At 34.2% G+C, this 57,671-nt stretch carries 50 protein-coding genes (2 of these 50 cut by a window edge); 18 read left to right on the forward strand and 32 right to left on the reverse strand.

Annotated elements, in window-relative coordinates; translation table 11 throughout:
* On the reverse strand, positions 1-713 hold the 5' portion of the coding sequence (locus J7574_RS22240; protein ID WP_290974152.1) for an alpha/beta fold hydrolase. It extends 52 nt beyond the left edge of the window; 713 of the gene's 765 nt are visible here — the first part of the coding sequence; the start codon lies at positions 711-713; the stop codon falls past the left edge of the window.
* 24 nt (positions 714-737) lie between these two features.
* Positions 738-1,451 carry a pyridoxine 5'-phosphate synthase gene (locus J7574_RS22245; RefSeq protein WP_290974155.1) on the reverse strand — a complete coding sequence of 238 codons (714 nt, stop codon included), beginning with the start codon at positions 1,449-1,451 and terminating at the stop codon, positions 738-740.
* 115 nt (positions 1,452-1,566) lie between these two features.
* On the opposite strand from J7574_RS22245, the gene J7574_RS22250 reads away from it, so the two are divergent.
* The 8 genes from J7574_RS22250 to murI all read left to right on the forward strand — a co-directional run bounded on the left by J7574_RS22250 (position 1,567) and on the right by murI (position 10,030).
* Positions 1,567-2,226 (forward strand): CBS domain-containing protein, encoded by a 660-nt coding sequence (locus tag J7574_RS22250; protein ID WP_290974158.1) that lies wholly within the window; start codon positions 1,567-1,569, stop codon positions 2,224-2,226.
* 96 nt (positions 2,227-2,322) lie between these two features.
* Positions 2,323-3,207, forward strand: coding sequence for an NAD kinase (locus tag J7574_RS22255; RefSeq protein ID WP_290974161.1), 885 nt, complete (start codon positions 2,323-2,325; stop codon positions 3,205-3,207).
* 173 nt (positions 3,208-3,380) lie between these two features.
* Positions 3,381-4,073, forward strand: a complete 693-nt coding sequence (locus tag J7574_RS22260) for a DUF6089 family protein (RefSeq protein WP_290974164.1) — start codon at positions 3,381-3,383, stop codon at positions 4,071-4,073.
* A gap of 3 nt (positions 4,074-4,076) precedes the next feature.
* The gene (locus J7574_RS22265; protein WP_290974167.1) at positions 4,077-4,817 is read left to right on the forward strand and encodes an isoprenyl transferase; all 741 of its coding nucleotides are present in this window, start codon (positions 4,077-4,079) and stop codon (positions 4,815-4,817) included.
* Positions 4,750-7,497 carry a POTRA domain-containing protein gene (locus J7574_RS22270; protein WP_290974170.1) on the forward strand — a complete coding sequence of 916 codons (2,748 nt, stop codon included), beginning with the start codon at positions 4,750-4,752 and terminating at the stop codon, positions 7,495-7,497. The genes J7574_RS22265 and J7574_RS22270 overlap by 68 nt, the downstream gene beginning before the upstream one ends.
* A 42-nt stretch (positions 7,498-7,539) precedes the next feature.
* Positions 7,540-8,586 (forward strand): OmpH family outer membrane protein, encoded by a 1,047-nt coding sequence (locus tag J7574_RS22275; protein ID WP_290974172.1) that lies wholly within the window; start codon positions 7,540-7,542, stop codon positions 8,584-8,586.
* Positions 8,587-8,600: 14 nt separating this feature from the next.
* Positions 8,601-9,104, forward strand: coding sequence for an OmpH family outer membrane protein (locus J7574_RS22280; protein WP_170830271.1), 504 nt, complete (start codon positions 8,601-8,603; stop codon positions 9,102-9,104).
* 149 nt (positions 9,105-9,253) lie between these two features.
* Positions 9,254-10,030: a glutamate racemase gene (gene murI, locus J7574_RS22285; RefSeq protein WP_290974177.1), complete on the forward strand. Its 777-nt coding sequence runs from the start codon at positions 9,254-9,256 to the stop codon at positions 10,028-10,030.
* 4 nt (positions 10,031-10,034) lie between these two features.
* Here murI and J7574_RS22290 read toward each other — a convergent pair whose 3' ends face one another.
* Together J7574_RS22290 and J7574_RS22295 are read right to left on the reverse strand one after the other, a co-directional pair.
* Complete coding sequence (locus tag J7574_RS22290) at positions 10,035-11,270, reverse strand: aromatic hydrocarbon degradation protein (RefSeq protein WP_290974180.1); 1,236 nt, start codon at positions 11,268-11,270, stop codon at positions 10,035-10,037.
* On the reverse strand, positions 11,271-12,599 hold the full coding sequence (locus tag J7574_RS22295) for a DUF4270 family protein (RefSeq protein ID WP_290974183.1): 1,329 nt from the start codon (positions 12,597-12,599) through the stop codon (positions 11,271-11,273).
* Positions 12,600-12,830: 231 nt separating this feature from the next.
* On the opposite strand from J7574_RS22295, the gene J7574_RS22300 reads away from it, so the two are divergent.
* The 6 genes from J7574_RS22300 to J7574_RS22325 all read left to right on the forward strand — a co-directional run bounded on the left by J7574_RS22300 (position 12,831) and on the right by J7574_RS22325 (position 17,666).
* A complete protein-coding gene (locus J7574_RS22300; RefSeq protein ID WP_290974186.1) occupies positions 12,831-13,670 on the forward strand; it encodes a DUF6268 family outer membrane beta-barrel protein in 840 nt (279 codons plus the stop codon).
* A gap of 13 nt (positions 13,671-13,683) precedes the next feature.
* Positions 13,684-14,691, forward strand: a complete 1,008-nt coding sequence (locus tag J7574_RS22305; RefSeq protein ID WP_290974189.1) for a kelch repeat-containing protein — start codon at positions 13,684-13,686, stop codon at positions 14,689-14,691.
* Complete coding sequence (locus tag J7574_RS22310) at positions 14,681-15,007, forward strand: DUF4907 domain-containing protein (RefSeq protein WP_290974191.1); 327 nt, start codon at positions 14,681-14,683, stop codon at positions 15,005-15,007. The genes J7574_RS22305 and J7574_RS22310 overlap by 11 nt, the downstream gene beginning before the upstream one ends.
* The gene (locus tag J7574_RS22315) at positions 15,008-16,123 is read left to right on the forward strand and encodes a sensor histidine kinase (protein ID WP_290974194.1); all 1,116 of its coding nucleotides are present in this window, start codon (positions 15,008-15,010) and stop codon (positions 16,121-16,123) included. It begins immediately after the preceding gene.
* A gap of 12 nt (positions 16,124-16,135) precedes the next feature.
* Positions 16,136-16,846: an intradiol ring-cleavage dioxygenase gene (locus tag J7574_RS22320; protein WP_290974197.1), complete on the forward strand. Its 711-nt coding sequence runs from the start codon at positions 16,136-16,138 to the stop codon at positions 16,844-16,846.
* Between the two features lie 106 nt (positions 16,847-16,952).
* Positions 16,953-17,666, forward strand: a complete 714-nt coding sequence (locus tag J7574_RS22325) for a LytTR family DNA-binding domain-containing protein (protein WP_290974200.1) — start codon at positions 16,953-16,955, stop codon at positions 17,664-17,666.
* Between the two features lie 166 nt (positions 17,667-17,832).
* Here J7574_RS22325 and J7574_RS22330 read toward each other — a convergent pair whose 3' ends face one another.
* A complete protein-coding gene (locus J7574_RS22330) occupies positions 17,833-18,342 on the reverse strand; it encodes a gamma carbonic anhydrase family protein (protein WP_290974203.1) in 510 nt (169 codons plus the stop codon).
* Positions 18,343-18,354: 12 nt separating this feature from the next.
* On the reverse strand, positions 18,355-19,344 hold the full coding sequence (locus J7574_RS22335; protein ID WP_290974206.1) for a type IX secretion system membrane protein PorP/SprF: 990 nt from the start codon (positions 19,342-19,344) through the stop codon (positions 18,355-18,357).
* Between the two features lie 143 nt (positions 19,345-19,487).
* Here J7574_RS22335 and J7574_RS22340 point away from each other — a divergent pair, with 143 nt between their 5' ends.
* The 3 genes from J7574_RS22340 to J7574_RS22350 all read left to right on the forward strand — a co-directional run bounded on the left by J7574_RS22340 (position 19,488) and on the right by J7574_RS22350 (position 21,838).
* Positions 19,488-20,387 carry a NifU family protein gene (locus J7574_RS22340; protein WP_290974208.1) on the forward strand — a complete coding sequence of 300 codons (900 nt, stop codon included), beginning with the start codon at positions 19,488-19,490 and terminating at the stop codon, positions 20,385-20,387.
* A 144-nt stretch (positions 20,388-20,531) separates the two neighbouring features.
* On the forward strand, positions 20,532-20,939 hold the full coding sequence (locus J7574_RS22345; RefSeq protein WP_290974210.1) for a YtxH domain-containing protein: 408 nt from the start codon (positions 20,532-20,534) through the stop codon (positions 20,937-20,939).
* An 86-nt stretch (positions 20,940-21,025) separates the two neighbouring features.
* Positions 21,026-21,838, forward strand: coding sequence for a mechanosensitive ion channel domain-containing protein (locus tag J7574_RS22350; RefSeq protein WP_290974213.1), 813 nt, complete (start codon positions 21,026-21,028; stop codon positions 21,836-21,838).
* A 297-nt stretch (positions 21,839-22,135) separates the two neighbouring features.
* On the opposite strand, the gene tsaB is transcribed toward J7574_RS22350, so the two are convergent.
* The 7 genes from tsaB to J7574_RS22385 form a co-directional block, all read right to left on the reverse strand.
* Positions 22,136-22,807, reverse strand: a complete 672-nt coding sequence (gene tsaB / locus J7574_RS22355; RefSeq protein ID WP_290974216.1) for a tRNA (adenosine(37)-N6)-threonylcarbamoyltransferase complex dimerization subunit type 1 TsaB — start codon at positions 22,805-22,807, stop codon at positions 22,136-22,138.
* A gap of 33 nt (positions 22,808-22,840) precedes the next feature.
* On the reverse strand, positions 22,841-24,133 hold the full coding sequence (locus J7574_RS22360; protein WP_290974219.1) for an efflux RND transporter periplasmic adaptor subunit: 1,293 nt from the start codon (positions 24,131-24,133) through the stop codon (positions 22,841-22,843).
* Between the two features lie 6 nt (positions 24,134-24,139).
* Complete coding sequence (locus tag J7574_RS22365; RefSeq protein ID WP_290974222.1) at positions 24,140-25,591, reverse strand: TolC family protein; 1,452 nt, start codon at positions 25,589-25,591, stop codon at positions 24,140-24,142.
* 79 nt (positions 25,592-25,670) lie between these two features.
* Positions 25,671-26,792: an efflux RND transporter periplasmic adaptor subunit gene (locus J7574_RS22370; RefSeq protein WP_290974225.1), complete on the reverse strand. Its 1,122-nt coding sequence runs from the start codon at positions 26,790-26,792 to the stop codon at positions 25,671-25,673.
* A 37-nt stretch (positions 26,793-26,829) separates the two neighbouring features.
* Positions 26,830-28,095, reverse strand: a complete 1,266-nt coding sequence (locus J7574_RS22375; RefSeq protein WP_290974228.1) for an ABC transporter permease — start codon at positions 28,093-28,095, stop codon at positions 26,830-26,832.
* A 2-nt stretch (positions 28,096-28,097) separates the two neighbouring features.
* Positions 28,098-29,342 (reverse strand): ABC transporter permease, encoded by a 1,245-nt coding sequence (locus tag J7574_RS22380; protein ID WP_290974231.1) that lies wholly within the window; start codon positions 29,340-29,342, stop codon positions 28,098-28,100.
* Positions 29,335-30,036 carry an ABC transporter ATP-binding protein gene (locus tag J7574_RS22385; protein WP_125722705.1) on the reverse strand — a complete coding sequence of 234 codons (702 nt, stop codon included), beginning with the start codon at positions 30,034-30,036 and terminating at the stop codon, positions 29,335-29,337. Before J7574_RS22385 ends, J7574_RS22380 begins: the two co-directional genes overlap by 8 nt.
* A gap of 178 nt (positions 30,037-30,214) precedes the next feature.
* Between J7574_RS22385 and J7574_RS22390 the strand changes: the two genes are divergently transcribed.
* Positions 30,215-31,621 (forward strand): DUF4403 family protein, encoded by a 1,407-nt coding sequence (locus J7574_RS22390; protein ID WP_290974236.1) that lies wholly within the window; start codon positions 30,215-30,217, stop codon positions 31,619-31,621.
* An 18-nt stretch (positions 31,622-31,639) separates the two neighbouring features.
* On the opposite strand, the gene J7574_RS22395 is transcribed toward J7574_RS22390, so the two are convergent.
* The 19 genes from J7574_RS22395 to J7574_RS22485 form a co-directional block, all read right to left on the reverse strand.
* Entirely contained in the window at positions 31,640-31,900 is a 261-nt protein-coding gene (locus J7574_RS22395; RefSeq protein ID WP_290974239.1) for a hypothetical protein, read from the reverse strand.
* Positions 31,890-32,474 (reverse strand): DUF420 domain-containing protein, encoded by a 585-nt coding sequence (locus tag J7574_RS22400; protein WP_290974242.1) that lies wholly within the window; start codon positions 32,472-32,474, stop codon positions 31,890-31,892. The genes J7574_RS22395 and J7574_RS22400 overlap by 11 nt, the downstream gene beginning before the upstream one ends.
* 2 nt (positions 32,475-32,476) lie before the next feature.
* The gene (locus tag J7574_RS22405; RefSeq protein ID WP_290974245.1) at positions 32,477-33,163 is read right to left on the reverse strand and encodes an SCO family protein; all 687 of its coding nucleotides are present in this window, start codon (positions 33,161-33,163) and stop codon (positions 32,477-32,479) included.
* A 12-nt stretch (positions 33,164-33,175) separates the two neighbouring features.
* Positions 33,176-33,817, reverse strand: a complete 642-nt coding sequence (locus tag J7574_RS22410; protein ID WP_290974248.1) for a hypothetical protein — start codon at positions 33,815-33,817, stop codon at positions 33,176-33,178.
* 79 nt (positions 33,818-33,896) lie between these two features.
* Positions 33,897-34,247 (reverse strand): cytochrome C oxidase subunit IV family protein, encoded by a 351-nt coding sequence (locus tag J7574_RS22415; RefSeq protein WP_290974251.1) that lies wholly within the window; start codon positions 34,245-34,247, stop codon positions 33,897-33,899.
* Positions 34,248-34,266: 19 nt separating this feature from the next.
* A complete protein-coding gene (locus J7574_RS22420) occupies positions 34,267-35,250 on the reverse strand; it encodes a cytochrome c oxidase subunit 3 (RefSeq protein ID WP_290974254.1) in 984 nt (327 codons plus the stop codon).
* Between the two features lie 42 nt (positions 35,251-35,292).
* The gene (locus J7574_RS22425; protein ID WP_260672523.1) at positions 35,293-35,880 is read right to left on the reverse strand and encodes a cytochrome c oxidase subunit 3; all 588 of its coding nucleotides are present in this window, start codon (positions 35,878-35,880) and stop codon (positions 35,293-35,295) included.
* A gap of 2 nt (positions 35,881-35,882) precedes the next feature.
* Complete coding sequence (gene cyoE / locus J7574_RS22430) at positions 35,883-36,785, reverse strand: heme o synthase (RefSeq protein WP_290974262.1); 903 nt, start codon at positions 36,783-36,785, stop codon at positions 35,883-35,885.
* A gap of 157 nt (positions 36,786-36,942) precedes the next feature.
* Entirely contained in the window at positions 36,943-39,066 is a 2,124-nt protein-coding gene (locus J7574_RS22435) for an energy transducer TonB (protein ID WP_290974265.1), read from the reverse strand.
* A gap of 19 nt (positions 39,067-39,085) precedes the next feature.
* Complete coding sequence (deoC, locus tag J7574_RS22440; protein WP_290974268.1) at positions 39,086-39,829, reverse strand: deoxyribose-phosphate aldolase; 744 nt, start codon at positions 39,827-39,829, stop codon at positions 39,086-39,088.
* Between the two features lie 115 nt (positions 39,830-39,944).
* The gene (locus J7574_RS22445) at positions 39,945-40,328 is read right to left on the reverse strand and encodes a VanZ family protein (protein WP_290974270.1); all 384 of its coding nucleotides are present in this window, start codon (positions 40,326-40,328) and stop codon (positions 39,945-39,947) included.
* A complete protein-coding gene (gene gcvH, locus J7574_RS22450; protein ID WP_095927914.1) occupies positions 40,321-40,701 on the reverse strand; it encodes a glycine cleavage system protein GcvH in 381 nt (126 codons plus the stop codon). The genes J7574_RS22445 and gcvH overlap by 8 nt, the downstream gene beginning before the upstream one ends.
* 86 nt (positions 40,702-40,787) lie before the next feature.
* Positions 40,788-48,029 carry a cell surface protein SprA gene (gene sprA, locus J7574_RS22455; protein ID WP_290974274.1) on the reverse strand — a complete coding sequence of 2,414 codons (7,242 nt, stop codon included), beginning with the start codon at positions 48,027-48,029 and terminating at the stop codon, positions 40,788-40,790.
* A 25-nt stretch (positions 48,030-48,054) separates the two neighbouring features.
* On the reverse strand, positions 48,055-48,636 hold the full coding sequence (gene ruvA / locus J7574_RS22460; RefSeq protein WP_290974277.1) for a Holliday junction branch migration protein RuvA: 582 nt from the start codon (positions 48,634-48,636) through the stop codon (positions 48,055-48,057).
* A 77-nt stretch (positions 48,637-48,713) separates the two neighbouring features.
* Positions 48,714-51,005: an NADP-dependent malic enzyme gene (locus tag J7574_RS22465; RefSeq protein ID WP_290974280.1), complete on the reverse strand. Its 2,292-nt coding sequence runs from the start codon at positions 51,003-51,005 to the stop codon at positions 48,714-48,716.
* A 153-nt stretch (positions 51,006-51,158) separates the two neighbouring features.
* Entirely contained in the window at positions 51,159-51,584 is a 426-nt protein-coding gene (locus J7574_RS22470; RefSeq protein WP_198854486.1) for a CBS domain-containing protein, read from the reverse strand.
* Positions 51,585-52,324: 740 nt separating this feature from the next.
* Positions 52,325-54,337 carry an OmpA family protein gene (locus tag J7574_RS22475; protein ID WP_290974286.1) on the reverse strand — a complete coding sequence of 671 codons (2,013 nt, stop codon included), beginning with the start codon at positions 54,335-54,337 and terminating at the stop codon, positions 52,325-52,327.
* An 8-nt stretch (positions 54,338-54,345) separates the two neighbouring features.
* Complete coding sequence (locus tag J7574_RS22480) at positions 54,346-55,257, reverse strand: type IX secretion system membrane protein PorP/SprF (RefSeq protein ID WP_290974289.1); 912 nt, start codon at positions 55,255-55,257, stop codon at positions 54,346-54,348.
* A gap of 49 nt (positions 55,258-55,306) precedes the next feature.
* Positions 55,307-57,671 carry part of the coding region annotated (locus J7574_RS22485; RefSeq protein ID WP_290974292.1) for a gliding motility-associated C-terminal domain-containing protein on the reverse strand (this coding region is incomplete at its 5' end). 385 nt of the annotated region lie beyond the right edge of the window, so 2,365 of the 2,750 annotated nt are shown.

The following is a 57,671-nucleotide window of genomic DNA, read 5'->3' on the forward strand; positions in this document are numbered from 1 at the left end:
GCATGAAGCCAGTGTCCAGCATTTGGAATAGTTTCTAGTTTTAAATTTGGAAAATGCTGGCGAATTCCGTCAATATCTTGATCTTGAATGTAACCTGAATTTCCTCCGCGGATGAATAATGTTGGCTTATCAAAAACCAGCCCTTCAGCCAAGGGCTTCCCTATTGCATCTAAATTGTTATTAAAGACCTCCAAATTGAACCTAAAAGCCAATTGTCCTGGTTCTTTCCAATATAAATTTTTCAACAAAAACTGACGCGTTCCAAAATCTGAGACATATTGTGCCAAAATTGCTTCAACATCATTTCGGCTTGGTTTTACCGAAAAATCGACTGCGTTTAAACCTGCCAAAATATCCTGATGATGCTGTTTATAGAATCTCGGCCCAATATCGGCCACAATTAATTTATCTACAATTTCAGGATGCGTTGTCGCAAAAAGCATCGCTACTTTTCCGCCCATTGAATGTCCCAAAATATCAATTCGAGTTAGATTATGTGCTTGACAATATTCATACACATCCCGAACCATTGCTTCATAACTCCATTCATCTGAATGGAAACTGCGTCCGTGATTTCTAAGATCTAAAATATGAACTTGAAATCCGGCTTCTACATATTGCCCAGCAAGAGTTTTCCAGTTATCAGACATTCCGAGAAATCCGTGCATGATGATAAATGGTTTCCCTTCGCCTTCTATTTTTGAATAAAGCATATTTTTATATTTTCCTTTTAAGAATTATTTCAATTTATTCAGATACATATTTACAGTATTATCTAAACCAAGATAAAGTGCCTCTGAAATTAAGGCATGACCAATAGAAACCTCTAATAAGCCTGGAATATTTTCTTTAAAAAACTTGATATTATCTAAACTCAAATCGTGACCGGCATTGATTCCTAAACCTAGTTCGTTTGCCAATTTAGCCGCTTCAACATAAGGATCAATTCCTCTTTCGTTTCCTAAACTATATTGGTGCGCAAAAGATTCAGTATATAACTCAATTCTATCTGTTCCTGTTTTTTTAGCGCCTTCAATCATTTCTAGAATCGGATCAACAAAAATGGAAGTTCTGATTCCGTTTTTTTGAAATTCCTGAATAACCTCGGTCAAATATTCTTGATTTTTAATTGTGTCCCAGCCCGCAGACGAAGTTATCGCCCCAATTGCATCTGGAACCAAGGTTACCTGATCGGGTTTGCATTCTAAAACTAAATCTATAAAATTATGCTGCGGATTTCCTTCAATATTATATTCTGTAGTAACAATTGCCTTTAAATCGCGTGCATCCTGATAACGAATATGACGCTCATCTGGACGCGGGTGAATCGTAATTCCTTGTCCGCCAAATCGCTGAATATCTACAGCTACTTTTAATAAATCAGGAACATTTCCGCCACGAGCATTTCGAAGCGTGGCTATTTTATTGATATTTACACTTAATTTTGTCATATAAATAGATATTAATTCTAGTAATCTTATATTTGTTACGACAAAAATACAAAGTAAAACAGAGCAGTTTTCGGTATTTTTTGATTATTTTGCATCAAATATCCTCAATTGATTTATGACAGAAATTACAAACTATATCACAAACGATTTCAGAGCGATTGACAGTCAGGAAACGATTGCCTCGATTCAGGACTTTTTTATCGATGTAAATTTTTCTCATTTTCCGATTTTAGAAGATGGTGTTTTCATTGGAAGCATTTCTTCTGACGATGTTGAAACTTTTGACATTGAAAAAAAAGCAATTGATTACAAATATGCTTTAGAACGTTTTTTTGCTAGAAAATCTATGCTTTGGCTTGACGTTTTAGAAGTTTTTGCTAAAAACCACACCAATCTTCTTCCAATTCTTGACGAGAATAATAACTACATTGGTTATTATGAAATGGAAGACATCATGAAGTTTTTTCAGGAAACTCCATTTTTAAAAGAACCAGGAGCGATTATCATTGTGCAAAAAGGTCTTTTGGATTATTCTATGAGCGAGGTAACCCAAATTGTAGAAAGCAATAATGGTAAAATTTTAGGCTGTTTTGTTTCTGAAGCTGATACAGAAAATGTTCAGATTACAGTGAAAATTGGCCTTGGAGCAATCAATGAAATTATTCAGACGTACAGAAGATATGGCTACGAAATTATTTCAGAACATCAGGAAGACAATTATATTAACAGCTTAAAAGAGCGATCAGACTACTTAGACAAGTACCTTAATATATAAATTATGAATGTGCCAATGAGAAAATTAGCTAATTAAATGATTTTCGCATTCCCAATTATCTAATTGACAAATTGACAAATTCTCTAATTAAAAAGAATGAAAATAGCCATTTACGGACAATACTATCAGAATAGCACTGAACCTATTATAAAAGACATTTTCACATTTTTCAATACCAACAACGTCGAAATGGTAATTGAAGAAAATTTCCTGAACATGCTTTATGAAAAACAGCTTGTAAAAAAAGAATACAAAACTTTTTCGCCAAGCACTGCTTTAGACAATAGTTTCGAAATGCTGATTAGTATTGGAGGCGACGGAACCATTTTAAGAGCCGCTGCCTTTGTTCGTAATTCTGGTGTTCCATTATTAGGTATAAATGCTGGACGATTAGGATTTCTTGCTAAAGTTCAGAAAGAAAACATCGAAAGTTTATTGCAATATGTAATAGACCAAAACTACACCACCTCTGAAAGAACTTTATTAGGAATTACATGCGAACCTTATAATGACGCTTTCAAAGAACTTAATTTTGCCATGAACGAAGTTACAGTAAGTAGAAAAGATACAACTTCGATGATCACTGTTGAAACTTACCTGAACAACGAATATTTAAACTCATATTGGGCCGACGGATTAATCATTTCTACTCCAACCGGTTCTACAGGATATTCTTTAAGCTGTGGCGGACCAATTTTAACCCCAGATGTCAAAAGCTTAGTTATTACGCCAATTGCCCCTCATAATTTAACCGCCAGACCTCTTGTTATTCCAGACGACACCGAAATCACACTGCGAGTAACAGGAAGAGAAGACCAATATTTGGTTTCTTTAGATTCGAGAATTTCTTCAGTGAAAAACGAGTCGATTCTAAAAATTAAAAAAACAGATTACAAAATTAAAATGGTTGAAATACCAGGCGAAACTTTCTTGAAAACCTTAAGAAACAAACTGCTCTGGGGAGAAGATAAAAGAAATTAAACTCTTTTCTGATTCTTCACTATACGATAATACCACATTTTCTCGTTCTGCATGTAGTGAATCATCATTAAATGGCTCAAAATCATAATGTAAATTGAAAAAAAAGCACATTTAACCAAAGGAACTTTGATTCGTATTGATAATTATTATATTTGCACGCAATTTTGAATTAAATGAAGAAAATTTTTAATTTATTGTTATGTTTTTTCCCCTTTATTACACTTAATGCTCAAATCAATGAGGTTGGTGTTTTTCTTGGCGGAAGTAACTTTGTAGGCGATGTTGGAAAAACAACTTATATCGCTCCAGAAAAACTAGCTTTTGGCGTTCTATACAAATGGAACAGAAGTCCGAGACATGCTTGGCGATTCTCTTATACACAATCAAATGTTAGTGGAAATGATTATAAATCAGATGAGACTGGAAGAAATCAAAGAGGTTACCGCTTTGACAATGAAATAAAAGAGCTTTCTGCCGGTCTAGAATTCAATTTTTTCGATTTTAATCTACACGATTATCATACCAAAGTAACTCCATATGTGTTTACTGGTTTAAATTACTTCTTCTACAACAACTTATACCGCTATACTACAAGCCCAAACACAGTATACGCCCAAAAAAATAAAAGCTCAGTAGCCATACCTATTATATTAGGTATAAAATCAAATATAACACCGCGTTTTGTCTTAGCTGCTGAAGTAGGCGCACGTTATACCTTTACTGATAATATTGACGGAAGCAACCCGAATACAAGCAATCCAAATATCATGAAATTTGGAAATTTAAATAATAATGACTGGTATATTTTTTCTGGTATGACTTTAACCTATACCTTTGGAAAAAAACCATGCTATTGCGCATACTAAAAAATGAATTTACTAGAATCTATAGATCACACAAACCTACCTAAACACCTAGCCATTATTATGGACGGTAACGGACGCTGGGCAAAACAACAAGGTTTTATGCGTGCGTTTGGCCACGAAAATGGTACAAAATCTGTAAAAGAAATAATCAAAACCTCTGCTAAGCTTGGAATTGAGTATTTAACCCTATATGCTTTTTCCACAGAAAACTGGAATCGCCCAAAACTTGAGGTTCAGGCATTAATGAAAATATTGATCAATTCATTAAAAAAAGAGCTTGTAACCCTTCAAGAAAACAATATTCGCCTTAATGCAATTGGAAATCTTGACAAATTACCACAATCAGCCCAAAAAGAACTTTTGGATGTTATGGCAAAAACTAAAAACAATACTCGCTTAACTCTTACTCTCGCTTTAAGCTACGGCTCTAGAGAAGAATTGGTAAATGCCGTAAAGTCAATTAGTGATAAAGTTAAAAATAATATAATTTCAATAGACACTATTGACGATTCAATTATAAATGAGCATCTTTACACGCAAAATTTACCTGACGTAGATTTATTAATACGAACAAGTGGAGAACATAGAATAAGTAATTTTTTGCTATGGCAGATCGCTTATGCAGAATTGTATTTTACTAATGTCTTGTGGCCAGACTTTAAAGACCAAGATTTATATGAGGCTATTATTAGTTATCAAAAAAGAGAACGTAGATTTGGAAAAACCAGTGAACAAATTAAATAATTTTTTAGTGTTGCAAAAAAAAATACAAATAGTCTTTACCCTATTACTTTTGGGTAGTTTTTCACAAATTAAAGCACAAGAAAGAGTTCCTTTTGATCAAGGAAAAAAATATATTCTAGCTAAAGTTTCTGTTGTTGGTAAAATAAGCTTCAATGAGCAGACTGTTGTAACCTTTTCGGGCCTACAAAAAGGCCAGGAAATCACTGTACCTGGAGAAGAAATCAGTAGCGCAATTAAAAAATTAGGTAAATTAGGTTTATTTGACGAAATCGCTTTTTATGTTAATAAGGTAGAAAACGACAGTATCTATTTAGACTTAGACATCGTTGAACTTCCTAAATTAAATGAAGTTAAAATTGTCGGTGTCAAGAAAAGCAAAGTAGAAGCTTTAATCAAAGACAACAACCTGACAAAGAACAAGATTGTCAACGAAAACCTAATCACTACGACAAAAAATTACATAGAAAATAAATACAAAAAAGAAGGTTATTATAACACAAAAGTTACTATAACCAATACTCCAGATACTATAAATGGGCATCAAGTTAACATGCTTGTTCGAATAGACAAAGGAGATAAGGTAAAAATAAGCAGTATTGATTTCATAGGAAACAAACAGCTTACCGACACCCAGTTGCGTGGTGCAATGAAAGACACAAAACAGAAAAATTTCATACGTGTATTTAAAGCCTCTAAATTTATTCCAGAGAAATACAAAACTGACTTAGAAAAAGTAGTTGCCGCATACAAAGAAAAAGGATATCGTGATGCTCGTATTATTTATGATTCTGTAAAATACAATAAGCAAAAAAACACCCTTGCAATTAAAATTAATGTTGAAGAAGGAAACAAATACTACTTCGGTAATATTAAGTTCTTAGGTAATACTGTTTACTCCGATCAACTTTTAAGCCGTTATTTAGGAATCAAAAAAGGAGAAACCTACAATGGGGTTTTACTAGAAAAAAGGATTGCCGATAAATCAAAACCAGATGCAGAAGATATTACCAACTTATACCAAAACAACGGTTATTTGTTCTCAAATATTAATGCTGTAGAGGTAAAAACGGTTAATGATACTATCGATTTTGAGATTAGAGTTACGGAAGGTCCAATCGCTTATTTCAACAAAATTACAGTTGTTGGAAACGACAAAACAAACGATCACGTTATTTACCGTGAGTTAAGAACAAAACCAGGAGAAAAATATAGTAAAGAGCAATTGGTTAGAACGATTCGTGAGATCGGACAATTAGGTTTCTTTGATCCTGAGGCAATCGACCCTAAATTTAAGAACGTAGATGCTGGAGCTGGTACTGTTGATATTGAATACAATGTAGTAGAAAAAGGATCTAGCCAGGTCGAACTTCAAGGAGGTTATGGCGGTGGAGGTTTCATTGGAACATTAGGACTTTCGTTTAACAACTTCTCGGCACGAAAAATATTCGACAAAGAAGCTTACAAGCCTTTACCAATGGGAGATGGGCAAAAAGTTGCTCTTCGTTTACAAGGAAGTACTTATTTCCAAACGTATAGTTTATCTTTCTCAGAGCCTTGGTTTGGAGGGAAGAAACCGGTACAGTTTAGTTCATCTATTTCATACAGTAAGCAATTTCTTAACAATTACATCACCAGAACTGTTGATAAAAGCAAAAGTTTTAATATTTTTACAGTACAAGTTGGTTTAGCAAAAAGATTAACTGTGCCAGATGACTACTTTGTATTGTCACAATCGGTGAGTTATCAGCACTACGACTTGAACAATTATAATACAGGTTTGTTTACTTTTGGTAATGGTGCATCAAGAAACTTAGCTTATACTATCGGACTTTCAAGAAGTAATAAAGGTACTAACCCAATATTCCCAATGTATGGTTCTGAATTTAGTATTAGTGCAAAAGTTACACCTCCATACTCATTATTTAATGGTATTGATTATGGTGATTTGCACAACCAAAAAGAATACAAAACTCAATATACGGGAACATCTGGAAGTGGTATAGATGGACAGCCACTTAACAATGGTGATTATGTTAAAACACAAACTATAAACGGTCAAACTGGTTATGTGAGTGTTGGATCAGATTACGCAAGTGCAGATACAGATATAGCAAAAGTCGATCAGAAAAAATACAATTGGTTAGAGTACTATAAAGTTAAATTTAAAGGAGACTGGTACACTAAAGTTTATGGAAAATTAGTTTTAAGAACCCTTACTGAGTTTGGTTTCTTAGGAGCTTACAACCAAGAAAGAGGTGTAATTCCGTTTGAACGTTTTTACCTAGGTGGAGATGGTATGGCCAACTACTCAATGGATGGTAGAGAGACTATTCAGTTGAGAGGTTATCCAAACAACTCGTTAACTCCTGTAAATGCAAATGGTGATGCAATTGGAGCAACGATTTACAACAAATTCTCTATGGAATTACGTTACCCAATTACATTAAAAGCATCGGCTTCTATTTTTGCCTTAACGTTCTTAGAAGCAGGTTCATCGTATCCAACGTTTAAAGATTACAATCCGTTTGACTTAAGCCGTTCTGCCGGTGCTGGTTTACGTGTATTCATGCCTGCATTTGGATTATTGGGTATTGACTTTGGTTATGGGTTTGATGCCCTTCCTGGACAAACAAAACCTAATGGTTGGGAAACGCACTTTATCATTGGACAACAATTTTAATAAAATAACGTTTGGTTAAAAATCATCAAATAAAGTTATGTTATGAGAAAACAATTTTTATTTATATTTTTAGCCTTGATTGTAGCAAATACAAGTCAGGCACAAGGAAAGACGACTCGAATTGGCTACATCGACATGGAATATATTTTAGAAAATGTTTCCGATTACAAAGAAGCTAAATCACAATTAGAGCAAAAAGCTCAAAAGTGGAAACAAGAAATAGAGGCGAAAAAATTAAATATAAATAATTTAAAGGAAAGCTTAAAAACAGAAAAAGCTTTACTTACAAAAGAATTAATAGAAGAAAGAGAAACTGAAATTAAGTTTCTTGAACAAGAAATGATGGATTATCAGCAGAAACAATTTGGTTCTGACGGAAATCTAATGAGACAAAAAGCAGCTTTAGCAAAGCCAATACAAGATCAGGTTTTTACAGCTGTGCAAGATATAGCAGAAGCAAAAAATTATGATTTTGTTTTTGATAAATCATCAGATCTAACCATGCTTTTTAGCAATAAAAGATTTGATATTAGCGATCAGGTTTTAAGAATCTTAAACCGTACTGAAAAACGTGAACAGCTAACAAAAAAACAACTGAAAGAACAAGAGGCTAAAGAAAATATCGAAAATGCAATTGACGAAAATCCAGCAATGGCCGATCGCCAAAAAGCGCTTGATGAAAAAAGAGCTGCCAGAGAAAAGTTAATTCAAGACAGAAAATTAGAACAGGAAGCTAAGAGAAAAGAATACGAAGACCGAAGAAAAGCTTTACAAGACGAAAGAGAAGCCAAAAAAAATGGCACGGTTTCTGGAACAGCTACAACACCAGCCGTTCCTACTGCAGCTACTGCAACAACTGGCGATGCTAAAACAAGTACAACTGGAAAAACTGCTACGCCTGCTGCTGCCACAGGAGAAACTCCTGCCACAGATCAGCCTGCAATGACAAAAGCAGAAGAAAGACAATTACTTTACGAACAGCGTAAAAAAGAATTGGAAGAAAGAAGAAAGAAAATTTTAGAAGAAAGAGAAGCGGCTAAAAAAGCAAAAGAAGCCGAAACGCAAAAAACAAATACGACCAATAATTAATTAATATTTTAAAAATGATGAAACAAATCAAAACTTTACTAATTGCTGCAATTCTTATTTTAGGAGCAAGTAACACAATGAACGCGCAAGCGAAGGTAGCTCATGTTGATGTAAGCGAGATCATGTCGAAAATGCCTGCTATGCTAGATGCTCAAAATCAACTGCAAAAATTAAGTGGTACATATGATGCTGAATACAAAAAAATGGTTGACGAATATCAAGTAAAAATTAAAAAGTACGAAGCTGAAGCTGCAACTGTAACTGATGCTGTAAACGGTGAGCGTTCTAAAGAAGTTCAAGATATGCAAAAGAGAATTGTTGATTACAGAGACAATGCTCAAAAAGAATTACAACAAAAAGAAACTGATATCGTAAAACCTTTAATGGAAAAAGTTAGAGCTTCTATCCAAAAAGTTGGAAAAGCTAAAGGTTTCCAATACGTTTTAGATGGTTCTACTTTATTATTAGCTGATGGACCAAACATCACTGCTGATGTTAAAAAAGATTTAGGATTCTAAGAAATCAAATCTAGATAATTAAGCTGCTCAATTTGTATAATTTGAGCAGTTTTTTTTTACAAAAAATTAAAGCCAATATCTGGGATAATTTCAAGATTTGATTTAATTTAGAGTAACGAATTATATTTAAAAAATAGTAAATTTGCTTTATGACAAACAATAATCCTATAGGCGTTTTTGATTCTGGTATTGGCGGAACTTCCATCTGGAGCGCCATTCATGATCTTCTTCCAAATGAAAAAACCATTTATCTTGCTGATAGCAAAAATGCGCCTTACGGTCAAAGAAGCAAAGAGGAGATTGTTGCTTTAAGCAAAAAAAATGTAGAGTTTTTACTTGAAAACAATTGCAAACTTATTGTTGTGGCCTGCAATACTGCAACAACAAATGCTATAGTAGAACTTCGTGCAGATTATGACATTCCGTTTGTTGGAATTGAGCCTGCTATTAAACCTGCGGCAAACAACTCGCAAACACAGGTAATCGGAATTCTAGCGACAAAAGGAACGCTGAACAGTGAGTTGTTTAATAAGACTGCTGAAATGTTTCACAATACCAAAATCATTGAGCAAGTAGGCCACGGGCTTGTACAGCTTATTGAAGATGGCAACTTGTATTCTCCAGAAATGACACAATTGTTAGAATCGTACCTTCAACCTATGATTGAAGCTAATATTGATTATTTGGTTCTTGGATGCAGCCACTACCCTTACTTAATTCCTCAAATAAAAAAAATTCTCCCAGACCATATTAAAATAATAGATTCAGGAGAAGCTGTTGCACGCCAGACTAAAAATCTGCTGCGCGATAAAGTTGGTTTTTCTGAAAGTGCAGATCATGATCCTATATTTTATGTCAACTCAGATCCTAAAGTTCTAGAGTCAATATTAGAATATAAATATCCCGTAATCAAAAAAGACTTTTAAATTATTATTCAAACTTTCGCTTGACGAACCAAATTCCGTCCAACGATAAATTGAGCGATATTTTATGGTAATTTTCTTTTATCAAATCATTTGCAATTCGGCCTTTTTGTCCGTAAGAATAAGAAATATGGAGTGATGAGAATGTGTTATCAATAGGCAGGTTTAAACCTATAGAAACAGATGCATTATTAACACGCTGCTTGTCGACTTCGAGATAGCCGTTGTCAAAATTTACACCTGCTGCATACCCTACTCTATCCCAATATTTTCTAACATTCTTTTTGCCGCTATAGGTAAAACCAAGTGCAAAACGATCTTGATTTACAAATTTTCCATAAAGTTCAGATTGTTTTGTATTTTCCCAAAAACTCCTCTCGTAATCTAAAGTCACATTCAGGTTATTTTTAAAACGTTTACTGGCTCCAAAACCAAGTTCAAGAGGCATATAATAATCCTCTGTATCTGCTGCTTTATCGGTTTCTATGGAGGTTTCTACTTCATCTGCAATGCTTGTTACCGACTGTACTTTAGAAGCATTTATTCTGGCTGGAACTTTAATTGTTGTTCCAACGGTGAAAGTGGAATCTATTTTGAATTGCGCGCCCAACGTTGCACGCACTCCGCTATAATCTGTTTTTTTATGTATTGTTGTAATGGCATCTGCAATCAGAAAAGCACGATCGTCTACTATGTTTCCAAAAAGGACTGTTCCTGTTGCTCCAATTGTCAATTTTTTTCCAAATCGATAGCCGTATGAAAAATCAAGACTATTTAAACCTCCAGATCCTTGTGCGGTTACATAATAGGATTCTTGGCTATCGGCGATTGGAAGCTTTAAATTGGAAATTTTAAATACCGAACTAGAATATGGACGAAGTGCCAAACTAAAACCCGAATTTTTAGTAACCGGAAAAGCAAACGCTAAATGAGAAAATTGAAAATTATTTCTTTTTTCTGAACGAGTACTGCTTTGGTAGGTTGTAGCAATAGCTTTTCCTCCAATATCAAAAAGGAAATGATTCTGATACATAAATCCTAAAGATGCCGGATTTAAATTATTAATAAAAGTATCTGAAGGCAATGCAATTCCTGAACCGCCAATGGAAGGCAAATAACCAAAATCTGCATCATATAAACTTCCTACACCATAAAGCGAATAGGGAGAACTTGAAATGCTTTGAGAGAATGAAGTCAGCGACATCAAAAAGAAGCAGCTCCATAAAACAATTTTATTTTTCATTTAATAAGAGATGTAATAAATTTTCAGCTGGATTTTATTGTTGGCATGCTTTTGATTCCCCAAAACAATTCTGTTAACAGATTTAGAAATTGCGGGTAATGTTAGAATAAGAGACGATCTTGAATCGGATGCCTTAAGCATTTCTTTCTGAAGAAAAGCCCCGATCGGAATTGTATAGCCAATATTTTCATTGAATTCATCGCTTTTTTTATTCAACAATCCGTAAACTGTGGTTCCAGCAGAATTTACCAACGTTCCGCTTATTCGGTTTAATTTATCTCCTACATAAACCGAAAGAGAATCTGCCAGCGGATATTTCTCAGAATACGAATTATTTACCGGCTTTAAAAACAGTTCTGCATTTACAATAGCTCCATTAGTCGAAATATTTTTAAACTGTTTAATATTCGGAAAATCAACTCGACAAGCTACTCCAGTTCCTGATTGAATGAAGCCCTGATTATTGGTTAGATTACTAGAAAGATTACTGCTTGAAATGGGAAGATTCTGCAGAAGTGTTCCTGTTTTATCCAAAGAAATAGAATTGAATTGTTTGGTTTTATCTACAATGCTAAAATCAAGATGATAAGATACCTCGTCTTCATCTGCCTTATATTTAGAATAATACATTCTAATTTTACTATTTCCAGCACTAAATCCGATTACATTAGACGAATTGGATGTTTCGGGAACTAAGACCAGTCCTTTTAAATATTCTGTAAAACTGTCAAAATCTGTAATTTCTCGTTTTTTTATTTTCTGAAAAAGAGCTTCTCCAAATTCATTATCCATTTTAATATTTATAGAATCTTTTTGTGTTGGCCTTGGTATAAATGATATTTTTCCCAAACTTTCTGAACCATAACTTAAGGTAGAATTATTGTAGAAATTACTATCATTTGTATTGGCCTTAACTTTTTGAAGTAATCGATGAATATCAAATGTTTGAACTTTTGTAGTATCTCCGTAATAATATTTATCATATTTTAGAATCATCGAAATAGAATCGAAAACATAATTTACAGACTGAGTATCAGAACCCGAACTATTTAATGCATAGTAAGGTCCTGAGAGCTGAAAATAACTGTTTGATTTTACTTTTCCGAAAATTGGATCATCATAATTTCCAATCAAGATCCTGCTCTTATTAGAAGTTACCAACGAGTCAAAGTTAATGGTTGACATTTCTACTGTGAGAGTATCTATCAGGATCACTTTATTGCTTAAAGCAAGATAATCTGAACCAACAGTAAATTCTCCTGTATCTGTATCTGTGCCGCACGAAAATAAGCTAAGTACAAAAAGCAGTATCAATATAAACTTGTGCATAATTTAATTTTTGGGCAAATATAAATTGTGCGCTTTGGCGACACACTATAACATATACTATCGCCCTTTTTTACCCTACAAATTGCACAAAACAATCTACAACCTTAATTCTCATTCTTAAATCTTAATTCGACCCGAAAAACATCGATTTTGTCTATCAAAACACGTCATATATATATCTTCTTTTTTTTAAGAGAGTCATCCATCTAATTTTGAACCAATAAAATAATAATGAAAACACGTTTTTTAATCTGTTCTCTTTTTTTGATTTCATTTTTAGGTTTAAAAGCTCAGGAAAATTTTAGTGCCTCTGCAAATTTTAAAACGGAGCCAACAGACAAGATAAATTTTGGAGAAACCAATATGAGTCTTTCTTATGCAAAGAAATTAGGATCAAAAGGCAAAATAACGAACACATTAGAATATTCTAATTTGAAGGTGAATTACGAATTGAATCCCTATAACATATATGCGGATCAGGATAATTTTAACCAAGTTCAAAACAAATTTGAATATTCGTCTGAAATGGCAGAAAAGACAAAATGGAGACTTTCTATTGCTCCTACAGCCAATTTCCAGAGCAAACTGGATTTTTCAGACGTTACGGTTTTAGGAACTTTAGAAATCAGCCAGCAGCTTAGCCCAAAAGTAAACGTGACAGTTGGAGCTGGAAGAACATCCATTTTTGGAGCACCAAAATTTACGCCGATTGTTTCTTTTGATTATAAAATGAATGAGAAAACCGATTTTAAAATAGGATTCCCAAATTCGAAAATTTCCTATTCTAATAATGTTCGAAACAAATTTAGCCTTACGAATAGTTTCAATGGTAACTTTTATCATTTAGACGAAAAAGATACAGGCAATAATGCCGAAAAAGCAGTTTTATCGCAAATGACATCGGCTTTGGAATACGAAAGAAATGTTACTGGTAATTGGTTTTTACATTTTAAAGCAGGTTACGATTTCAACAAAAAATACAATTTGCTAGACAGCAATGACCACAAAATATACGACTACAATAGCGGAAATGGCTATGTTTTAGGGATAGGCATCAAATACAAACAATAAATATAAATACACTATGATTAATCTAAAAAAAGGAATTTTATTCACAGCGCTTTTTTCAAGCCTCTTTTTGATAAGCTGCAGCAATGATAATGAAGATGATGATTTGATTGGAAACTGGATTAAAAAATCAGCTTTTGACGGTCCTGCAAGATCTAGTGCCACAAGTTTCGTTATCGGAGATTATGCTTATGTAGTGGGCGGCTATACTGGCGATGTTTATTTAAAAGATTTATGGGTTTATAACTCAAACGGAGATTATTGGGAGCAGAAAGCAGATTTTGGAGGAGTAGGCAGAAGTTCTGCTTCTAGTTTTGCGCTTAACGAAAAAGGTTATGTAGGTCTTGGTTATGACGGGACAAACAAACTGAAAGACTTTTATCAATACGATCCTTCTGCAAACAGCTGGACTCAAAAAACAGATTTTGCAGGAACGGCACGTTATGCTGCTGTAGGTTTTCAGGTTGGCGGTAAAGCCTATTTTGGAACAGGATATGACGGAAATTATCTAAAAGATTTTTATCAGTACGATGACCAAACGAATACTTGGATTCTGGTAAATGGTTTTAGCGGAAACAAAAGACGTAACGCAACCGTTTTTACCATTGCAAACAAAGCGTATTTGGTAACAGGTGTAAATAATGGCGTATATCAGGAAGATTTTTGGGAATTTGATCCAGCGACAGATGTTTGGACAAGAAAAAGAGATGTGGATAAAGATACTGATGATGATTACAGCTACAACGATGATTATGCTATCGTCCGTGCTAATGCTTCTAGTTTTGCTATGGATGGCTTAGGATATATTGTAGGAGGTGAAAATATAAAAACAGTTTGGGAATACAATCCAACAACTGATTTATGGACAGAAAGAACTCCAATGGAAGGCGCAACAAGAACCGATGCTGTTGGTTTTGCCATCAATAACCGCGGATTCTACATGTTAGGAAGAGTGGGCTCTACTTACTTTGATGACGCTTGGGAATTTAAACCTTCAGAAGAACAAAGCGACGATGACAACTAATAGTAAACAATACTTCTGGAATAACATTCAGAAGTATTGGATCATTTTTGCCATTCTTTTTTTTGCTTCTTGCGCGAAAAAAGAAAGCCTAACAACAGCTTCCTTTAAAACAGACTCTGGCTGGGGATACACCATTGCTTACAAAGAAAAAGTTTTAATAAAACAATCGATCATTCCTGTAATAAGTAATGCCAAAAGTTTTGAAACAGAAGATGAGGCTTTAAAGGTTGCAAATCTAGTCAAACAGAAACTCCAACAAAACTTATCTCCAACGGTAACCAAAAATGAATTAATTTTATTAAAAATAAAATTGTAAATGCAGTTAGATACCATTAAAAATACAGGCTACAACAAAATTTTATTCCATTGTGCCATATGGGTTTTCTTTATTCTGACCTCTCTAATTCAGTTTTACGAGAGTCCGTTTAAGATTAATAACGACTTTTATGCGCAATGGACTACTGGAATTGTTTTGTTTTATCTGAACTATTTTTACCTGGTTCCAAATTACTTGCTGCAAAAAAAATACTGGCTTTATTTTACGTTTGCATTTGGTCTAATTACGCTGTTTATGATTATAAGGTTAAATTACTTTATTCCCGAATTTAGACATTTAAGACCTGAGAATGTAATACCTGCGAGAACAATAACTCAGGGGCCACAATTTTTTCCTCGAGAAGGAAGAATGCATCAAAGAATCGAAATGAGACAACCTCTTTTCTTAAAAATTGGTCCGTCGTTTTTCTATATCTTGATTATTACGATCTCAGCAATTATTAGAACATTAACTGAATTTTATAATAATCAGCAAAATAAACTGATTGCCGAAACACATCGAACAAATACTGAATTAATCTATTTGCGTAAACAAACCAATCCGCATTTTTTATTTAATTCTTTAAACAGTATTTATTCTTTGGCACACAAAAAATCTGATTTGGTCCCTGATGCCATCGTAACCTTGTCTGAACTTATGCGCTATATGCTGTACGAAACAGACAACAAAACGGTGGCTTTAGAAAAAGAAGTCAATTACATTCAGAATTATATCGAATTGCAAAAGTTGCGGCTAAACAACATTGAAGACATTGTAATCAATGTGCATGGCGATACTAAAAATAAATTTATCGAGCCATTATTGCTGATTTCTTTCGTCGAAAATGCCTTCAAATACGGAACAGATTATAAGGGCGCTGCTCACGTAAAAATTAAGATCATAATTACAGATTACAATCTAGATTTTTGGATTGAAAATACCATTGAAAATTATGTAAAAGATCCCGAAAATTCAGGAATTGGGTTGGTAAATATCCAAAACCGACTTGATCTTTTATATCCGAACGCGCACGAACTAACCATTACCCAAGATGAGAACTATTACCGAGTTCATTTGAATTTAAAGTTAGACGAAATTAAAACCGCAATACATTAAACAAAACTGATTATGGACAGAAAAAAATTCATCCGAAATGGCATTTTGGGCATTGCCTCATTGGCAACAGCTTCAAAATTTTTAGAATCATGTTCTAAAAGTGACAACGACGAAACTGACTCTAATAATTCTGGAGACGGAAGCTGCACGGTTTCTCCTTCAGAAACAAAAGGACCGTTTCCTATCAAAACGCCAAGTCAGTTGGTTTTAGAAAACATCAAATCTGACCGTGTCGGAATTGCGTTATTGATTAATTTAAAAATTGAAAACAAGAACAACAATTGCGAACCTCTTTCGGGCGTTTTAGTAGATGTTTGGCACTGCGACAAAGACGGAAATTATTCTGAATATGGCGGCACACAAATGCAGCAAGCAGATTATACTTCTGTGCATTTCCTGAGAGGAAGACAAACTACAAATGCCAACGGAGAAGTTTCCTTTATTTCCATTTATCCCGGTTGGTACCAAGGAAGAGCACCGCACGTACACGTAGAAGTTTTATCAAGTTCTGGAAATTCTTTGTTAGTAACACAGATTGCTTTTCCTGAAACAATTTCAAGCGAAGTATATTCAAGCACTAATTATGCCGCACACGGACAAGCAGATACGGCAAATACAAAAGACAATGTTTTTGCAGATAGTCTAGCCGATGAGCTGGCCACTATAACAGGTAACCTGACAGATGGTTTTACGTTAACTAAAACTATAACAGTAAGCGCATAATTTTAATTAGTAAAAACCAGTATTTTATGAAAATTTTAAAACTTAATTTACTGGTTTCAAACTACTTTTGAATGCGAAATAAATTTAAGAAATTAATTCAGAAAAGATGAAATGTGTAATTATTGATGACGAACCTTTGGCTGTAGAATTATTGCAGGACTTTGTCAAAAAAGTAGATGCTCTTGAGTTAATAAACACTTTCAATAATGCGATTGATGCTGTTTCATTTATCAATCAGAATAATGTTGATTTGATTTTTCTGGATATTCAGATGCCTCATTTTTCTGGAATTGATTTTTTAAATACAATCGAAAAAAAGCCTCTTGTTATTTTTACCACTGCTTACTCTGACTATGCCGTTGAAGGATTTAATCTTGGTGCTGTCGATTATTTGGTAAAACCGATTCCGTTTCATCGCTTTTTAAAAGCAGTAGTAAGAGCACAGCAAGTTTTGCAGCCTGTAGCGACTCCAACAATTGCTGAAAACACGAATACGCCTGAAATTGAACAGGACTTTATGTTTGTAAGAGCCGAATACGAAAACGTAAAATTGAATTTTGCCGATATTCTTTTTATCGAAGGCTTAAAAGATTATGTCAAAATCTACACAACCGATAATAAATTTACGCTGACATTAATTAGCTTAATCAAACTTGAAAATCTGCTTTCTAACAAAGGTTTTGCGAGAATTCACAGATCATATATTATTAATATCAAACACGTAAAATCGATTCAGAAAAACAAGGTTTTAATAAGCGATAAAAGAATTCCAATTAGCGAAAGCTATAAAAATACCTTCTTCGAAAAAATCAACCTCTGATTTTTCTAAAATTCCAAAAATAAAAATTCCAAATTCCAATTGGTTTAACCTAGATTGGTATTTGGAATTTTTTTATTAGAATTTCCCACATCAAAATTGAATTTCTATTTCTATTTTGAGATATCCACTTCAAAATTGGAATTTGGAATTTAAAATATTGAAAATTCTATTTGAACCAGCTCGAATACATGACATAATTATTGGATATGCGTTCGATTTCGCCAGCAAAATCAGATTGATCGATGTCTTTTACTTTTTTGGCAGGAACACCGGCATAAATGCTTCCCGAAGCCACTACAGTATTTTGAGTTACTACAGCGCCGGCAGCAATAATTGCATTACTTTCTACCACACAATTATCCATTACAATTGCCCCCATTCCAATTAAAACATTATCGTGTATTGTACAGCCGTGTACAATCGCATTATGTCCAATAGAAACATTATTTCCTATAATTGTTGGGTGCTTTTGATACGTACAGTGAATTACCGCACCATCTTGAATGTTCACTTTATTTCCTATTTTAATAAAATGAACATCGCCTCTCACAACAGCATTAAACCAAACGCTGCAAGATGCGCCAAAAGTAACATCTCCTACAATAGTAGCGTTTTCGGCAACATAACAATCCTCTGGAATAAGAGGTGACTTTCCGTTTACAGATTTTATCAGCATAAAAAATATTTTTTAGTTAACTGCAGGACAATTACAGTCGTAACGTTCTTTTCTGCAGAATAAGTTTACTCCTAAAGTAATTTGATGAAAACCGCCTGTGTCAAACTTTACATCTCCCATCAGCTGCGTGTACGTATACGCAAACATAAAATTCTTGTAATTAACTCCAATAATCGGCGTAAAATATTGCAATTTTTGAGACGACACTCCACTTCCAGAAATATATTGCGCGCCATCAAAACCTCTTCTATAAGACAAAGCCGCCCATAAACTTCCAAAATCCATGTTTTTATAAGCTTTCATGTTCAAATCGAGTGTTTTTGCTTTTGTTTGATCAAATAGCTGAAAAAGAACAGAAGGCTCCCAAGTCCAGCTACTGTTTTTTCCAAACACATAACCAGCACTTAATAAAAACTTTCTAAGATTATCGGTTTCATAATCTGTATACAGCTCTCTTCGTGTCTCTAAGAGCCCTTGAATCGTTGCATGCGCATAAAAATCCAAATAGTTATAAGAGGCTCCAACATCAACATTAAAATAGGAATCTTTCTGAATTGACCCAAAAACAATTGGATCAAAAGTTCCTCCAAATTTTGTTTCATCCAATTGGCTTTGAATTAAACCTCCGCTAATTCCAAAAGACAGCTGATTTAAGTCTAGCTCATCTCTCGAGAACATAATATGATGTGCATAAGTCAATTTTACTCCTTTTTGAGAATGATATCCATTTTTATCGTTAAAAAGTATGATACCAGCTCCAGAACGTTCGCCTATTCTTCCATTAAAACTCAAAGTTTGAAGCGATGGAGCTTCCTCCTCGCCAAACCATTGTTTTCGGGCTGTTAATCTTATTTTGGCACAATTGGCTGCACCAGCCATTGAAGGGTGAATCAAGTAATAATTATCGGACAAATAATCTGAATAAACGGGAATTCCCTCTTGGGAATAAGACTGAAAAGTAGTAATGATAAAAATTAATAAAACCTTGATTTTAAATTTCATAAAGGCAATTTTGTTTCAAAATATTTTTTACTCTTGCAATTTAACACGATTTATTTGAAAAGAGTCTTAATTATTTTATTAAAAAATCAAATATAGCCATTAGTAGAAAATAACTTTAGTAAATTTGCAAAAAATATATAATCATGACTAAAATCACTATAAAAGAAACCCAAAATCCAACTATTCTAAAGTTTGAATTTGATGATTTCATTACTCAAAATCAAAACTTTGAGTTCAAAAATATTGACGAGGCACAAGCTTCTCCCCTAGCACAACAATTATTCTATTTACCGTTTGTTAAAACAGTTTATATTTCTGGAAATTTCATCGCTATCGAAAGATATAGCATTGTAGATTGGGACGATGTAAAAGACGCTGTTGCAGAGCAAATCAGTGCTTTTGTTGACAAAGGCGGCGTTATCATTAAAATTGACGAAACAAAACCTAAAAAACAGCCTATTACGGTATACGGAGAAATGACTCCAAATCCTTCTGCATTGAAATTTGTAGTAAGCAGAATGCTTACTCGTACCGCCGTAGAATATAAAAATATTGACCAGACGGCTTCTTCTCCTTTAGCTCAGGAATTGTTCAAATTCCCTTATGTAAAAGAAGTTTTCATTGACGAAAATTATATTTCGGTTACAAAATATGAAATCAATAACTGGGATGAGATTACTTTAGAATTAAGAACATTCATCAAACAATTTATAGAAAATGGAGGAACTGTTTTAGACGAAAGTTTAATCCAGACCGCTACCAAAAATGAAGCTACAAAAGATGAAGCTTTTGATAAATTGGATGTTACTTCTCAACAAATCATTAATATCTTAGAAGAATATGTAAAACCAGCAGTAGCTGCTGATGGCGGAAACATTGCTTTTGAATCTTATAATGAAGACGACAAAACAGTAAAAGTATTATTGCAAGGTGCTTGCAGCGGTTGTCCTTCATCTACATTTACTTTAAAAAGCGGTATCGAAAATATGCTAAAAAGCATGCTAAATGATGAAGCCATAAAAGTAGAAGCGGTAAATGCTTAATTTTAAGCAAAACATTATCTAAAGCGTCTCATTGAGATGCTTTTTTTATTATTAAACATTAAATATCAATTATTTACCATTAAAAAAACGAGTAATTCTATAAAATTAATTAATATTGTATTCTTAACCAATTAATTAAAAACCATGGGACTATCTTCATTTTTTAAAAATTTATTCGGCTCAACCAAAGAGTCTGTAACCGAATTGGCTAATAATGCCGAAAGTACTTTTGAACAGGCAAAAGAAGCGGCTGCACCGTATATCGAGAAAGCTGAAGCTTTTGCAGAAGAAACAATTGAAAAAGTAAAAGAGGTTTCAGAACCTATTATTGACCAAGCAGCAGACTATGCCGAAAAAGCAAAAGATACCGTAAGCGAATATGCTGACAAAGCTGCTAAGGCGGTAAATGACGCGGTCGATTCTGTAAAAGAAAAAACAGCTTCTTTGGCTACTGAAACACCAGAAACTATTACTGAAACTGTTGTTGATGAAAGCGAAAAATCTGTAGCAGAAGCAGAAGAAATAGCAGACGACGCTGTCGAGAAGGCTTAAAACATACTTTTCTGATAATGCAAATATTTTTATATTTGCAGTACTAATATACCTTCTCTTTGAGAAGGTTTTTTTATTTTAAAATCATGAACATTAGCCCAGAACAAGTCAGTAAATACATAACTAGATTTATTGACATTTTAGTTGATTATTCACCAAAACTGATTTCTGCATTTTTAATCTTATTTGTTGGTTTATACGCCATCAGACTAATTAATCGAATTATTAGAAAAATAATGATTCAGCGAAATCTAGATCCAACGCTTACAAAATTCTTATCTGATATTTTATTGTGGGCACTAAGAATATTATTGTTTGTAACCTTTATTTCTAAATTAGGAATAGAAACTTCTTCTTTCGTAGCTATTTTAGGAGCAATGGGTCTTGCTGTTGGTTTATCCTTGCAAGGATCACTTTCTAATTTTGCTGGCGGAATGCTTATCATTGTTTTCAAACCCTTTAAAGTTGGAGATACAATAGAAGCGCAAGGCGTTGTAGCAACTGTTCTTGAAATTCAGATTTTTGTAACCAAAATGCTTACAGCAAATAACCAAACCGTATTTGTACCTAATGGTTCTTTATCCAACGGAAACATCATCAATTACTCAATGCAAGGGGAAAGAAGAGCCGATTTGACTTTTGCCATTTCTTATGATTCTGACATTAAAAAGGCAAAGGAAATTCTTTTGGGGGTTTTAAACAATAATCCTAAAGTATTGAAGAAACCTGCTCCTGAGGTTTTTGTAAAAAATCTATCTGCAAGTTCTATTGATTTTGCTGTTCGTCCTTGGGCCAAAAATGCCAATTACGGAGCTGTTTTTTCTGAAACATTAGAGAACTGCAAAACAGCTTTGGATGAAGCAGGAATTGCTATTCAACCGTATACGATTCAGAAATAACCCATTAGAATATTTATTCTATTTCTAAAATCAGTTATCCTAACAGGTTTCAAAAACCTGTTAGGTATAAATATTAAGACTACTTATTTCTTTAATACGGCAAATTAACTACGCTAGGAGTTGATGGGTTGGTAAAAGGTTTAGTCTAGCATTGTTTGTTATTCCTTAGGAAAACTTGATTTATGCAGATAACATCATTAAAACCGTTAAATCAAACGTTCCTACGGAACGTATCGTTCTCAATTCAAATTTAATTCACCGACCAGACATTTCTACGAAATGAAACTGTCCTGCTTTTTATTGTTTTTTTGGAGGAGCAATCATAAAATCTTTTAGATAATAAGGTTCAAAATAAGCGACATCTACAGTGTCGCTTTTTTGATACTTATCAAAACTGATTTTACTCATTGCTTGCGCTGAAGGATATTTTATATCTTCCAAAAACACAAAGTTATCTTTAGTCAATACAGGTTTACATTTATCGGCACAATCGCCAACAAAATAAAGCTTTTCGTTATATTCTTGAAATGAATTTTCATCGATAATTTCAGCTTGAATGGCTCTTTCAACCGTTAAATCTGAATTAAAAATAGCACTGTACACTTCCATACGGCGCGCATCCAACATCGGTATAATTTTACCATCTGTAACTCCAGCTTGAGAAGCTAGAGTTTGCAAGGTATCGATAGCAATCAAAGGAATATTTAAAGCATAACACAATCCTTTTGCAGCCGAAACACCAATTCTTAAACCAGTATATGACCCTGGACCTTGGCTAACCGCAACAGCTTTTAAGTCATGCGGAGATATTCCCGCTTTTGCTATTGCTTCTTCAATAAAAACATGAAGTTTTTCGGCATGCGAATATCCTTCATCTGCCAATTCGCTGCAAACAATGGTCTGACCATCTTTTGCAATAGATACAGAACAATTTTTGGTAGCCGTTTCGATATTGAGAATAAAAGACAAAGTATTAAATTTTAAATTGATTGTGGTATTATATTATTTCTTCGGAGCTTCGGCTTTCTTAAGCTTTACTTTATCTCCAGAATTTAGTTCTTTAGAAACTGTTGTATACGGCCCTGTAATAACAACATCACCTGGTTTTAGACCAGACATTACTTCAATATTAGTATCGTCTTGAATTCCGGTTTTAATAATTCTAATTTTTGCTTTATCTCCAACTTTAACAAAAACACATTCGAATTTTTTGTCGCTTTTTGGAGCTGCTTTTTTATCTTCATTCGGATCTTCAACTTTAAAATCTTTTACAGCAGTAGTATCCGATTTTACCACAACAGAACTAATTGGCACCGCCAACACATTGTTTTTTGTTGTTGTAATAATATCAACCGTAGCCGTCATTCCAGGTCTGAAAGGAGAATAAGTGCTTGGTTTTCCTTCTAACAAATCTTGATAAGATTCTTTTAAAATACGAACTTTAACTTTAAAATTCGTTACCTGATCTGAAGTCAATGTTGTACTCGCAGAATTAGAAATACTGGTTACTACTCCTTTGAATTTCTTTTTTAAGTAAGCATCAACTTCAACATTTGCTTCGTCACCAATTTTAATTTTTACAATGTCATTTTCATTTACATCAACTTCAACTTCCATATTGTTTAGGTTAGCTACACGCAAAAGTTCTGTTCCTGCCATTTGCTGTGTTCCTAAAACCCTTTCTCCCAATTCTACATTCAAAACAGAAATGGTTCCGTCTGCAGGAGAATAAATTGTTGTACGCCCTAAATTGTCTCGGGCTTCTGTAACAGATGCCGAAGCACTTTGTACATTGTAATAAGAACTTTGTTTTGTTGCTTTTGCAACTTCAAAAGTAGAAATGGCTTTATCCCAATCTGATTTTGAGATTACACCTTTATCATATAATATTTTATTACGTTCGTAATTTGCTTTTGCCTCTCTATAACTTGCGTCAGATTGAGTAAGACTTGCTTTTGTTCCGGCCAAATTCGCAACAGATCTTTCTAATCCTGAGGTGTACAAATCGGGATTTATTTTTACTAATAAATCGCCTTTTTTAACCACTTGCCCTTCTTTTACATTTAATGAAATAATCTCACCCGAAACCATCGAAGCAATTTTAATTTCAATTTCAGGCTGGATTTTACCTGTTGCAGAAACAGTCTCAACAATTGTCGAAGCCGTTACTTTTGCAGTTTCTACCTCTTTTCCTTCGTCTTTATTTCCAATTAATCCAGCCTTCGAAAGACCAACCAAAGCTACAATAAGAACCGCAGCCGCACCTAATAAGAAATAAACAGTTTTTTTTGACATAATAAATTATTTTGTAGGAATTGGAACAATTGGAATTCCAAAATAGAATTCAAGAATTTTTATTTTAAATATATAATCATATTTCGTTCTAATAACTTCAGATTGTGCATTTGTCAACAACGTCTGTGCTTGCGTGAAATCAAATGAGTTCATTAAGCCAACATCATATTTTTCCTTTGCATAATTGTATGCCTGTTGCCTAGCTTCTAAAGTTACTGTTGCGGCTTCATAAGTATTTAAGGCTCCTTTTGCATTTGTAAAAGCAGTGTAAACGTTACGTTGCAAATCTAAACTTTTTTGCTCTAAATCTATTTTAGATTTCTCTAAACTTACTTTATTTCGTTCAACATTATTTCTAACTGAGAATCCATTGAAAATTGGAACAGAAAGCTGAAGACCAAATGACTGTCCTTTATTATCACTAAATTGATCTAAAATTGGCCTTGCATTTCCTGTAACAGTCGAGTAATTATCTGTTAATACAGCTTGATTTGTTCCTTGAACATAACCTATTTGAGTAGTTGGATTTACTGGATCGATAGCTCTACCTGTAATAATATCAGAGTAACTTGCTCTTGTATTAAAATTATAGAAAGCACTTAGAGTCGGCTGATAAGCTCCTTTTGCTATTGCCACATTTTTCTCAGCAATTTCAAGATTGGTTTGTGCCAGTTTTAATTCAGTTCTAGTTTCTTTTGCTTTATTATAAATATCAATTGGGCTTTGTGCCATGATATTATTTTCATCCTTCGCATTTGTATCATCAACAACGTCAAAATCGGCAAATTCTTTAAGCTGTAAAAGCTGTGCCAAACTCAATTTTGAAATAAGTAAATTATTCTCAGAAACTGCAATATTTTGCCTATCGGTTGCTATAGTTGCTTTCAAATCAAATAAATCACCGCGAGGAATTGTTCCGGCACTTACCATTTCTTCAGAACGCTTTAAACGTTTTTCATCAATAGAAAGCTGTTCTGTTTTGATTTTTAAATCTTCTTTATAGCCCAAAATTTGAAGAAAAGCATTAGCAACGTTCAACGAAACATCTTCCTGCATTTTCAATAATTGATATTGAGATGCAATAATAGCAAGTTTTGTTCGTCTATATGTATTTTGGTTTTGCAGACCTCTGTAAATATCAACTCCAGCATTTAAGCCTACAGATGAGTACTGAGTTGTCTGATTACGCAAAACACCTGTAGTCACATCCTGGTTCAAACCAATATTCCATGAATGCGATGCATTTCCGTTTAATGTTGGAAGATATCTACCAAAAGCGTCCTTTTTATTTATTTCAGCATTTTGAACATCTAATTCCGAATTTTTAATCGTGATATTATTATCCAATGCATATCGCACACATTCCTCTAATGTCCATTGTTTTGTCTGTGCTTGGCCTGATAAACCAAATCCAAAAAGCATGGCAAAAACAAGACTATTTATTTTATTTATTTTCATATATTTTGAATGAAGCACCACCACGAAGGCATGCAAATTTAACATTTTAAAAAACCAAAAACTTCTCTAAATAATCAAATTATTTTTTATCCTTATCTCCTTCGTTAATCAAGCCCTGATTCCAGATTTTTATTTTATCTGTATCGTTTACACCGCTTTTAACTTGAACGTAGATTCCGTCACTAACCCCAAGAACCAAATCTCTTCTTTCAAATTTCTGTGGAGCCGTTTCAACTTCTACATAAGGCTTTTGTGTTTTTTTGTCAAATTGAACCAAAGATTCTTTTATTGCCAGCACTTTCTCTGCTTTCTCTAAAATGATAGAGGCATTGGCACTTAATCCTGCTCTAATAAAAGTGTCATCTCTGTTGATCATTTGCGCTTTTATTTCAAACTGTATTGCACCATTTTCGGTCACCCCTTTTGGAGCAATATAATTTAAAACTGCATCAAACTTTTTATTCTCGATAGCACCAATTGTAATCTCAATTGGCATATTTTCTTTGATTTTCCCAACTTCAGATTCATCAATTTTTCCAATAAAAATCATTCTTCCAACATCGGCAACACTTGCAATCGTAGTTCCTTCGTTAAAGTTATTACTTTCAATAACTTGATTTCCTACTTTTACAGGAACAGCTAGAACCATTCCATTAACCGTAGAACGAATTAAAGTATTCGCATAACTCCCTAAAGAAGATGTTGTTCCTGTTTTAACGATGTCTAAACCTTGTTTTGCCGCAGCATAGTTTTGTTTTGCCTGATTATAAGCCAACAATGCCGCATCATAATCATTGGCAGAAATTACATCTTTCTCAAACAATGTTTTTTGTCTCTTATAGATTTTTTCTTGATTATCTAAAGCTATTTTAGCGGTCTGCACCTGATTCTGAGAATTACTTACATTAGAAACATTTGCTACAACTCTAATTTTAGCAATCATATCTCCTGCTTTGATTTTTTCTCCAGCTTTGATGTACACTTCTTCAATAATCCCTGAGATATTTGGCTTAATTAAAATCTCTTCATCAGGCTGAATATTACCTGTCGCAATAGTATTTTTTACGATGGTTTTAATTTCTGCTTTTTCCGTTTTAAATACAATCGGCGATTCTTGATTTTTAGCATACAAATAGTAAAGCGCGCCAAAAAAAACAATTGCGATAAATATTAAAATGGTAACGGTTACTCCTTTTTTCATTTGTTCTTGGTTTAATCGATTTATTTTGATTGATAATTTATTCTGTTCTTAATGCATCTACAGGTTTCACATTGATTGCTGTCTGTGCGGGGATGAATCCGGCTAGCAAACCAGATCCGACCAAGATAATTAATGCAACAAATACAACACCTAAATCTACAGTTGGATTCGCAAACATCGTATTTTCTCCTGGTGGCATAGAATCTAATGCCATATTTAAAAGTGCTATAATTCCTGTTGCAACAGCAATTCCGAGCATACCCGAAACAATCGTTAAAAATATAGACTCAGTCAGTATTTGCCCTCTAATGGCTCCAGGTGTTGCCCCTAAAGCTCTTCTAATTCCAATTTCTTTTGTACGTTCCTTAACCACAATTAGCATGATATTAGAAATTCCGATTACACCCGAAATCAAAACTAATGTTCCTACGAAATACGCAATCACTTTTAAAATATTAAATAAGCTCTGCACTTTATTAAACTGCTCATACAAATCAAAGTTTCCTACTGCTCTATCATCTGCAGGATTTATAGAATGCAATGATTTTATAATCTCTAAAATTTTAGGCTTTAAATCGGTTATAGAAGTTTCATCTTTTGCGGTAAGTGCCATCCATCCTACTTTATCACCATAATTAAAGGCTTGCTGAAAAGTTGTAAAAGGAATAAAAATATTCTTTTGTTCCTGCTCCGCATTTCCTCCTTGCTGTTTGGATTTATAAACTCCAACAACCATAAAATTGATGCTATTAATCTTGATATACGTACCAACAGCTTCCTCTTCCTTACTGTAAAGTTCGCTGATAACACCTTTTCCTATTACGCAGACTTTTCTTCTTTGCTCAATATCCTGCTGATTTACAAATCTACCTTTAATGATATCCATTGGCTGCTGTTTAATCAGTTCCGGATAATCGCCATAAATTGTAAAAGCAGAAGTTTTAGTGCCTCTTACTACGTTATTTGTTCCATTAAAATCACCTAACTGATTTCTTGGCGAAACGTATAATAAATCTGGCAATGCAGCTTTTAAAGCTGTTACATCACTATTTCTAAAATCATAACGTCTTGTTTTGGGCAGACCTTTATATGCTTTTGATGTTGTCTGACTCCACATAAACATCGTATTAGTCGCAATTCCGTCAAAACCTTTTTTAATACCATTTTCCAAACCATTACCTGCTGCAAGTAAAATTACCAAGATAAAAATGCCCCAAAAAACACCAAAAGCAGTCAGGATAGTCCTGAAAGGATTGGCGGTTAAGGCCTGTAAAATCTCGTCCCAATTATCTTTTTTAAACATAATTATTCGTCTCTAAGTGCTACAATAGGTTTAATTTTGGCTGCTCTGTAGGCTGGGAAAAATCCAGCCATTGCTCCTGCAAAAACAAGTAATACCAAAGTAGTTAAAGCCACACTAAAATCTACTTCAGGATTTCTGAAATATTCACTCTGAACCATTGGTCCAACAAATTCTAATAATGCAAGACTAGCTAATAGTCCAACAAAACCTGCGATGGTGGTAATAAAAATCGATTCATGAAGAATCATAGTAATAATAGAAAAAGGTGAAGCTCCCAATGCTTTTCTAATCCCAATTTCTTTTGTACGCTCTTTCACTATGATAAGCATAATATTACTCACTCCAACAACTCCTGCTATAATGGTACAAATACCAACCCACCAGAAAAAGAGTCTGATATATAAGTTTAAATCATAAAACTGTTTGGCATCTTTAACCGAATTATAAACTCCTACACCTCCATCGTCTTCAGGCGCCACTACATTTTTACTCTTCAATAAATCTTTTAAATCTTGCGTAAACTTTTCTGACTGTGCCAAAGCTTCGTCATAATCGTTTGTCTTTTTTAAAGTAAAAAACAAATTGCTGATTTTATCTCCTCCACCAAAAGTTTTCTGAACTGTAGTCAGAGGCAAATAAGCTCGAGTCTCTTCCCTTTCTCCTCCTGGATCTGTAAAAACACCAACTACTTTAAAATTGATATTGTTAATCAGGATTTCTTCTCCTATTGCCTCTTTATCCTTAAGCAGGTCGGTTTTTAATTTCATCCCGATAACTGCAACTTTTGCGTTACTTTCTAAATCTTTAGCGTTTATATAACGACCTTGAACTATGGTTAAATTCTCGATTCCGCCATAATCCGGATTAACCCCTCTAAATTGGTAGCTGCCCGATTCTTTTCCATAAGCAAATGGCTGTCCCCAATAATTATTTGTTGAGGCTCTCAAATCTAATTTGTCTTCAAATTTCTGAACCGATTGATTGTAATCGCTGTTGCGAAATTGAATCTGTCTTCCAGGATTTAATCCTTTGTATTCTTTAGTCGTTGTTCCAGACCAAACCTCAATAATACCCGCAGCATCACGTTCAAACTGTTTCTCAATTCCGTTTTGCAAACCTTTACCCGCACCAAGCAGGATTACCAAAATAAAAATTCCTGAAGCCACAGAAACTCCAGTTAAGAACGTTCTTAAGCGGTTTTTAGAAATGGCTTCAAATATTTCCTGCCAGCGTTCAATATTAAACATAAGACGAAGCTCTAACTTGTTCTACTTTTTTATCATCGATAATTAATCCGTCTTTTAGGACTACATTTCTTTTGCACATTGCGGCAATATCTGGTTCGTGCGTAACAATCAAAATTGTTTTTCCTTCGTCATTAATCCCTTGAATAAGCTCCATCACCTCATAAGACGTTTTTGTATCCAAAGCTCCTGTTGGCTCATCGGCAAGCAATACTTTCGGATTCGAAGCCAACGCTCTTGCAATAGCAACACGCTGTTTCTGACCTCCAGAAAGTTCATTTGGCAAGTGATGAACGTGAGAACCTAAACCTACTTTCTCCAAATATTTCATTGCGATTTCGTAGCGTTCCTTTCTTTTAACACCCTGATAATATAAGGGCATAGCCACATTATCTAATGCTGTTTTATAATTTATCAAGTTAAAAGACTGAAAAACAAAGCCTAAAAATTTATTGCGATACTTTGACGCTATTGTTTCATTTAATTTCTTAATTGGTGTTTTGTCTAAAATATAACTTCCAGAATCGGCTTCGTCTAAAATTCCTAAAATATTAAGAAGTGTAGATTTACCCGAACCTGATGACCCCATGATCGCAACTAATTCTCCTTCTTCGATATTGAAATTAATTCCTTTTAGCACGTGTAATTCTGAACTTCCCATCTTATAGGATTTATGTAAATCTTTAATTTCAATCATGGTATTGTTAAATTTTTTAGACAATAATAACGTTTTTATTAAGTAATTTATGATAATAAAAAGTTAATACTTTTGGTTACCTATTCTGTATTAGACTTCCTTTTTTTGTTATTGTTACACTTTTTTAATAAAATCTGATTGTTTTTGTAATTTTACCTTGTCTAAAAATTCATACTAAATGAAGCTTACTTCTATTATTTCAATGTTTTCGGTACTTGCCGCCTTAACAAGCTGTTCTTCGACCCAAAAAATAGAAACATTAAAACCCGAACCAGACGACGCTAGTCCGTTAGTTTATGACAGCAGTCCTTCCTTTATCAATCTTCCTATTACGATAAAACTAAACGATATAGAAAACCAAACAAATGCTTTCCTTAACGGATTAATTTATGAAGACAATAATATTGAAGATGACGATATTGAAATGAAAATCTGGAAACAGGCTCCGATTAAAATTCAAAATGATCCATCGAATCCTGACAAAAGAATTAGAACAATTTTACCGCTTAAAGCGAATATCAAATACCGAATTGGCACAAAAAAACTAGGAGTAGAATTGTACGATGTGAGGGAATTTAATCTCAACGGAGTGATAACCTTATCAAGCGAGACTGTACTTACCAATTGGAAGCTAACAACAAAAACAGAGTTTAAATCTCTTGATTGGAGCGAAAGTCCAACAATGACTGTATTTGGCAAAAATATGCCTATTACATATTTAATAAATCCTGCGATTTCTATTTTTAAAAGCAAACTCGAAAAGAAAATAGACGAAGCAATTGAAAAATCAATGGATTTTAAACCCAACGTTCTTCAAGCTGTTGAAAAAATCTGCACTCCTTTTCAAATGAGTGACACCTATGAAAGCTGGCTTCGCATTGTTCCTATTGAAATTTATTCGACAAACGCCAAACTTAAAAACGATTCGTTCCTCTTGGATATGGGAATGAAATGCAACATGGAAACCATTGTAGGAAAACAGCCTGAATCTAAATACAGTGCAAGCAAAATCGTTCTAAAACCTGTTGCCAAAATCCCAAATCAGATTGCTGCTAATATTGCTGCGATTTCAAGTTATGTAGACGCTTCTAAAATTATGACCAAAAATTTCGCTGGTCAGGAATTTGGTTCAGGAAGCAAAAAAGTAACCGTAAAAAATGTTTCCATTTGGCATAAAGACGGAAAAATGGTTATTGCACTAGACGTTTTAGGATCTATAAACGGAACGCTTTATTTAAATGGCTTCCCGTCATACAATCCACAGTCAAAAGAAATCTATTTTGAGAAGCTAGATTATGTTTTAGATACCAAAAGCAAATTGATGAGAACTGCAAACTGGCTCGCACAAGGATATATTCTGAGAAAAATGGAAGAAAGCTGCCGCTACTCCATTCAGCCGAATTTGGAAGAAGGCAAAAAAAGTATGGCTGGTTATTTAAAGAATTATTCGCCAATGCCAGGTGTATTTGTCAACGGAAAAATTGAAGACATTCAATTTGATAAAATTCAGCTAACCAATCAGGCCATTATAGCCTTCATCAAAATAAACGGAACAGTAAACGTCTCCGTAAACGGACTTAAATAAACATAAAAAAAGCAGCCATTACGCTGCTTTTTTCTTTTTAGAATACATTCGATAAATCAAATATCCGATTATTAATACGAGTAAATACGGTATTACCATTAAGTAAACAATTCCATCATTTACTGCTTCAGCTTTTTTAATATTAGAATCGCCTGATAATGCTGCACGACACATTGCACATTGAGCACTCGCAGAAATTCCAATGAAGAAAAAACAAATTCCAAGAATAAAACTTTGGAATTTGGAATTTAAATTTTGGATTTTATTTTTAGTGTGCATAATATGGCGAAATCATTAAATAAACCACTACTCCCGTTACAGCAACATACAACCAAAGCGGAAAAGTGATTTTAGCTATTTTTCTATGTCTGTCAAAACGTTGTGCAAGTGCTCTAACATAAGTGATTAAAACCAATGGAATAATTACAATAGAAAGTAAAATATGCGTTATTAGAATAACAAAGTAAACCATTCGCAACGAACCAACCTTCGCGCTTTCTATTGCATCAAGAATACCATCATGATTAGAATCTCCAAATTTTGTAGAATCAGAAGTCATATGATACGCTACATACATTACTAAGAATGCCACCGATAAAGCAATAGCAAAAGTCATTAATCGTTCATGCAATTTTTGTTTTCCATTTTTTATAGCCAAAACAGCCCAAACTAATACAACAGCTGTAACCCCATTTGTAGTTGCATAAATTGGCGGCAAAAACGACAAAGGCTCTACATTAATACCAAAATCTTTAAGTTTAACCGCAAACAAAACTGCTACAACAATTGGAATTACAATTGAAACAGCAATAATGAATTTACTAAATTTTTTCTCTAAAGTGTTATCTTCCATTTTTATTCTGCTAATAAAATTTTAATGTCTTCTTGAATATCTCGAACTCCTTTTTTATCTAAACCATCATAGTAGATGCTCGGATTCCCAAACTCGTCTTTTCTGCAACGAATATTTCCGTCTTTATCAATTAAGGCAAACAAACCTGAATGCTCAAATCCGCCACTTACTTTATCATTTTCTCCTGCATAAAGATTAAATCCTTTATTTGACAAATCCATAATTACGTTTTTGTCTCCCGTTAAGAAATTCCAGTTAGAAGATTTTACTCCAAGTAATTTCGCGTGATCTTTTAAAACCTGCGGAGTATCATGTTTAGGATCGATGGTAATAGAAACAATTCCAAAATTAGGATTTCCGAAAAATGTTTTTTCGATTTCCAGCATACTCATGTTCATTTTTGGACAGATAGAAGGACAAGTTGTAAAAAAGAATTCCAAAACATATACTTTCCCTTTATACGTTTCATTTGAAACCTTAACATTATCCTGATTCGTCAATTCGAATTTTGGAGCTGGACCAATTGTCAAAAGTTTAGCGTCTTTTGAAGATTTAGCACCCACATTATCCAAACGATTTCCTTTTACGATATCACCGTTTTTAACTCGATCGACAATTTTAGGAATGGCATAGATCCCAAAAATCAGAATGATAAAGGAGATTCCGATATATGATTTGTTTTTAAACATTATATATGATTTTTAAAGTTGCTTTGTAGCGTTGTGGTTTTTCTTTAAAGCCGCGCGGTATTCGTATAAAATGATCTTAAAATCGTCCAGCATTTCGTTGCTTAACTCAGATGGATGAAAAGTATCATACCCTTCTTTATACTCTTTTGGATCTTTTCTTCCTCTTAGATTACGTTCTTTATCGATGATGTAAACATTAGAAGTTCCAAGATTTTCATTTAGTTTTTCTTTCAGATGAAGTCCGTCATAAAATTTCTGAATATCTTCTTTTGAAGCAAATACAAAATTCCAATTTTTGACGTCGGTAAAAGGAGATAAAGCATCCACTATTTTTTGAGCTTCTGCTTCGGTTCCTACTGGACAAAGCACCACAAACTGAAGATCTTCAAAACCATTATAACGTTTATAGATCTTTTCGTTTAGATTAAAATAATTTCCTCTATTTTCCAGAATATTTGTACCCGCGAAACCTAGCACGGTAATCTTTTTATTGAGTGAGATTTTTTTTCCGTTTAATGAATTCCAATTTCCAAAATCGGCCACTTTTGGTGTTATTACAGGAAGTGTCGTAAAACTATTTACACCAGAAGCAAAAAATAAATACGCTACAATTGGCAATACAAAAAGTACAAAGAGAACTATATTTTTTTTCATTGTATTAACGGAGAATTATTGAGGTACAAAAATAAAAAAAGCTCCGTAAATCGGAGCTTCTTTTCGAATTAATATCATGTTAAAAATTCCATTTAATAGTAGAATCTTTAAAAACCCCATAAATATAATGTCCTTCTGTTAACAGAATAAACAATAAATATAAAACTAGGAAGATAACAGGAGAAACTACAGACCATCTAAGGCTGCTTTTTTCACCTTCCATGTGCATAAATGCCCATACAATATAATATGCTTTGAAAACTGTTAAGATATAGAAAATCCAGTTTAATAGATTCAACCCAACAAAATGATTAAATTCTAATACTCCAGGTTTGTAAATACCTAAAATAACTTCTACTGTAGTTACTACTGAAAGTAATCCGAAAACAAACCAGATTCTTTTTGTATTTGATACGTGCTCGTGTGACATAATAATTAAATTCTAAAAATTAAACTAGGTAGAAAACTGTAAATACAAATACCCAAACTAAATCTACAAAGTGCCAGTATAATCCAACTTTCTCTACCATTTCGTAGCTTCTTCTTTTCTCGTAAGTACCTAACAACACATTAAAGAAAATAATGATATTGATAATAACTCCAGAGAATACGTGGAATCCGTGGAAACCTGTAATGAAGAAGAAGAAATCAGCAAATAATTTATTACCGTACTCGTTTCTGATCAAGTTAGCACCTTCTACTACATATTTAGCACTAGCTAAGCGTTTTTCAGATTCTTCTCTTGATAAAACTGTTTTTTTCTTTTTATCTGTAAGTTTTTCTGTTCTGATTAAGATTTCAGGGTGAGCTTTAAAACCAGCCTGAACTTCAGCAACTGAGAATGATGGCAATGACTGAGCATCTTCCATAAACCAAGTTGAATGGCTTCTTGTTAAAGCTTCTCTTTGTTCTGGCAATTTAACAGCAAAATCAGCTAAAGCTACTCTTTTACCATCTTTGTCCACAAACTGCAGCAAGCTACCTCCAACAGTTTCAACTGCTCCGTACTCACCTTTAATGAAGTTTTTCCATTCCCAAGCTTGAGAACCAACGAAAATTAAACCTCCAATAATAGTTAAGAACATATAAATAGCAACTTTTGTCTTTTTCAATTGGTGTCCTGCATCAACAGCTAGCACCATTGTTACAGAAGAAAAGATCAAAATAAAAGTCATTAATGCTACATAATACATTGGAGCCGCAACACCATGCATAAATGGGAAGTGAGTGAACACTTCATCAGCCAAAGGCCAAGTTTCAATAAATTTAAATCTAGAAAAACCATAAGCTCCTAGAAATCCAGAGAATGTTAAGGCATCTGATACGATAAAAAACCACATCATCATTTTACCATAACTTGCTCCTAAAGGCTCATTGTGACCGCCTCCCCAAGTTTTTTCGTCGTTGTTTGCAGTAGTAACTGTCGCTCCCATAAAAGATATTCGTTAAAAAGTTCCCAAATTTACGTTTTTTTCTTATTTAAAGAAATATAAAAATAAAAATAAATATACCCATAATAAATCCAAAAAGTGCCAATACATCGCACCTAGTTCTATACCAAGAGTTTGAGTCGAATTGTATTTTTGTTTAAAATGATTATAAATTATAATTAAAAGTGAAATTAATCCGCCAGCCAAGTGCAACAAGTGTGTAACTGTTACCACATAAAGAAAAGTTGTAGTAATTGAACTACCTTCTCCTGTAAAGTAATACCCTTCTGCAACGATTTGTCCAAATCCTTTGAATTGTAATACCACAAATAAAACTCCTAATGCCAAAGTTCCAAGAAGCAATCCTGTAACTGCGCTTCTATTGTCTTTTTGAATGGCTTTTTTAGCCAAGTAAAACGTAACACTGCAAGCAATGATTACTGCCGTACTCCAATAGAAGGCCGATGGAAGCTCAAAATTCTTCAACCAGTCTGCTCTTGATTTACTTACTACAAATGCACTTGTTAAACCAGCAAACATCATGGTCATACTAACCATTGCAAAAAGCAGAATCAGTTTTGCTGATTTTGACTTTCTTACTTGTTCTTCATTTGTTTTCAATGTCATTTCCATAACTATCTTAAAAATTTATCTACTATAAATACAATTTGCAAAAGCGAAATATAAGAAACGCTTACCAGCATTAATGTTCTCGCTGCTTTTGCGGTTCTCAACTTATACAAACGAACTGCATAAAAAAGCATCCAAATCCCTAAAAGAAACACCATAACTGCTGCAATTGGAGAAATAAATAATTGCCCTGTAAAACCTAATACAGGTAATAACGATGCTATGATAAGCCAAATTGTGTACAATATGATTTGCAAAGCAGTCCCTTTATCTTTTTTACCTGTTGGAAGCATAAAAATTCCTGCTTTCTCGTAATCTTCATATAAAAACCACCCAATAGACCAGAAATGTGGAAACTGCCAAAAAAATTGAATTAAGAATAATGTTCCCGCTTCGATACCAAATTCGCCAGTTGCTGCTACCCAGCCCAACATAAACGGAATCGCGCCAGGAAAAGCTCCAACAAAAACAGATAACGAAGTAACCGTTTTTAATGGCGTATAAACACTTGTATATAAAAATATCGAAATGGCAGCAAACATTGCCGACTTAGCGTTTATAGTATACAGAAGCGCAATACCAACAATAGTAAGCAGACTTGCCACTAACAAAGCTACTTTAGGAGACATACGCCCTGAAGGAACTGGACGATTTTTGGTGCGATCCATTAAAGAATCGATATTTTTTTCAATTACCTGATTAAAAGCATTTGAAGCCCCAACCATACAATAACCTCCCACTGCCAAAACCGCCAAAACACTCCATTTAAAAGGATGATCGGCATCAACCCCTAATAAATATCCCGCAATAGAAGAAAACAAAACACTAATAGCCAAACCAGCTTTAGTAATCTCTTTAAAATCTAGAAATATTGATTTGAGTGATAATGTATTTTTTGCAGCGTTCAATACCGTTGTATTTTGTGTATTTTTTTTGAGTGGTGCAAATGTACAAATTAGATTGTAGAATTTAAACCTATAATTTTAGATTTTTTTCAATAAAACCTTTACAAATTAAGATCTCAGCATTCTTTAACACTATTATTTCGAAAAATCTTATTAAAAACTAGTAATCAAAATACATATTAAAAATATCAGAACGTAATCCGATGCTAAACCAAGTGGTACTTTGCTTAAAAGTGGTTGCCGTTTCTTGAGTTGGATCGAAATTTCTATAGATTAGACTTCCAAATAATTTCAAGTTTGTCATCGGATTAATTAAATATCCTCCTTGAACATCTGCGATAAAAACATTGGTTTTATTTCCTTGTCCGATTTTCACACCTGTATCGTATGGACGTTTTACATCATAACTTTTATAAATATTTCCTCCATAATTATAAGAGTTCGCTGCCGTATCAAAATCCAGACCTCTTTTTCCTACAGTCAATTTTGCATCTGCCAACCAACGCCCTTTATGATATCTTGCAATTGCAATAAGTTCGTTGAAATTCCCTCCCCATTGGTGTCCAACACTCTGATTGTTGTGTCCGTAATTTGTAATAACAGCACTGTGTGAATACACATAAGGGCGTACGCTATTCAATTCTACCTGCACTAAAAGGTCTTTTACATTAAATGCATTGAAATATTTTGCTCCAAACTGAAATCCAAATTTATTTTTCCAACTTTGATTTCCAGCGCCTACATCAGAAACAGAAAATTCATCGATCAAGATTTGCGAATAAAGATTTACGCTATTATTCCATTTGTATTTTCCGGTTATTCCTAGAAGTGCATTTCCGCTTTTAGATGAAGAACCAAATTCTACCGCTCTATAAAAAATAATCGGATTAATAAAATTAGCATCAAAACCTCTATTATTTGAGTTTGTCCAAACTACAGATTCAAAAAAACCTAAGTTTAATCTATTTGAAACGTTCCAGCTCAAATAGTGATTGGCCATAAATTTTGTCGCGTACGTTTTTTCAGCCGTTACTTCTGGACGAACGTCTTTCATAAACATATAAGTATTGGTGTACTTAATTTTCCAGAATTTGGTATTTAGTTTAAAATAAGGATAAGGACTTGCTCCATCACTTTCTAACAAAGAACGGTAACCGTCTCCAATAAAATTACGTCCGTAACCTAACTGAAAATCAAATATTTTCCCTGGTGCGAAGGTAATATTGGCTTCTGCTAAAGGAAAATCATAAGCATCTGTTTTGAATCTTTTTGCAATTCCAATTCCGGGAATAATAGCCGGATTTCCTCCAGATGGTTTAATAGATTCTGCATAATCGTTATAATATCCTGCAAATCGTCCTTGACTTTCAAAAAAGGTAGTGGTAAAGTTGATTTGTTTTCCTAAACCACCTCTAAAGTTTAGTGCTCTGGTATTTACATAAGTGTAAGACGCATCAAGATCTGAAGCTTTTCCCATTTGCAAATCTAAAATCGGATTTAAGGCAAACCAATAATCTTCTCCCTGAATCTGCACTAGATTTTCGTTCCACCATTTTCTTCCCAACCACGTTTTTGTTTTTTTCTGCAGCGATTCATTAACCGCTCTTAAATTATAATATTTTGAAACCTCAGCATAGGTATAAGGTTTAGATGCCGTGTGACTATTACTTCCCACTTGATTCATTTCGGCATCAAATTGAGAATAATAACTGTGCGAAAAAGGAATATTTAAATGACTATCAAATTCTGGGTTTCGGTATTTTTTATACACGATACTATCCAATTCTGTCATTGGTTTTGCTGTCTGCTTTTCAATTTCTGCGGCTGCCAAAGCTTCTGCTTCAAGCTGCGCTGCGCTTTTTAGCGGAATATCTATCGAAATTGTATATTTAGAATATGTAGGCTTTCCGCTGTAAGTTGACGGTTTTATTTTGGGAAATGTACCGAATACTCTTCTTGCCTCTTCAGACAATTCTTCGTTTTCTGCAGAAACATAAAGAACTTTAAATTCGCCTTCTGCATTTACTTCAAAAAGTAATTTTACTGCTCCTTTATAATTGTTTTCTTTTAATTTTTGAGGAACTTGAAAATTATTGAATACAAAATCTTGAACTTCTTTATAAAAACAGTTTTCTAATTTTTTGCCTTCGAGATTTTCGCAATTAGGAAAAACTGGAAACTTTTCTGCAGCAAAACCAGGCTGAACTGAAGAATTACCATTTTGCTGAGCGGAAACAATAAAAGAAGAAGAAATTAAAACAAGGGACAGAAAAAACTTATTCACTTAAAATTGGGGTATTTATTTAATATTGATTTGGGGAAATTTCTCCGTTTGCAATTGCTTTTGCTGCCGAAGTGCCGATGCGTTTTACTCCTAAACGAATCATTTCTGCAGCTTCTTCAAATGAACGGACTCCGCCTGCTGCTTTTACAGAAAGTGGAGAGGCATTTTCAAGCATTATGATTATTGCTGGAACAGTTGCTCCGTTTGGTAGGTTATTTTCTGTTTTATAAAAACCTGTAGAAGATTTTACAAAAACAGAATCAAAATCGTCTTCTTTAAAATTAGAAACTACAACATGTTTTATTAAGGCAGACAACTGAATGATTTCTTTATCGGTTAAGGCCGCAACTTCGATAATCCATTTTACGGTTTTATCATTTGCCAATCCGATTTGTGTTCCCATTAAGATTTCTTTTTTGACTAAATCAAGATCTCCATTTTTGAACGCTTCATAGTTGCAAACAAAATCTAAATCGTCGGCTCCGTTTGCAATCGCTTCATTTGCTTCCTTAATTTTGGTTTCCAGACTTGACTTTCCTTCAGGAAAATCAATCACAGTTCCAACCAATAAAACAGAATTGGCTTCTACAATCATTTTTTTTGCCAGAGCAACATATTCTGGACGAATCATAATCAGTTTGAAACCTTCTTGAATGGCTTCTGCAATTGCATTTTTGACTACAAGAGTATTTTCTGCTTCCGAAAGACCAGCTTGCGATGCAGTTTTTAAATACGTAGAGTCTAAATATTGCTTTACATTCATTTCGTTTGAAGTTGCAGAAAACCAGCACAAAAGTACATTTTAAATTGATAAAACACAGTTTTTTAACTGCTTGATTTTCTTGTAATAAAAAACCCACCGAAGTGGGTTTCTTGAATTATATTTTATCGATTTGCTTTTTAAATCCTATTGCAGAGAAAACGGCAACAAAGGCTCCAAGTGCATTTGCTAAAATATCTGTAACATCTGCCGTTCTTGTAACCGTAAGAGCACTTTGAAGAATTTCGATTGTAATTCCAAAAAAGACAGAAAATATAAATGAAATCAGATACGCTTTATAATCGTCTGAATCTTTTCCTTTTAGTTCTTTTTTGAAAAATAAAATCCACGAAATTGTAAATCCAAAATGAAAACAGAAATGTACAATTTTATCAATACTTGGAAAATTAATTGCTGGTATATTACTAGAATCTGTCAAACAGAAATAGGTAATGATTCCAGAGCAGATAATTGCCCAAATTAATAACAGCTGTTTAGGCACCGATTAATTCTTTATAAGCTTGATCAGACAATAATGTATCGATTTCTGAAGCATCAGCAATTTTTATTTTAATCATCCATCCAGCTCCATAAGGATCTGAATTTACAGTTTCTGGAGCACTTTCTAAATCTTCATTAAAAGCAATGATTTCACCTGTTAATGGTAAGAATAAATCAGAAACTGTTTTTACAGCCTCAACAGTTCCAAAAACTTCATCTTTTGAAAGTGTCTGATCTAAAGTTTCTACCTCAACATACACGATATCTCCTAACTCTTTTTGTGCAAAATGAGTAATTCCTACAGTTGCAACATCTCCTTCGATGCTAACCCATTCGTGATCTTTTGTGTACTTTAAATTTGCTGGTATGCTCATAATCGTTGTGTTTGAAAATTGATTGTTTAAAATTTAAGCCACAAATGTAATAATCTTCTAATAAAATCTAGTTTAGAAACCCAAATTTAATTTCCGAAATTATAACGAAGTGTGAATCCTGATCTAATATTCGTTAAAGGGAAAGAAGTTGAAATAACCGCTTTCGAGAACGAATGATCATAATAAAATATAGCTGTTAAGTTTTTACTGAAAGCATAATCGGCCGTTAGTTTTAAAGTCCAGATATTCTGCCCTGCTGCCAGCTGGTTATTGTCGTAATCTAAATATCGAACCAAAGTTTGATTATTTCTATATGAAAAATCAGCTTTTATGTTAATATCACTCTTGATAATTCCTGTTGGGTTATCTGCTAATCTTGAAGAGATAATCACATCTTTAAAACGATATCCTAATCCAACAACATACTCTATTCCTTTTACCTCTGTCAATAAATTATTATCGAAACTCATAGACAAGGCACGGTCTTTTTTAACTTCTGTTAATAAACGGAATGAGTTTTTCAATTCGAAATCAACTCGCATCAGCGGACTAAACTGCTCTACTAAGTTAACATTCGACATAATGGTCTTATTATAGAAGTTCGAATTTACATCTAGTCCATTTGGATTTTCCAAATAATCAAAATTTGATCTAAACTGACTTATTGTATAAGATGCCCTATAATTATGCTGTAATGAAAAACGTCTAAAATGGTCTTTGAAATACTTATAACGCATTAAACCATTATATTTAATACTCCAGTTTGGAATAGGAAAGCTTCTAAATATACCTGTAGAAACATTCGAAGCATTACTTCCTGTATAGGCCGCCATAAACGAAGGAAGCAAAACTGCCTGATTACTTTTACCGTAACCTATAGGATAGCCATCGTTAGATTGAATTATTTTTCGTTCGCTATTATTTGGGTTAGAAAGATCTTCTATAGGCGCATTTGGATTTTCTGGTGGTAGTGCGCCAGCATCATATCTAGGAATCACTGCTCCTGCCCCATAGTGATCTTCTGCCAAACGGTTTGCTATAACTAAACGATTGCTTCTAAAATCATCAAATGCCGCCGATTGAGTTTCTGTACTTGTTGAAAATGCCGTCTTAATTAGAACCGTTGAAATAGAAAACATTCCATAAGAATAAGGAGATAGAGGCTTATAAAACTTTTGCCCAATAGAATCTCTAACTGTATATTGTTCTGAAGAGTTTTCAGAATAAGCGCGATCCATTGCCAAATCAATTTTTAAATCAGGCAATAAATCTACATTGGCTGTTATTTTCAAAAGTTTATTGCTTACCTGCGTAAAGTTTTGGTTGAAATTTTGATAACTCGTTAGCCATCCATTTTTGGCCGCTTCAAAACGCACATCGTCTTGGCTACCGAATACAAATCCTAATGAAGGTTTAGACGAACCGAAGAAACCTACTCCTGGAATATAACCCGGCAAAACGGTACCGCTGTTTTTGGTATAGTTAATCTGAACATTTTTAACACTGGTCAAAACTCCAATTAAACCATCATAGAAAGGATTACTGCTAGTAACCGGTTTAGCCGTTGTATTCACAATTTTCTCTCCTGGTTTTGGAGGCGCCGCAGGTTTTGGTTTTGCTGGTTTTCCTCCCGGCACGAGACCTAAATATTTATACAGCATATTCATATTTAATGTCGTCGACAAAGTATTTGAATTGGCATTCTGAACTGTATTTCCTAAATTCCAAGACACTCCATTTTCGTCAACATACTGAGAAAGTGCCGTTGATGATCTTTGCCAGTTGTAGTCTGCCGTATAAGAATAAGTAGCTTTTACGAAACTAAATATTGGAATTTTATTAATTGGAATATCATAGTTTAAAACCAACTGCTGTAAATGCTGGTTTGGAATACCAATATCAAAATAATCATCCCAAATATTAAAGTCTTGTTTTGGCGTATTATCGTCGTTCAAAAAGTTTCTTACAATATTATTAGACGCCGCTGTATAGTTTAATTTTAATGATTTTGTCAAATTAAATCCAAAACCATATTGGTAATTAAACGCAAAGTTTCTTCTGTAAAGCGGATCTAAGCCAATACCTTCAACATCAACTTGTCTATACTGCTGGCGATTGCTCTGTCTTAAAATATTAGTATTGAACGAAACATTTGACGGAAGATAATTGATATTAAAATCGCTTAACAGTTTCCAATAATCACTTGTTTTCATGAATTTGGTCTGCTTGAACGGAACTACTTCTTTCGGCTGGAAAGTATAAGCATAATTAATTGAAGTATTTGATTGCTCATCTTCGTAGCTTTCAACTTCGTAATCGTGTCGCTCTACCTGATTATACGATTGAGAGAAAGTAAAGTTTTCTACATCGTAAACATGCGGTTTCTGTTCTGGCGCTCTATCTTTTCTTACTCCAATAAAATTGATGCTTTTACGCTTTGTATAATCTACTGCTCTTGTTCTAATGTTATCTTTTTCTGCTGGATCTGTCGTTTCCGATATTAATTGGTCTAATTTAATATCCTGATTGAAGGGGTCGTATTCTGGTGTAATAACTTCTTCTCCAATTGCATAATTAAACGGAAGATTAATACCCCATTTACGAGGAAGCAATTTCCCTAGATTAATATTGGTTACAATGTTGTACTGCTGAATATCTTCACGACTTCTCTCGTTTGCTCCTTGCTCAAGAGAACCAAAACCAATCGTACTCTTTTTACCAGAGGCAGATAATGTCATCAAATCGGCCATGTTGGTATCCACATTCAATAATGCAGCCATACCACCTTTGTTTTCCAAATCAGACATACGAAGTTCGTTAAACCAAACTTCTCCCATAATATCTTTATGATTTGCCGCACTTTTTACTCCGACCATTAAATTTCGAACCAAACCAAAATTCGGATTTCCTTTAATACCTAAAGTCAATTTACCGTCTTGGTCACCTCCATCGACATCGGGATCTCGGTCTGGATAATAAATACCGTTTATATCTCTTTTTGGAGAGTTAATATCGATATTCATTCCTAAGATTTTCATTCTAGTCAACAACTCTAAAGCAAGGTCTATATTATTTTCTTCAAGCCAAACTTGATCTGGGCTGATTGTACATGACCCGCCAGTTCTTGTTACTTTTAATGGAATCTCGATTTGATAAAAGTTCTGCGTGAAATCGTTACCAAAACGAATAAATCCAATCATCTCATCGTCTAGAAGCTGAGTTTCGTTTGGAAGCGATTCTGCATGAAGAAACATTTTCAGTTTTTTGTACTGACGCATATCAACACTTACATTTTTGAAAACCGCTCTAGAATCTTGATATTCTAATCCTGTACCTCCAATTCGAACTGCCAGAGACTGTTCGTTTTGATTAATAATCGTATTGTTATTATAAAGCTGTTCTCTTTGAACTCCTGGCGGAATAACATAGTTTACAGGACATTTCGTTGCGTTTTCCTGAATATTTACAGCCGCAACATCAAATTGAGTTCCGTCATCATCAGGATTTGTGTCATTTGCATCTAATGTTCCTGTGTATTTTCTCCATTCTCCTCTTACTAAATCTAAAGCTCCAAAACGAACTGTCATTTGATCGTTAAATCCGGTCATGAACATACGCATGAAACGAATGGATCTAAAATCGCTAATATTACCAATAGTATTTTGAGGTTTTGCAACAGGGATTTTAAACTGAATCCATCTTGCATTAGTCGAACCTCCATTAGGAAGTTCCACATTTTGAACTTCTCTAATATCTGTGATATAATTTTCTCCAACCTGCATACCTGGTTTTACATCAATACTGTATTCATAATACGCATTGATTGTACTCATGGTATTATCACGATTGATATCTTCAACGTCTGGAAGCGTTGTAGAACCTCTATTAGGATCGTCAATACTTACAGCTGAGTTTCCTTCTGTTCCGTTATATTTTTTATAACGTTGTAAGACCCCTCCCTCCGTATTTAAGAAATAGGTGTAGTTATCTCCTGCTGGATCGGGATCGCCAGCATAATTAGTATAAATTGCTCCCTCTTTTGCATCTGGCAAACCATCTAAACCAACATCCTGATTTTTACGATTGTCTGGATTGGTATCAAATGCGTAAATCAAGGATTGAGACGCTGGCACATCTCCCCAAATTGGTTGCGGATTCACCATTACCTGATCTGGTCCTAAACCGTTCTCATATTGCTTTCTTCCGTCTTTCAGAACGTCTTCAGAAACTTCTCCCAAGTTGAAATAGATTTTTCCGCTATTAGTTCCTTGAGCTTGGCCTGTTCCCACATAAGGATCAAGTACCCAAAACTGAATATACTCGACATTCCCTTGCTCAAAGTTTGTAGAGTTCAAAGCACGCATAATTCCACCAAAATTAGCTGAAGGCGCACTACTGCTAAAATTTGGGTTATTATTGTATGGCCCTCTATCTGATGGATAATAAGTTAAATCTAACGTATTGATAACCTGGATCTGACCTTGTGCAATATCTGTATTCGGATAAAGCTCTCTACTGTAAATTCTTCTTGTCGAATTTAAAGACAAATCATCGTTTGAAATTCCAGATGGCTTTGAGGTATAGAAAATAGGGTCGATAGTGTACCAAGATAACTTAGCACGTTTGAAACCGTACTCTAGCGTATTGGAATTTGCATTGAAAGTATTGTCTGTAATAGAATTAATAAGTGGTGTCGAGGCCAAACTCCACGCATAAGCAGATCTCATATCGATTGTCGTTTGAGTACCTTCAAAATCATCAATATAAATCGTAGCTTCTCCTTCAAAATCACTTGCTTTTGGTGCATCTGGTTTCAAAAACGCAATTTCCCCGCGAATGGAAAGATTAGAAGGAACATCTGTATCTATATTTGGCAGTTTATTAGCCAATCTTGTCAAGAAGGGAACTTCTGTTGAATAATTTCCGTTAAAACCAAAAATGGTATTATTTACAGATTCTTGTCCATAACTTGATTTTTGTGTAAAAGGACGTTCTGTCATTTTTAAGAAAGTACCTCCAACCACAAATTTCTCAGAAATTTTATGCTCAATATTAAAGCCCATGAATCTTCTAGTCTGCTGACCGAAAATTGAATTGTTTTCTAATGAAACTTCAATCGGCGTATTAGAAGCCTGAAGCGATGGGTCCAATATTTGTACGCGTCCTAATTGATAATCGACACTATAATCAATACCTTCCACTAAAACACGACCTGCAGCTGTTACTACAACAGATCCCTGCGGAACGTTGAATGCACCAATAGGAATACCATTGCTTCCAGAAGATTTATATTTCCCTCTCAGTAAGAATTTGTTTTTATCACTATCCTGCAATGCACCAGCCTGCGTATTCCTGTACATATTTCTAAATACATACTTCTTCTGATTCGCATTATAAGTGGTTGGATCATTATAGTTTTCTCCTGAATTGGTGTTCAATTTTCTAAACAAAAGCTCTCCAAATGGCTCTTTTGTCGTAAAAATAATTCGAGCATTCTGAACATCAACGGTTACTCCAGGCACATAATCGAAGAATCCATCTCCTCCTGTTTGCGGATCGTTATTGTAATTTAAACGATCAAGATTGAAAACATTCAATAATGGCGTTTGGTCTACTTTATCATCTGGTGCTGGATTTGGAGGGAATGTACTTCCTGTTACTGGCGTAATATAATTTATTGGAGAAGGATCTGTATAAAGAATATTAAGCCTGAAATCTTCTTGTTTGATTTGATAAGCCTGCGGAATCTGATACACGTTTTTCATCATCAAGTTCCAAACCGGATTCTGCACGTTGGTCAAACTGCTTTTTAGCATTTTTAAAACCAAACTCTGCGTTACAATTGCCTGATTGGCATTATTGTTTCCTGTAACTACAGTTGCATCTACACCATCACTTCCAAACTCCCCTACTTGATATGTTTTTCCTCCAACGGTATATTCAAACGCTACTGCTAAAATTTCGTCATTGGCCAAACGCTGTTGTAATGAAATGTAACCTAACTGCGCGTTGAAAGTAAATTCGTTTGTTGTTAATTTTCTAGCATTTTCAAGAACAGAATAATCTGTACCCTCACTTGTATTAGCATTATTAAATCCAGATTTTGCTGTTACGATTTCTCTAATATTAGAATTTAAATAACTGCCTGGTTTGCCAATAGCGGCAGGATCGTACTTATTATTTGTATTATCGGTTGGCGAATCTATAGAGTTATTAAAAAATCCTGTTGGATCTGTAATAACCACCACTTGATTATCTGGAACACCAGAAACCTGTCCTTCTCCTAAATCCTGAAGCGCAATAATGTTTCTTAAGTTATTATTGGATGTCGTTACTCTATTTTGCTTATTGGTTACCCAAACTTCAATTCTTGTAACCTGAACACGGCTATCAATTAATGGATAATTTTTAAGAGAAGCATCGTATTTGTTTCTAAAGTATTGTGATAAGAAGAAATGTCGATCGTTATCATAATCTAGAGCAAATAAATCAAAGTTTTGCACGGTACCTCCACCTTCTGCGACTATACTTTTGGTTTGCGACTTCTGTTCAGAGAAAACTCCAGTAACAGTTGTCTTACCAAATTGCAGTTGCGCTTTGACCCCAAATAAACTTTGTGCACCTCTAATTAAGGTACTATTTAAAGGCATGCTCACGTTACCCACCTCAACCTTCTGAACAATATCGTCTTCTGAAGGTGTGTAAGCTAATTTAAATAAGTTCTGAAAGGCAAATGTTGATTGCGTATCGTAGTTTGCATTTACCTCCAAACGAGTTCCAATTTTCCCCATCAAACTCATACTGATTCTTTGATCAAAATCAAAAGTCAGGCTGGATCTGTTTCTCGGTGAAAATGACGGGTTGTCTTGTTTGGTATAACGCATACCCAAATCCATTTCAACTGATCCTGTGGGTTTTACGTCTATAGTATTACTTCCAAAAATACTTTCGAATAAACTCGAATTGATGTAATATCTAGGCAATAAATCTTTTTTAGCCGCTTCGGCTCCAGCTTTTTTACCGTCAATAGCATCCGATTTTTTTCTAAAATAATCTCTTCTAGCTTCTTTTAAAACTAAATCTTCGTATTCTTTTGGCGTTAAAATTAAAGGGTAATTGATAGAGAAACCATCTACAGAATTGGTGTAGATATAACGATCGGTAATAGGATCGTAGCGATATGCAGAAAGTACGCTCGGAGGATCTTCGAGCTCTATCTTACCTACCGAAAACTGAGTTTTAGTTGTATCTTGTGCCGCCGGTGTGACCTGTGCCCGCAAAACATTACCGCAGAGTAATACCAGCAACAAAATACAAATTTTACGCATAGAATTCTTTTATATAAAGTGAAATTTATAAGCTTTTTAAGGCCTTTTTGATAATTGTTTCAACCGTAGCTTCTGGATCTTCTTTTACGATTCTTTCTACTACTTTTTCGGAAGCTTTTCGGACAAAACCTAATACTTCTAGAGCAGATAACGCTTCATCTCGGTTTCTATTGTTTTGAACAGCAAAAACTTCATCTATATCGTACAATTTAACAACTTTTTCCTTTAAATCCAGTATAACCCTTTGTGCTGTTTTGTTCCCAATTCCTTTGATAGACTGGATTGTGCCAACATCTCCAGATGCAATGGCGTTTATAATTTGCTTTGGTTCTATTGACGAAAGCATTGTTCTTGCAATTCCTGCTCCAATTCCTGAAACAGAAATAAGCATTCTGAAAATTTCTCGTTCCGATTTTTCAACAAAACCATATAAAGTATGCGCATCTTCTTTAATTTGAAGATGCGTATACAATTTTATATTTTCAGAATTTGGAATTAAGGAGAAGGTATGCAGCGATATATTTACCTGATAACCAACTCCTCCACAATCAATTACAACCTCTGTAGGATTCTTTTCTACTAATCTTCCCTGCAAATGCGCTATCATAAATATAGTTTATTAGTATCAAATATAACAAAAATGCCATAAAACTACGACAAATTTGTATAATCCTTGTTGAACTTTTATTGTGCTATTTTATTCTTTTTAATTTCTTTTTCCTGTGCATCAATAACAGCAATAGCAGCCATATTAACCATTTCTTCAACGCTAGCACCCAATTGGAAGATATGAACTGGTTCGCCCATACCCATCATAATTGGTCCAATTGAATTCACTTTGTACAATTCTTTTAACAATTTGTAAGTGATATTTGCTGACTCTAAATTAGGGAAAACTAACGTATTTACTTTTTTTCCTGCTAGTTTAGAGAATGGGAATTTTTCTTGAAGCATTTCTGGATTTAATGCAAAATCTGCTTGAATTTCTCCGTCAACAATTAAATCTGGGTGATTTTTATGTAAATATGCTACAGCCTCTCTCACTTTTGAAGCGCTTTCACTAGTTGAAGAACCAAAATTTGAGAACGATACCATTGCAATTACAGGTTCAATTCCGAACATTTTAGCTGTTTTTGCAGTCATTACGGCAATATTAATCAAATCTTGTGCAGATGGATTAATGTTTATCGCAGTATCTGACAAGAACATTGGCCCACGAGAAGTAAGCATCATGTTTGCAGTTGCAATTAATGACGCATTTTGAGCTTTTGGAATTAACTGCATCATAGGTTTTACTACAGAAGGATAACTTCTAGAATGCCCTGTAACTAAAGCATCTGCTTCACCTTCGTTAACCATCATGGCTGCAAAATAGTTTCTTTCGCGCATGAATTTTTCTGCATCCAATTTAGAAACTCCTCTTCTTCCTCTTGTTTCCCAGAATGATTTTGCAAATCTATTACGTCTTTCGGCTTCCTCATCTGTTTTTGGATCGATAATTTCTAGATCGGCATCAAAACCAAGTTCTTTTTTCAAGTCTAGAATCAACTCTTTATTTCCTAATAAAATTGGGAATCCGATTCCGTCTTCGTAAACAATTTGAGCTGCTTTTAAAACATTTAATTGATCTGCCTCGGCAAAAACAACACGTTTAGGATTAACTTTAGCACGATTTGTAATTAAACGAACCATTTTGTTATCGTTCCCCATACGTTCGCGAAGCTTATCTTCATAAGCTGCCCAGTCTGTAATAGGATTTTTTGCTACACCAGATTCCATTGCTGCTTTTGCAACTGCAGGCGCCACAATAGTAATTAAACGTGGGTCGAATGGTTTTGGAATGATATACTCTTGTCCGAAACCTAATTTCATTGCGCCATAAGCTACGTTTACCTGTTCTGGAACTGGTTCTTTTGCTAAAATAGCTAACGCTTTTACGGCTGCCATTTTCATAGCTTCGTTGATTTTTGTCGCTCTTACGTCTAATGCTCCTCTAAAAATATATGGGAAACCTAATACGTTGTTTACCTGATTAGGAAAATCTGAACGTCCTGTCGCCATAATAACATCTTTTCTCGTTTCTACGGCCAAATTATAATCGATTTCCGGATTTGGATTTGCCATTGCAAATACAATCGGGTTATCTTTCATTGTCAATAACATTTCTGGCGATAAAATACCTCCAGAAGACAATCCGATGAAAACGTCAGCACCTTTTACTGCTTCTGCCAATTCAATTTTAGGGCCATCGATAGCATATTTTAATTGCAAATCTGAAAGTGAAGGATTGTCTTTTGTTAAAAGTCCTTTACTATTGTACATTAAAATGTTCTCTATTTTTACTCCTAAAGAAACGTACAAGTCTGTACAAGCTATAGCTGCAGATCCTGCACCAGAAACGACCATTTTTACATCTTCGGCTTTTTTTCCAGCCAATTCAAGCGCATTGATTAAAGCTGCAGAAGATATAATTGCTGTTCCGTGCTGGTCATCATGCATTACTGGAATGTCTAATTCTTCAATCAGTCTTCTTTCAATTTCAAAAGATTCTGGAGCTTTGATGTCTTCAAGATTAATACCCCCAAAAGTTGGAGCAATATTTTTTACAGTTTGAATAAATTCTTCAACATTTTTAGTATCAATTTCGATGTCAAAAACGTCAATATCAGAGAATATTTTAAACAATAAACCTTTTCCTTCCATTACCGGTTTTCCAGCTTCTGGACCAATGTCTCCAAGTCCTAAAACAGCTGTACCATTTGAAATTACGGCTACTAAATTTCCTTTTGCTGTATATTTATAAACGTCTTCTTTGTTTGCTGCAATTTCTAAACATGGTTCTGCAACTCCTGGCGAATAGGCCAATGATAGATCTCTCTGGGTTGCATATTTTTTTGTTGGAACTACCTGAATTTTTCCTGGAGTTGGCTCTGCGTGATACAGTAACGCTTCTCTTTTTTTACTCTCTTTGTTCATTTTTTTAGCTTTTATTCTAGCTTACAAAGATATAAGTCTTGTTTTAAAATGGCGTCTTTTTAGCATTTTCTTTTCCTAAAATCTATTCGAATAAATAAAAAAAGTCCAATAGAAATTGGACTCGTTTGAATTTTTATCTTTTTTAGCTATCGTTTATTGAGAAATATAAGAATTCAAATGGTTGATGGTATCTTTTTGAATTTCTATAATTGCCTTCACTACATCGCTGATTGAAATAATTCCAACCACGATTCCGTCTTCCAGAACAGGCAAATGTCTTATCCTTTTTTCGCTCATAAGTTCCATACAATCTTCTAGATTATCTGAAAGTTTTACTGTAAAAACATTACTTTCCATAATCTCATGAACAAAAGTTTCCTTAGAAGATTTATCTTTCAGAACAATTTTTCGAGCATAATCTCTTTCTGATAATATTCCTTTTAAAACATTATCATCAATAATTAAAATTGCCCCAATGTTTTTTTCTCCCATAACTTTTAACGCATCATAAACCGTTAAATTGGAGACAATAGAATATACATTTCTTCCTTTTGCTTTAAGTATTTGATCTACAGTCATAATGAAAAATTTTTAGATTTATAAAGTTAAAATAAAAACCAACACAATTTGCAACGAAATCGATTTTTTAAAATCATAACTAATTCATTTTAAACATAATAAATCAAAATTTAAGTTTTCAATATTATACTGTAAAGAATCAAAGCCTTTAGAATGGTTTTTTGAAAAATGTTAGATTTTTTAACATTTACCGACCTTTAACTTCTAGCGGAGTTATTTCACAGAAAAATTAAACATATTTCTAAAAACTCCGCTAGAAGTTAAAGGTTGGTAGAAAAAAAATATCCCCAATTTATGTTTAATCATTCCGTAGGAATGTTTGGTCGGTAGAACAGAATTTGAATTACAGTTCGTACGTTCCAGCGGAACGTTTGATTAACGTGGCAAACATCCTTATTTGCATAATCAGGTGTTCCTCTGGAACACAACCCAAAACAAATACATTTTTTTTCTACCGACCTGTAACTCCTAGCGGAGTTATAACATTTTTTACTAAAACAATGAATGCTCCAGCGGAGCATAATATTTATAGGTGGTAAATCGACAGGATATAAAAGCTCCAGCGGAGCGATATATCACCCCGATAGGGCTTTTGCCGTGTGGTAAATATGTTCTCTATAAATATTTCGCCCCGCTAGGGCTACCGACCATAAACTCCTAGCGGAATTATTTGGCTTAAACAAAAAACCCTTTTCTAAAATTTAGAAAAGGGTTCTCCTGTTTTTTAATTAAAAGCCATTTTACATTGCAACAATAATAAATTCGCTTCGTCTATTTTTCATGTGTTCTTTTTCTGAGCATTTTACGCCGTCGGCACATTTGTTTACCAATTGCGTTTCTCCGTAACCTTTGGCTGTTAATCGATTTTCAGTTATTCCTTTTTGGATGAGCCAATTTTTGGTTGATTGTGCTCTTTTTTCTGAAAGAATCTGATTGCTTTCTGAAGAAGAACGGCTATCGGTATGCGAACGAATATCGAGTTTCATATTTGGATATTCGTTTAAAAGATTAACCACTTTCATTAATTGCGGTTCTGATGTCTTTTTGATGGTAGCTTTACCCAAATCAAAGAAGTTCATCGGAAGATTAAGCAACTTTGCAATATCTACTCCAATTCGTATAGAACCCAATTTTACTGGACTAATAGCTACTTTTTTAATCGCTACCGTTTTTGCTGCAAGTGGTTTAAATACTTTATTTAATTCTATCAATTGAGTCGTTTCTCCCTTTTCTTTACTAATAATTACTATGACTTCTTTGGCATTGTAATCGTTTTTAGCCGTTCTAATCGTATATTTTTTACCGCATCTTAAATCAGGGAAAAGATAATTTCCTTTTTCATCGGTTGTAATTGTTCCAACAGGATCAAATTTTTCATTAAACAAAGTCAGAGAAGTATTTGCTAAAACCTCGTTTGATTCTGCATCGGTAACGGTTCCCGATAAATTTTGTTCACAGATCAATCTTCTTGTTTCTGTAAATAAGTAAATATCATCTAAACCTTGTCCGTTTTCTCTATTTGAAGAAAAATAACCGCTTCTGCTTTTGCTGTCGATACTAAAGGCAAAATCGTCTTGCTTGCTGTTAACTGGTTCTCCAACATTTAGAACTTCATCGTAAGTTCCGTTTGCTTTTATACGAGAAGCAAAAATATCCAATCCGCCTAAACCTGGGCGACCATCAGAAGCAAAATACAATTCGTTATCTCCAGAAATAAAAGGAAAAGTTTCTCTTCCTTCTGTATTGATTGTTGGCCCAAGATTTTCTGGAGTGCCAAACGTTCCATCATTATTAATTGCAACTTTATAAATATCAGATTGTCCTAACGTTCCTGGCATATCTGATGCAAAATAAAGCGTTTTTTCGTCTATACTTAAAGCTGGATGCGCCGTACTATATTGATCGCTATTGAACGGAAGTTCTACTACATTTTTCCATTCGTTTTCAATAAATTCTGCCTTGTATAATTTTAATAACGTTACATTTTTGTCGTTGCTGCGTCTTTTACCATCTGTAAAATTATTTCGGGTAAAATACATTGTTCGTCCATCTTTTGTAAAAATCGGACTTGACTCATTAAAGTTATCTTTTTTTCGTTTTACTAAAAGTTCAGGTTTTCCGACACTTCCGTCTGGGAGTAAATCTGCTGTATACAATCTAGAGAAAGATCTATTTGTCCACTGGAAATTGGCTTTAACCACTCCGCCAGTATCGCGCGCAGAGGTAAAAACGATTTTATTATTGTAAACAACGCTCCCATAATCTGAATAGCGAGAATTAACTCCTGCGTCGCCAATTTGGAATCGTCCTGAATTTTCTTTTATATCTTCTAAATAATTTTTGTCATTTCGAATAAGGGCCGCTCTTTTTTCTGCGCTGGCTTTCTGATTGAATTTCTGCAAAATCTCATCAGACTTGCGATAATCTCCTGCCGATTTTAATGATTGCGCATATCGATACAAATATTCGGCATCTTGATTTTCGTTGATTATAAATAGTTGTTCGTACCATTTTAATGCACTTTTCAATTCTCCATTAAAATAATATGAATTTGCCAAACGCTGAATTATTCCTTGATCGGTCGTTTCAGCATTTACTAAAGTCTCGTAAACTTTTATGGCATCCGCGTAAGCGTACTCTTCGTATTTTTTATCTGCATATTTTATGTTCATGGCTGCAAATGGATTTTGGGCATTTACATAGGAAACAAAACTAAGCAGTAAAAAGATCAATATTAATTTTCTAGCTTTCATAGGTTGTATTAAAAGAATCTTGGGGATATCATTTTATTGTAATTATTGAAGAATTCGAATCTTAAGAAAATTTCGTGAGATCCAGAATTGTACTTTCTTAATTGTGTAGTTTCATGATCGTAACCATAACCTATATACATTCCTTTTGATACCTGAAACCCTGCCATTGCACTAACAGATGCGCTCCAGCGATAAGCAAGTCCTAAAACAAATTTATCATTGAACATAAAATTTCCTGAAACGTCAACTTGCAATGGAGCTCCTTCTACCATTTTGGTCATTAAAGCTGGTTTGAATTTGATGTATTCTAGACGATCTAGATTAAATACATAACCTGCAATTAAATAGTAATTGATTTTATCTTTGAAAATAGCCACATCATTTGAGTCATAACGGTTGGTTTCGATAAAATTAGGAACCGATAATCCGATGTATGCTCTGTCTGAATGGTAATAAATTCCAGCTCCAACATTTGGCGAAAATTTATTTTTAAGATTCTGAAACTGCGGATCATCTTGATCTTCATAACTCAATTTATTGATATCGATATTGAAAAGATTGGCTGTTCCTTTGATCCCGAAAGATAAATTCCAGGTGTCTGAAGTCGGAATGGCATAAGACAAATCTGCTGATAAAGTATTTTCTACCGTTGGCCCGATTTTATCATTTACCAAAGAAACTCCAAGTCCTAAATCACTATTTTTTAAAGGTGTATTGACCGAAAATGTACTTGTTTCTGGTGCTCCGTCTAATCCGATCCATTGCGTGCGATACAAACCAAAAACACTTAATGCTCCTCTCGAACCTGCATACGCTGGATTGACTTCGATTGTATTATACATATATTGCGTATACTGCGCATCTTGCTGCGCGTGTGACACAATCGAAAAAAACATAAAAACTAAAATTAATTTTTTCATTTATTAAGCTTTAGAACGGCTTAGCTAAACGCTAAGTCGTAGTCCAATTTTATTTATTAAGGTATAAGTATCCAGATTCTTGGTGAGATTGTTGAGCATTGTCTTTGTATTTTAAGACATAGAAATAGGTTCCAACTGGCAGACCATCTGATTGTTTCACTGTCGAACGTCCGTTAGAATATCCAACAAAAGCACGATCGTTATTGTTATACTGCTCTATATTGAAAACTAGAACTCCCCAACGGTTGTAAATTTCAACCGTATTGTCTGGATAACATTCTATTCCTCTGATGTAGAATCTTGTATTCTTGTCGTCTCCGTTTGGCGAGAAAGCATTCATTACTTTAATAGAACATCCGTTTAAATCTAATACAGTAGGACTATCTCCACTATTGCTTGCATCGTCTGACTGATCTTCAACCACGACACCTCTTAAACTGCTTCCTTTTACCGTTGCTTGGTTACTTACACTTCCTCGATTAATATCTTCTTGCGTTATTTTGTAAACTGCTGTAAAGTTCTTTTCGTTAGATTCGTTTACGCCCAAGTTTATTGCTTGTCCAGAAACCACAACTCCTGGCAATGGATCATTTATCGTGATTCCAACAAGAGGTACATTTCCTGTATTGGTTACCGTAAATTTGTACGTAATTGTTTCTCCAGCATTTGCAAAACCGCTCTTATTTTCGTCGTTGAAAACTGCTGTTTTTATGACCGAAATTGCAGGCACTTCAACAAAAACATTTAATACAGCTGTAGAGCAATTGGTTGAATTTGCTTTTTCGCAAACTTGATAAGTCAACGGATAATTTCCTCCTGGTGTGTTAGGCTTAACATTTACGCTTCCGTCTGCATTCCATTCAAAATATGGACTCGCTGTTATTGGCTTGATAATAACATCAGCAGGATTTATTGGTTTTCCGTTTATCAAATCATTTTCTAAAACATTGACAAATTCTAGTGAACCGTTAATTCCGTCGGCACTAACATTATTATCGTTATTTAAAGTAATTTGATTTACTGTTGGCGAAACTGGATCTAAAACATTGTCAACTGTAATTTTAACTAGTGCTTGACTACAATTTGATTTGTTTGCCACTTCGCAAATCTGATAAGTCAATTGGTAAACTCCATCTGGCGTATTTGTCGCAATATTAATTGAACCATCTGCATTCAATGAAATATTTGGATTTACTACAGGTACTGATAAAATAACGTCTGATGGGCTAAGTTTTACTCCATTCAATACGTCATTTTCAAATATGTTAACTGTAGCATTTGCTCCTTTTTTCACATTTATTGGTCCTGCTTCATCATTATTTGCTTTTATAGAGAATGTTGGACGAGCATTACAATCCGGTGTAGCAGGCGGATAAGCAATAGGAACTGTAACTGTAGGATTTAACGAGAATTCGATTTTCGCTCCACTTCTAGTAGCTTCAAATCCGTCAGCACCTTCTGTCCATATTCCATTATTTACCACCCATCCTGGCCAATCAATTCCATTTCCGTTGCTGTCAATTTCTGCTCCTGGCCATAAAATATCTCCGTTTAATGGCAGATTAGTCTGAGTTGCCACTACATTGTTATTGCTATCAATCCATTTAACCGTTAATAAATTATTAGGTGTGAAATTATCTGGTGTAACGGTATACTTAACATAAGGAACATTGTTTGAACAATAGCTGTTTGCTACAATTGTCATTTTTGGTTCTGTTACCGTTACTTTTACAACATTTGAACTGCAGTTGTCTGGATTTAATTTCTCGCAAATAGTATATGTTAACTCGTAGTCTCCCGCAGGTGCATTTGGCGCTAGTGTAACATTTCCGTTTGTGTCGACAGCTAAATATCCTTTCGGATCGACTTTAGTAACCGTAAGATTTACATCTGAAGGCACTAATGCTTTGCCATCTTTTGTATCATTTACAAAAACATTGATTACTGTCTGCGGAATATTTACTCCAACCGCTGAAGGCACAAGATCTTCGTTTGCAACAAGATTACTTCCTGTAACTGGAACAGTGATGATTACTGAGTCGCAGTTTAGCGGATTAGTTATTTCACAGATTTTGTATTCTACATTATAATCTCCTTTTGGCGTATTTGCTGCAACAGATATTGTGTAATCTGAATTCAGGGTTAATCCTGATGGAAGCGTTCCGATGATTTCAAACTTAACTTCTCCTGCTGCTGTTCCTACAACAATTGGGTTTCCGTTTAAAGTATCATTTGTTGTTAATGAAATTGTTGTTCCTCCAGCATTTCCGTTTATTGGAGCGAACACATCTTTCACCGCATCGATTACTGGGGTTCCAACCGTAACTTTTACCGTATTTGAGCTGCAGTTGCTTGGATTTAGCTTCTCACAGATTTCATAAGTCAGCTCATAATCTCCCGCTGGCGGATTGGCG

The organism is Flavobacterium sp. (assembly GCF_017744675.1).
Lineage (GTDB): Bacteria > Bacteroidota > Bacteroidia > Flavobacteriales > Flavobacteriaceae > Flavobacterium.

What these genes read in the sequence shown, in the direction of transcription:
- J7574_RS22470 (WP_198854486.1), bottom strand. Translation starts at nt 51,584, where the DNA reads ATGACTGTAGATCAAATACTTAAAGCAAAAGGAAGAAATGTATATTCT.
- J7574_RS22310 (WP_290974191.1), top strand. Translation starts at nt 14,681, where the DNA reads ATGACAACTAATAGTAAACAATACTTCTGGAATAACATTCAGAAGTAT.
- J7574_RS22300 (WP_290974186.1), top strand. Translation starts at nt 12,831, where the DNA reads ATGAAAACACGTTTTTTAATCTGTTCTCTTTTTTTGATTTCATTTTTA.
- J7574_RS22280 (WP_170830271.1), top strand. Translation starts at nt 8,601, where the DNA reads ATGATGAAACAAATCAAAACTTTACTAATTGCTGCAATTCTTATTTTA.
- J7574_RS22305 (WP_290974189.1), top strand. Translation starts at nt 13,684, where the DNA reads ATGATTAATCTAAAAAAAGGAATTTTATTCACAGCGCTTTTTTCAAGC.
- J7574_RS22400 (WP_290974242.1), bottom strand. Translation starts at nt 32,474, where the DNA reads ATGGAAGATAACACTTTAGAGAAAAAATTTAGTAAATTCATTATTGCT.
- sprA (WP_290974274.1), bottom strand. Translation starts at nt 48,029, where the DNA reads ATGCGTAAAATTTGTATTTTGTTGCTGGTATTACTCTGCGGTAATGTT.
- J7574_RS22405 (WP_290974245.1), bottom strand. Translation starts at nt 33,163, where the DNA reads ATGTTTAAAAACAAATCATATATCGGAATCTCCTTTATCATTCTGATT.
- J7574_RS22270 (WP_290974170.1), top strand. Translation starts at nt 4,750, where the DNA reads ATGAGGCTATTATTAGTTATCAAAAAAGAGAACGTAGATTTGGAAAAA.
- J7574_RS22465 (WP_290974280.1), bottom strand. Translation starts at nt 51,005, where the DNA reads ATGAACAAAGAGAGTAAAAAAAGAGAAGCGTTACTGTATCACGCAGAG.
- ruvA (WP_290974277.1), bottom strand. Translation starts at nt 48,636, where the DNA reads ATGATAGCGCATTTGCAGGGAAGATTAGTAGAAAAGAATCCTACAGAG.
- J7574_RS22340 (WP_290974208.1), top strand. Translation starts at nt 19,488, where the DNA reads ATGACTAAAATCACTATAAAAGAAACCCAAAATCCAACTATTCTAAAG.
- J7574_RS22395 (WP_290974239.1), bottom strand. Translation starts at nt 31,900, where the DNA reads ATGCACACTAAAAATAAAATCCAAAATTTAAATTCCAAATTCCAAAGT.
- J7574_RS22315 (WP_290974194.1), top strand. Translation starts at nt 15,008, where the DNA reads ATGCAGTTAGATACCATTAAAAATACAGGCTACAACAAAATTTTATTC.
- murI (WP_290974177.1), top strand. Translation starts at nt 9,254, where the DNA reads ATGACAAACAATAATCCTATAGGCGTTTTTGATTCTGGTATTGGCGGA.
- J7574_RS22295 (WP_290974183.1), bottom strand. Translation starts at nt 12,599, where the DNA reads ATGCACAAGTTTATATTGATACTGCTTTTTGTACTTAGCTTATTTTCG.
- J7574_RS22345 (WP_290974210.1), top strand. Translation starts at nt 20,532, where the DNA reads ATGGGACTATCTTCATTTTTTAAAAATTTATTCGGCTCAACCAAAGAG.
- J7574_RS22275 (WP_290974172.1), top strand. Translation starts at nt 7,540, where the DNA reads ATGAGAAAACAATTTTTATTTATATTTTTAGCCTTGATTGTAGCAAAT.
- J7574_RS22480 (WP_290974289.1), bottom strand. Translation starts at nt 55,257, where the DNA reads ATGAAAAAATTAATTTTAGTTTTTATGTTTTTTTCGATTGTGTCACAC.
- J7574_RS22320 (WP_290974197.1), top strand. Translation starts at nt 16,136, where the DNA reads ATGGACAGAAAAAAATTCATCCGAAATGGCATTTTGGGCATTGCCTCA.
- J7574_RS22335 (WP_290974206.1), bottom strand. Translation starts at nt 19,344, where the DNA reads ATGAAATTTAAAATCAAGGTTTTATTAATTTTTATCATTACTACTTTT.
- J7574_RS22420 (WP_290974254.1), bottom strand. Translation starts at nt 35,250, where the DNA reads ATGGGAGCGACAGTTACTACTGCAAACAACGACGAAAAAACTTGGGGA.
- J7574_RS22250 (WP_290974158.1), top strand. Translation starts at nt 1,567, where the DNA reads ATGACAGAAATTACAAACTATATCACAAACGATTTCAGAGCGATTGAC.
- J7574_RS22360 (WP_290974219.1), bottom strand. Translation starts at nt 24,133, where the DNA reads ATGTCAAAAAAAACTGTTTATTTCTTATTAGGTGCGGCTGCGGTTCTT.
- J7574_RS22380 (WP_290974231.1), bottom strand. Translation starts at nt 29,342, where the DNA reads ATGTTTAATATTGAACGCTGGCAGGAAATATTTGAAGCCATTTCTAAA.
- gcvH (WP_095927914.1), bottom strand. Translation starts at nt 40,701, where the DNA reads ATGAGCATACCAGCAAATTTAAAGTACACAAAAGATCACGAATGGGTT.
- J7574_RS22260 (WP_290974164.1), top strand. Translation starts at nt 3,381, where the DNA reads ATGAAGAAAATTTTTAATTTATTGTTATGTTTTTTCCCCTTTATTACA.
- J7574_RS22350 (WP_290974213.1), top strand. Translation starts at nt 21,026, where the DNA reads ATGAACATTAGCCCAGAACAAGTCAGTAAATACATAACTAGATTTATT.
- J7574_RS22325 (WP_290974200.1), top strand. Translation starts at nt 16,953, where the DNA reads ATGAAATGTGTAATTATTGATGACGAACCTTTGGCTGTAGAATTATTG.
- J7574_RS22255 (WP_290974161.1), top strand. Translation starts at nt 2,323, where the DNA reads ATGAAAATAGCCATTTACGGACAATACTATCAGAATAGCACTGAACCT.
- J7574_RS22245 (WP_290974155.1), bottom strand. Translation starts at nt 1,451, where the DNA reads ATGACAAAATTAAGTGTAAATATCAATAAAATAGCCACGCTTCGAAAT.
- deoC (WP_290974268.1), bottom strand. Translation starts at nt 39,829, where the DNA reads ATGAATGTAAAGCAATATTTAGACTCTACGTATTTAAAAACTGCATCG.
- J7574_RS22330 (WP_290974203.1), bottom strand. Translation starts at nt 18,342, where the DNA reads ATGCTGATAAAATCTGTAAACGGAAAGTCACCTCTTATTCCAGAGGAT.
- J7574_RS22410 (WP_290974248.1), bottom strand. Translation starts at nt 33,817, where the DNA reads ATGAAAAAAAATATAGTTCTCTTTGTACTTTTTGTATTGCCAATTGTA.
- J7574_RS22425 (WP_260672523.1), bottom strand. Translation starts at nt 35,880, where the DNA reads ATGGAAATGACATTGAAAACAAATGAAGAACAAGTAAGAAAGTCAAAA.
- J7574_RS22375 (WP_290974228.1), bottom strand. Translation starts at nt 28,095, where the DNA reads ATGTTTAAAAAAGATAATTGGGACGAGATTTTACAGGCCTTAACCGCC.
- J7574_RS22265 (WP_290974167.1), top strand. Translation starts at nt 4,077, where the DNA reads ATGAATTTACTAGAATCTATAGATCACACAAACCTACCTAAACACCTA.
- J7574_RS22475 (WP_290974286.1), bottom strand. Translation starts at nt 54,337, where the DNA reads ATGAAAGCTAGAAAATTAATATTGATCTTTTTACTGCTTAGTTTTGTT.
- J7574_RS22365 (WP_290974222.1), bottom strand. Translation starts at nt 25,591, where the DNA reads ATGAAAATAAATAAAATAAATAGTCTTGTTTTTGCCATGCTTTTTGGA.
- J7574_RS22290 (WP_290974180.1), bottom strand. Translation starts at nt 11,270, where the DNA reads ATGAAAAATAAAATTGTTTTATGGAGCTGCTTCTTTTTGATGTCGCTG.
- J7574_RS22415 (WP_290974251.1), bottom strand. Translation starts at nt 34,247, where the DNA reads ATGTCACACGAGCACGTATCAAATACAAAAAGAATCTGGTTTGTTTTC.
- J7574_RS22385 (WP_125722705.1), bottom strand. Translation starts at nt 30,036, where the DNA reads ATGATTGAAATTAAAGATTTACATAAATCCTATAAGATGGGAAGTTCA.
- J7574_RS22390 (WP_290974236.1), top strand. Translation starts at nt 30,215, where the DNA reads ATGAAGCTTACTTCTATTATTTCAATGTTTTCGGTACTTGCCGCCTTA.
- J7574_RS22370 (WP_290974225.1), bottom strand. Translation starts at nt 26,792, where the DNA reads ATGAAAAAAGGAGTAACCGTTACCATTTTAATATTTATCGCAATTGTT.